The sequence below is a fragment of the Micromonospora sp. DT31 genome, assembly GCF_049841795.1.
GTDB lineage: Bacteria > Actinomycetota > Actinomycetes > Mycobacteriales > Micromonosporaceae > Micromonospora.
In genome coordinates, this window is the sequence record NZ_JBNCKZ010000005.1 from 56,580 (window position 1) to 113,635 (window position 57,056).

Here is a 57,056-nt window from a genome sequence, read left to right on the forward strand (position 1 = left end):
CAGCCGGCGGTCGATCCGTGGGACGCGTCGGGTGTACACGCATGGGGTCGGTCGGCCCCCGGTGATCGCTGGAACGACACGGGGAGCCGCTGGGACCGCACGGAGCACACCGGCGAGTGGGCTCGGTTCACCGACACCGGTCCCCTGGAGCCGGTACGAGACAGCGGCGCTCCGCGGGTGGACCCGTGGGGCCGCACGGGGCCACCGACGAGGGAGGGCTGGGCGTCACCGGAGCGGGCTGAGCAGTTCTGGTCCGGTACGCGGCTCGCCGACGATGACCCGCGCTGGGGGGAGACATCGTCGTCGGCTCCCCGGTCCCCGGCGGTGACATACTCCGCGCCGCGTCCGCGTACCGCGCCTCGGCGCGGCCCGGTGCAGCCGGCCGTGACGGGCCGGGCGGCGGGCAGGCGGGGTGCGGGGGCGACCGGCGGTCCGTGGGGCCGGCGGTTGGAGGACGACCTGCTGGACCCGGATCCGGGTGGCCCGCTGCGGCCGGTGGTGTACACGGCGGCCTGCTATGTGGTGCCGGCGGCGCTGCTCTTCCTCGCCCTGCTGTTCCTCAACGGCCAGCCGCCGACGGGGTGTGTCACCGACGTCACCGGCGGTGGCTGCGACTCGCAGCGGGCGCACGCGCTGGCGTCGTTGCTGTCCGGGGCGCCGCGGTTCGGGTTGGCGATGGCGAGCAGTCTGGTGGTGGCGGTGCTGCTGCGGCAGGTCGGTACGAGCTGGCGATCGGCGACCGTGGCGCTGGCGGCGGCCGTCGTGGGTGGGGGCCTGTCCACGGTGGTGATCAGCGCGGTGACGGGCAAGCCGATCGGGTGAGTTCCGTGGCCCGCCCGGCACCCGGATGGAGGTGACGAAGGGCCCGCACCGGTGTCCGGTGCAGGCCCTTCGGTCGTCGTGCCGGTGTCAGTCCTTGACCACGTTCAGGTTGAACTTGGCGGTCACCTCGGGGTGCAGCCGGATGCTGACCGGGTATGCGCCGAGCGCCTTGATGTGGCTGGGCAGTTCCAGCCGGCGGCGGTCCAGGACCGGGCCGCCGGCGGCCTTGACGGCGTCGACGATCTCGGCCGGAGTGACCGAGCCGAAGAGCCGCCCGCCGTCGCCGGCGCGGGCCTTCAGGTTGACCTTGAGACCTTCGACCTGGCCCTTGACCTCGTTGGCGTGGTCCAGGTCGCGGATCTCGCGGGCCGCGCGGGCCCGCTTGATGACCGTGACCTGCTTCTCCGCGCCCTTGGTCCAGGCGATCGCGAAGCCCTGCGGCAGCAGGTAGTTACGGCCGAAGCCGTCCTTCACCTCGACGATGTCGCCCGGAGAGCCGAGGCCGGACACCTCCTGAGTCAGGATGATCTTCATGTCCGTGCCTCCTCTCAGCGAGCCGTGGCCGTGTACGGCAGGAGCGCCATCTCACGGGCGTTCTTGACCGCACGGGCGATCTGCCGCTGCTGCTGCGAGGTAACGCCGGTCACCCGTCGAGCGCGGATCTTGCCGCGGTCGGAGATGAACTTGCGCAGCAACGCGGTGTCCTTGTAATCGATATAGGCGATCCCGTCCTTGTCGAGCGGGTTCACCTTCTTCTTCGGCTTGCGCAGTGCCGCAGCCTTGGCCATTGCTCTTGCTCCTGGTTTGCGATCGCGGGTGCTCGACGCCATCAGAACGGGGGCTCCTCGTCAAAGTTGCCGCCGCCCGAACCAGCGCGGGAGGGGGCCGGGGCAGCCGAAGCCCAGGGGTCGTCGAAGTTGCCTCCGCCGCCACCCTGGCCGCCGCCGCCACCACCACCACCGAATCCGCCGCCACCGCCGCCGGACCGGGACATCTTCTGCACCTTCGCCGTGGCGTAGCGCAGGGACGGGCCGATCTCGTCGACCTCCAGCTCGATGACGGTGCGCTTCTCACCCTCGCGGGTCTCGTACGACCGCTGACGCAGCCGGCCGGACACGATCACCCGGGCGCCGCGCTGAAGCGACTCGGCGACGTTCTCGGCGGCCTGGCGCCAGACCGTGCACGAGAGGAACAGCGGCTCGCCGTCCTTCCACTCGCCGGACGCCTTTTCCATGAACCGGGGCGTCGAAGCGACCCGGAACTTGGCGACCGCCGCGCCGGAGGGGGTGAACCGCAACTCGGGGTCATCGGTCAGGTTGCCGATGACCGTGATGGTGGTGTCTCCTGCCATGACCATCTCCTCGCACACTCATCGTTGTGTCGTACAGGCTCTCAGAGCCCTCCGACAACGCGGATGAGGCTTGATCCGGACGTGTCGGGTCTAGATGCTCAGCGCATCTCCGGGCGAATGACCTTGGTGCGCAGCACCGACTCGTTGAGTCGAAGCTGACGGTCCAGCTCGGCTACGGCCTCCGGCGTCGCCTGGAGGTCGATGACGGCGTAGATACCCTCGGCCTTTTTGTTGATCTCGTACGCGAGGCGCCGGCGGCCCCACACGTCGGTCTTCTCCACCGAGCCACCCGCGGTCCGGATCACGTTCAGGTACGTGTCGAGCGACGGGGCGACGGTGCGCTCCTCGAGGCTGGGATCGAGGATCACCATGACTTCATAGTGACGCAAGACGTGCTCACCTCCTGTGGGCTAAGCGGCCACGGTCCTTCCGTGGCAGGAGGTCGTGCGTCGTCGCCCGCCCGATGCCGGGGGAACCCGGCCGGACGCGGACAACCTGACCAGAATAGCCGGTCCGGACGATCATGGCCGGGCCGGAGGGTCGGGAGGGTCGGGGACGGGCGACAGGGGCCCACCTCCGGCGGTGCGAGCCGGAAGGTGGACCCCTGTCCACGGGGCCGCGGGGCGTCCCGTCCGCATTCCTTGGGTGGGACCTGGGGAGGAACGACCACACCGATGAGGTTGGATCGAAGACGCCCCGCGGAGCTTTATAGTGTTGTCGCCTGGTCTGACCATACAACGGCTCTCGTCACCACTTGGGGGAATTGAGGGATTCGCCCCCTGGACCACCATCGTTGCGGATGACGAGCGGATCCCGCCCCGTCGTGCCGGGCCGCACGGCGGGGCGTCCCGTCTCCGGGTGCCGACCCTCGCCCGCAAGTGCTGTGGACCACGTGCGGGCGGAGCGTCGACCATCGATCCCACCTCGGACAACGAACGCCCGGCCGGGTGGTGACGCGGGGCACGTCACCACCCCACGCGCGCGCCCGCGCGGAGCGTCGGCGGTGCGACGTAGGCTGCCACCCATGCGAATCGGAGCCCACGTCGATCCGACCGACCCGCTGGCCGAGGCCGTCGCCCGGGACGCCGAAGCGGCCCAGTTCTTCCTCGCCGACCCGCAGGGCTGGAAGGCCCCGAAGCCGCGGGAGGACGCCGAACGCCTGCGCGACGCCGACGTCGATCTCTACGTCCACGCGCCATACGTGATCAACGTGGCCACGCTCAACAACCGCATCCGTATTCCCAGCCGCAAGCTGCTGCTGAGCCATGCCGCCGCCGCCGCGTCGGTCGGGGCCAGAGGGCTGATCGTGCACGGCGGTCACGTCAACGCCGGCGACGACCTCGCCGTCGGCTTCGACAACTGGCGCAAGACCTTCGCCTACGCGGCGGACTCCGGCGGCTTCCCGCTGCCGGTGCTGATCGAGAACACCGCCGGTGGCGACAACGCCTGCGCCCGGCACCTGGACTCGCTGGCCCGTCTCTGGGACGCGCTCGGGGACCACGAGGTCGGCTTCTGCCTCGACACCTGTCACGCCTACGCCGGTGGCGAGGAGTTGCTGGGAGTGGTCGACCGGGTGAAGGCGATCACCGGCCGGATCGACCTGATCCACGCGAACAACTCCAAGGGCGCCTTCAACTCCGGTCAGGACAGGCACGACAACCTCACCGGCGGCACCATCGACCCCGAACTGCTGGTGGCGGTGATCCGCGCGGCCGGCGCCCCGGTGATCGTGGAGACCCCCGGCGGCGCCGACGGCCAGGCCGCCGACATCGCCTTCCTGCGCGACCAACTGGGCACGACGGCATGACCACCGAGCAGTCCGGCGCGACCGGTCGCCGGCCCGACGCCGCCATCCGTCCGGACGGCGACGCCTCGGCGGACCGGCCGGACGCCGACCCGGCGGAGACGACCGGGGCGGCATCCGAGGACGGCTCGCCCGGGGAGCGCGCGACCACGGCCGACGACGCGGCGCCGACCGGCGACGGGACGGGCGACGGCAAGGACCGGGCCGACGGTACGGACGACGGCGAGCCCTCCGATCCATGGTCCGCGTTCGGGCCGGCACCCGAGCCGGTCCTCGGGCGGGTCCGTCGGGCCGCCCGCTCGGTGGGCCGGTTCCTGGTGCACGAGTGGACGCTCGCGGTCTTCGCCGCGCTGGCGCTCGCCGCCGCGATGACCTGGCCCACCCTGCGCTATCCGCGTCACACGCTGCCGCAGGACTACTGGGACCCGAGCCTCCAGGCGTGGCAGATGGCATGGTCCGGGCACGCCCTGCGCACCGACCCGGGGACGCTCTGGCAGTCGAACACGTTCTTCCCGGAGAGTTGGAGCTTCGCCTTCTCCGACACCCTGCTCGGATACACCCCGGCCGGTCTGATCGGGGTCGGCCCGGAGCACGCCGTGCTGCGCTACAACATCATGTTCGTGCTGGCCCACGCGCTCGCCGCGTTCGGGGCGTACGCGCTGGCCCGGCAGCTCGGCGCGGGCCGGATCGGCGGCGCGGTGGCCGGCGCGAGTTTCGCCTACGCGCCGTGGCTCCTGGCCCAGGCCGGGCACCTGCACGTCATCTCCAACGGCGGCATCCCGCTGGCGCTGGCCATGCTGGCCCGGGGGCACGGCTGGTCGCTGCGCCACGGCTACCGGCCACGCCGCCGGCACGCCGGCTGGGCGTTCACCGGGTGGCTGGTCGCCGCGTGGCAGCTCAGTCTGGGGTTCGGCATCGGGCTGCCGTTCGCGTACGCGCTGGCCGGGATCGGCCTGGTCTCGGTGGTGCTGTGGTTCGTACGGCGGCGCCGGGTGAAGCGTCCGTTCGGCCGGCGGCTGTTCCTGGCCGACGTGTTCGGCGCGCTCGCTTTCGCCGCCGTGGGCGCGGCGCTGGCGGTGCCCTACTTCAAGGTCGCCGAGCTGCATCCGAACGCGGAGCGGACGCTCGGTGAGATCGTGCTCTACTCGCCGCCCCCGAGCGGGTTCTTCACCGCGCCCGCCGAGTCCCGGGTCTGGGGTGGGCTGCACGAGGGTGCTCGTGCCGTGCTGCCCTGGCATCCGGAGATGACGCTGCTGCCGGGCTTCGTGCTCTACGCGCTCGCCGCCGGTGGCCTGTTCTTCTCGGTCTGGCGGGTCCGGCACCGGCTCTTCCTGCTCGCCGGGGTGCTGGTGACGATGGCCCTGGCGATGGGCACCCGGTTCTTCGGCGGCACCTTCACCTACGTGCCGCTCTTCGAGCACCTGCCGGGCTGGAGCGGGCTGCGGACGCCGGGGCGGATGATGCTCTGGACCACCCTGCTGCTGGGCCTACTCGCGGCCGGCGCGCTCACCGCGTTCTGCATGCGGGTACGCGAGCTGGCCGCCGAGCGGGTACCGCCGTGGCCGGGCCCGTGGCTGCGGCTGGCCACCCTGCTGCCGCTGCTGCTGGTGCTGGCGGAGGGCCTGAACGTCACCCCGCATCCGGTGGTGCCGCAGCAGCCGGCGGTGATGCGCAGCGTGGACGGTCCGCTGCTGGTGCTGCCGAGCAGCCAGAACCTCGACCAGCCGGTGATGCTCTGGTCCACCGACCGGTTCCAGCGGATGGTCAACGGCGGCAGCGGCTTCACACCGAAATCCCAGGCCGACATCCGTGAGGCCACGGTCGGTTTCCCCGACGCCACGAGCGTCGCATATCTGCGGCAGGTCGGGGTCCGCAACGTGGTGGTGCTCCGGGACCGGCTCGGTGGCACCCCGTGGGAGAGGATGCTCGACCGGCCGGTGGACGCCCCCGGGGTGACCCGGGAGCAGATCGGCGACGCGGTCGTGTTCCGGCTCTAGAGCCGGTCGCTCAGGTGGGGACGGGTTCGACGGGACGGTCGACGGCGACGCCGGATCGCCAGCGTTGGTGCCAGGGCGCGTCGGGCGCACCGTCGAGCACCCCGCCGTCCGGGTCGTCCGCGTAGGTCTGCCGGACCGCGTCGTGCTCGGGTCGGAGGATGTCCCGGATCACGAAGCCGCAGAGCACCACCACCGTGACCAGGCGCAGGCTGGCCGCGAGCACGAAGACGCCCTCGGGGAAGACCGGCCGGGACGTGGCGGCGCCGAGCAGTTCGCCGTAGAACGCGGCGAAGTAGGCGACCTCGGCGAACTGCCAAGCCAGGAACGCGCCCCAGCGGGGCCGGGCGAGCACGACGAGCGGCAGCAGCCAGAGCACGAACTGCTGCGACCAGACCTTGCTGAAGATGAGGAACGCGGCGACCACCAGGAACGCGAGCTGGGCCAGCCGTGGGCGGCGTGGGGCGAGCAACGCCAGCGCGGCCACCCCGAGGCAGGCCAGACCGAAGAGCAGGTACGACAACCAGTTGAGGGTGGGGATGTTCGCGTTGAGCCATTCGAACGGCCCGAGTTCACCGGGTGCGGACGGGCTGATCCGCCCGTCGAGGTAGCGGCCGATGTACCAGAGCGTGCCCCAGTCGATGGGGCGGGTGGTGTTCAGTTCGAAGAAGCGCCCCCAGCTTTCCGGATAGAGCTCATACGTCGGCCAGTTGACCAGGACGAGCGTCGCCAGCGCGGCGGCCGTGGTGATCAGCCCGGCCAGGAACCGGCCGGCCCGCAACGAGAGGACCAGGATCGGGCCGAGGAGGAACAGCGGCCACATCTTCGCGGCCCCACCGAGCCCGATAAGGACACCCGCCACCGCGGACAGCGGCATGCCGTACCGGTAGGGGCGGGTGCGCGCCCAGGCCCACAGGCCGAACGCGGCGAGGCCGACGGCGAGCAGGTCCCAATTGACGGTGGCGGTGAGCACGAGGGCCGGGGACAGCGCGAACAACGCCGCGTCCCAGGGTCGTCGACGGCGCAGGCTGAGGATGACCGCCACGGTGGCGACGGCGAGCGCCCCGAGCACCAGCGCGTTGACGTTGTAGAACCACTGCGCCTGGTTGATGCCCAGGTTGTCGGTGCCGAGGGCGTGCACGGGGAGACCGAGCGCGCCCATGAAGTAGCCGGTCAGCACCGGGTATTCCACCGGGTGGTCGGCGTAGGGCACCTTGCCCTCGTTGAGTCCTTCGGCGTAGTAGAGCGCCAGCACGTCGGTGTAGCACATCCGGGTGTACTGCACGTTGTTCTGCCAGGCGCCGTCCTGGCAGGGGGACTTCTGCACCCAGTGCAGCGCGAGCGTCAGGCAGACAAGGGCGAGCACGATCCGCGCGGCGGTCCAGAAGCGACCTTCCCGCCCGGCGGGGCGGTCCAGGGCGGCGGCGTGGTCGCCGAGCGGCCCGCCGATCAGGCCGGACGCGCCGCGGACGAACCAGTCCGAGCGGGACGGGTGGTCCACGGTGGCACCGGGTTGTGGCGTAGCCCCGGCGGGGCCGGCCCCGGATCGGCCGTCGGAGCCATGCTCGTCGATGCCTGCGGTCGACTGGGTGCTCATGGAGAGGAATCCTGCCGTACTCCGGGGGGTCGCGTCCCGCCGTGGGGGGAGAAAATTCCGGTCCGCGAAACACGGCGGCGGCCGGGCCGCTCGGGTCCGGCCGCCGCCGTCAGCTGGTGCGCGTCAGTTCGTCTGTCGGGTCGGTGGTGTGCTCGGCAGCAGCCCGCCACCACCGCCACCGCCAGGGTTGCCCCCACCACCGGGGTTACCGCCGCCACCGGGATTGCCACCGCCACCAGGCGTGCCGCCGCCACCGGGGTTGCCACCGCCACCCGGGGTGCCGCCGGGGCAGAACAGGCCGAGTGGGTCGCAGGTGGGCCCGCCCGGCTGGCCGGGCGCGGGAGTCGGCGGAGGCGGAGCCTCACCATTGCCGGCATCGTCCTTGCCGACGTTCGCGGCGGGCGGGAACTCCTCCTTGTCCTTGCCCTTGAGCGCATCGTTCATGAAGCGCTGGAAGATCTCGCCGGGCATCTTCGCACCGCTGATGTCATCGCCGTCGTCGTCCTTGATCGCCTTGCGGTTCCCGAGGTTGCCGACCCACACGGCGGTGGCGAGTTGCGGCGTGTAGCCGATCATCCAGGCGTCACCGTTGCGGGTGCTCTTGTCGCCGAGCTCCCAGGTGCCGGTCTTCTCGGCGGCCTGGCGACCGTCGGCCAGGCGGCGGCTCACCTGGCCCGGGTACTGCTTCAGCACCGAGGTGACGTCGGCGACGATGTCCTTGTCGATCCGTTTCTGGGGCTGGAGCCGCTCGCCGCCGACGGTGTCCCACTTGCCGGTGTCCGGGTTCTGCTTCTGCACCAGCTTCACGAAGTGCGCCTTGTTGTAGGTGCCCTGGTTGGCGAAGGTGGCGACGCCGTTGGCGTGGTCGAGCACGGTGATCGGGTACTGGCCGTAGCCGATGACGTGGAAGAACGGGTTGGGCGCCAGGTCCTTCGGGTCGGCCTTGGTCAGGTCGTGCGCCTTGGCCGGGTTGGTGTCGGTCTGCCACATGGTGGTGACGCCGGCCTGCTTGGCCATGTCGAGCACCTTGTCCGGGCCGATCTGCTCGGTGATGTAGTAGAACGGCACGTTCAGCGACTTCAGGGTCGACAGTTCGAGCGTGCAGGAGTCGCCGCAGGAGACCTTGTCCGCGCCGGCGTTGCTCACCTTGAACTTGGTGTCCTTCGGGGTGAACGCCGAGGCCTTCCACCGGGACTTCAGCGAGATGCCCTCCTTGAGCGCCGCCGCGAGCGTGTAGATCTTGAAGCTCGAGCCGGGTGAGTGGCCGCCGCTGACCACACCGTTGTCGACGTTCTTCCCGGCGTAGTCGGTGCCGGTGCCGTTGTCGCCGCCGTAGTAGGCGCGCACCCCGCCGGTCTTCGGGTCGATCGCCACCACGGCGGCCATCAGGTTGTCTGGCTGCCCTTCGAGCGCGGAGCCCTTCTTGGCACGCTGGGCCGCCTCGAGCGCCGCCTCCTGCATCTTCTTGTCGATCGTCGTGGTGATCTTGTAGCCGCCGCGGCTCAACGCCTTGGCGCAGAGCGGCTTCGCCTCGGTCGCCTCGGCCTCGCTGTCAGTGCAGAGCTTCATCTCGCGCAGTTCCTGCGAGACGTAGTTGACGATGTTGCCGTACGGCGTGTTGACGCCGAAGCTGCCGGCGCTGTTCTTCGACGGCTTCTCGATCTTCTTCGGGTATTCCGTCGGGTGCGCCGGCATGTTCGGCGCGTCCAGCCACTTCTCGGTGATCATGCCGTTGATCACGTAGTTCCACCGGTCCAGCGCGGCCGGCGGGTTGATCGCCGGGTCGTAGCCCTGGTGGGTGGCGCTCGGCTCCGGCTGCTTGATCAGCGCGGCCAGCACCGCGGCCTCCGCCACGTTCAGCTTGTCGACGGGCTTCTTGAAGTAGGTCTGCGACGCCGCCCCGATGCCGTACGCGCCCCGGCCGAAGTAGATGACGTTCAGGTAGTGCTGCATGATCACGCGCTTGTCGTACTTGTCGTTCAGCTTGGAGGCGAGGATCGCCTCCTTCACCTTGCGGCCGTACGTGTCCTGGTTGAGGTTGTCGAACGCGTTGCGCGCGTACTGCTGGGTGATGGTCGAGGCACCCTGCTTGTCGCCGCCGCTGAGGTTGTTCCAGGCGGCCCGGGCGATGCCCTTGTAGTCGACGCCGGAGTGCCGGTAGAAGTTCCGGTCCTCCGCCGCGGCGACGGCGTGCTGGACGTGATCCGGGATCTGGTCGATCGTCACCAACTGGCGGTTCTGGTCGCCGATCCGGGCGATGGGGTTCTTGCCGGTGGAGTCGTAGATCGTCGTGGACAGCGGCGGGATGGTGTCCTCGGGCAGCGGCACCTGCTGCGAATACCAGGTGAAGCTGACCACACCGATGCCGGTGAGCATGATGAACACGGCGAAGCCGGCGATCAGCATGTTGACCCGGCGCCGCTTCTTCGCCGCGGCCGGGTTGCCACCCCGGCGACCACGGCCGGGGCCGTTCGGGCCGTTCGGGCCGCCGGGGCCACCACCGCCACCGGAGAAGCCGGGCACGGCGGCCCGCCCGCCCACCGCTGCCGAGCCGACACTCGCCCGCCCGGCGCCCACCGAGGCGCGCCCGGCCGGAGCGGCCGGGGAGATCGGGACGGACGCCCGCCCGGCACCCGCGCGCCCGGACACTCCGGGTGCCGGCGAGACGGGCACGGATGCCCGGCCCGCGCCGGCACGACCGACCGACGCCGAGCCGGCGGCCCCGCGCGGTGCCGGTGCGACGCCGCCGACGGAGGCTCGGCCGCCGGTGCCACGCGGTGTCACCGATGCGCGGGCCGAGGCGCCGCCCTCGGGGGCGCCGCCGGACCAACCACTCCCGCGCGGACCCGCCTCGGAGCCCGGGTCACCGTGGGGCCCCGGGATCTGGGCCCGCCCACGCGAAGAACTGGGATCGCCGTAGTTCATTCCTCACACCCTGCCGGTCGCGGTGGGGCGCGAGGGCGCCGCCACCGGGTTGCCGTGAGTTGGAACACGAGACGCTAGCCGCCGAGAACGTCGGCGTGCGTTCGCCAAATCCGATTTATTCGGACTAATTGCGCTTAATGACTGCCGCTCGCATCGCCCGTGGAACGGGGCCACCGCGGTCGGGACAGCCAGTTTCACCGTTGCGCCTCTCGCCTTCGCCGAAAGGTGGAGCCGTTGGCCGCGGCCGAGTCCGACGCGTCCTCCACCTCGCCCGCGAGACCGTCCCGGCCGAGCAGGAACTGCTCGACGAGATGGTTCCAGTCACAGCCGAGGCAGACCTCCACCACGAACACCTGGAACTCACGCAGCGTCATGGCCAGGACGGGCAATTCCGCCCGGGTGCGCGCCTGGCCGGCGGACTGCCTAAGTTCGTCACCGTAAATGTAGTGGACGTGGATGAGGTTCTCGCTCCGGCAGACCGGGCAACGGTCGTCGGTCTGCTCACCGTGGAAGCGGGCGGCGTTCTTCAGGTACGGCGAGGCGTCGCAGACGTCGTACGTGCCGACCCGGCCGGTGAGGAGTTCACGCAGCACTGCCCGCTTCTGGAGCGAGTAGTCGACGACCTGGCGCTGCGTACGCATGCGCCAAAGGGTACGCGCTCCGTCGGACCCAGGCGACCATGGTCACCATCGGTGACGAGCGCGTGGCGCAACCCGGGGTTTGCCGGACTCTCCCGCCTCGGCTAACGTGCGATGTATCGGTTCGATACATCGCGGCAGGCAAGCCCGCGCCTGCGGGAAAGAAGGGATGGCCCGTGCTCGAGTTCGCCATCCTCGGCCTCCTGCAGGAAGCTCCGATGCACGGCTACGAGCTGCGCAAGGAGTTGACCGCCAAGCTCGGCGCCATCCGGGCGGCGATCAGCTACGGCTCGCTCTACCCGACCCTGCGCCGGCTGCAGGCGGCGGGATGGATCACCGAAGCTGCCGAGACGCCCGCGACCGCCGACGAGATTCCCGCGCTGACCAGCCGACGCGGTCGGGTGGTCTACACCATTACCGCGGAGGGCAAGGAACGCTTCGCCGAGCTGATAGCGCAGGCTGGACCCGAGACGTACGACGACACGGGCTTCGGCGTGCACTTCGCGTTCTTCGCCCGGACCGACCAGGCCACCCGGCTCCGGATCCTGGAAGGTCGTCGTCGAAAGATCGAGGAACGTCGCGAGGGTCTTCGTGACGTGCTCGGCCGGGCGGCCGAGCGGCTCGACGCGTACACCCTGGAACTGCAACGCCACGGGCTCGACGCCTGTGAGCGCGAGGTCCGCTGGCTGGAGGAGCTCATCGCCAACGAGCGCTCCGGCCGGGCCCCGTCCGACCCGCGAACCGGGACGGCCGGCGGCCGAGGAGACAACGACAGCCCGCCCACGCCTGGAACGTCCAGGACAGAGCGGCCGTGATGAAGAAGAAGGAGGCAGACGCTATGGGCTCCGTCCGCGTCGCCATCGTCGGTGTGGGTAACTGCGCCTCGTCCCTCGTACAGGGCGTGGAGTACTACCGGAACGCCGACCCGAACGACCGCGTCCCGGGTCTCATGCACGTCACCTTCGGCGACTACCACGTCTCGGACGTGAAGTTCGTCGCGGCGTTCGACGTGGACGCCAAGAAGGTGGGCATGGACCTCGCGGAGGCGATCGTTGCCAGCGAGAACAACACGATCAAGCTGTGCGACGTGGCGCCGACCGGCGTCAGCGTGCAGCGCGGCCCGACCTTCGACGGTCTCGGCCAGTACTACCGTGAGATGGTCGAGGAGTCGGACCGCGAGCCGGTCGACGTGGTCCAGGCGCTGCGCGAGGCGCAGGTCGACGTGGTCGTCTCCTACCTGCCGGTGGGCTCCGAGCAGGCCGACAAGTTCTACGCCCAGGCCGCGATCGACGCCGGCTGCGCGTTCGTCAACGCCCTGCCGGTCTTCATCGCCTCCGACCCGGAGTGGGCGCAGAAGTTCACCGACGCCGGCCTGCCGATCGTCGGCGACGACATCAAGAGCCAGGTCGGCGCCACCATCGTGCACCGCGCCCTGGCGAAGCTCTTCGAGGACCGCGGGGTCGAGCTGCTGCGCACGTACCAGCTCAACTTCGGCGGCAACATGGACTTCATGAACATGCTGGAGCGCAACCGCCTGGTCTCGAAGAAGATCTCGAAGACCCAGTCGGTGACCTCCCAGATCCCGCACGAGATGAGCAAGAGCGACGTGCACATCGGCCCGTCCGACCACGTGCCGTGGCTGGACGACCGCAAGTGGGCGTACATCCGCCTGGAGGGCCGCTCCTTCGGTGACACCCCGCTCAACGCGGAGCTGAAGCTCGAGGTGTGGGACTCGCCGAACTCGGCCGGTGTCATCATCGACGCCGTCCGCGCCGCGAAGATCGCGCTGGACCGGAAGATCGGCGGCCCGATCCTCTCCGCCTCCTCGTACTTCATGAAGTCCCCGCCGGAGCAGTACGCCGACCACGACGCGCACGCCGCCGTCGAGGCGTTCATCGCCGGCGACATCGAGCGCTGACACGCGTCACACGAGCACCGAAGAAGGCCGGGTCCACACGGACCCGGCCTTCTTCTCGCGGTACGTCAGGACCAGGCGCGCCGCAGCGCCACGGACGCCTCCAGTTCCAGCAGCGTCACCTTGCGCGGCAACCCGCCCCCGAAGCCCACCAGCTTGGCGCCCGCGCCGACGATCCGGTGACACGGCACGATCACCGGCACCGGGTTGCGGTTGCAGGCCACCCCGACCGCCCGGGCCGCGCCCGGCTCGCCGAGCGCCCGGGCCACCTCGCCGTAGGTGGTCGTCTCCCCGTACGGGATGCGGATCATCTCCCGCCAGACCGCGCGCTCGAACTCCGAACCCCGCTGCGCCGACACCGGCACGGTGAACTCGGTCAGGTCGCCGGCGAAGTACGCCCGCAGCTCCGCCACGGCCAGCCGGCCCACCTCGTCGACCGGCTCGTCGGTGGCCGACGCCACCCGCCCGAAGTGCGCGCCGCACACGGCGTCGGCGTCGGTGCCGACGGAGAACTCCCCGATCGGCGAGTCGAGCACGGTCCAGCGCATGTCGGCCATTGTCGCGCGGCGGGCAAACTTTCTCCCGCCCCGGGCGTCTGAGACACGGAGGTGCACGGTGGCGGAGGTCGACGGCGAGTTCACCGCGTTCGTCAACGAGCGGGGAGCGGCGCTGCTGCGGGTGGCGTACGCGCTGGCCGGCAACCAGCACGCGGCGGAGGATCTGCTCCAGAACGCGCTGGCCAAGGCGTACGCCCGGTGGCCCCGGATCCGCGGCGACGCGGAGCCGTACGTGAAACGGATCCTGTACCACGACCAGGTGTCGGGCTGGCGGCGCGGTCGGCGCGCCGAGGTGCCGGTGGCCGACCTGCCGGAGCGGCCGACCCCGGGTGAGGACAGCGACCTGCGGCTGCTGCTGAGGGACGCGCTGCGGGCACTGCCACCGCGCCAGCGCGCCGTGCTGACACTGCGTTACCTGGAGGACCTGAGCGTCGAGGAGACCGCCAGACTGCTCGGCTGCCGGGCCGGCACGGTGGCCAGCCAGAGCGCCAAGGCGCTGGCCCGGCTCCGGCAGCTCGTGCCGGCGCTCGACGAGCTGCCCACCCAGCCGGAGGTGACCCGATGAGCAGACCGCTTGACGAGACGCTCCGGAGGGCCGTACGCGATCTCGCCGATGACGCCGCGCCCGCGCCGGACCTGGCGCTGCGGGCGCTCGGCCGGGGCCGCCGGCTGCGCCGTCGCCGGCGGGTCGGCACCGTCGCGGTGGTCGCGGTGGTCGCGGCGGTCGCGGCGGCTGTGCCGTTCGTGTTGCTGCGCCCTCATCCCGCCCCGCCGCCGACCACACCGCCGGTCACCGCCACCCCGTCGCCGCTGGTCCGGGCGGCACCCGATCCGGACTGGGCGGACGGCCCGCTGGTGCTGCCCGGCGGCTGGGTGGTGACCAGCCTGCTCCAGAGAGGCGGGGCGGACCGGAATTCGTACCTGCTCGATCGGGGACGCGGCCGCTACTTCGCCAACGGCCGCTACGACGTCGTGCTGCCCGCGCCCGCCGGCTCGCTGGTCGCGGTCTGGGACGACGACCGGGCACGCCAGGTCGGGCTCGTCGACCTGGCCCGAGGCACGACCCGCTGGTACGAGCCGGGACGCGCACTCGGATGGCCGAGCTGGTCGCCGGACGGCCGCAGCCTGCTGTTCACCAGCGGACGGGTCGATCACTTCGGTTTCGTCGTCCTCGACGCCGACGGCACCACGCGCTCCTTCACCGTCGACACCGTCCGGTTCCTCTGCACCGACCACTGCTTCTTCGTCTGGAGTCCGGACGGACGGGAGGTGCTGCTCCAGCAGACCGACCCCTTTCGCTCCCGGTCCGAGTCGGCCCGGCACCCACGACACGGCGTCCAGTTCTTCGCCGCCGACAGCGGCCGGCCGACCCGGTTCGCGCCGATGCCCGGCGACCCGGCCGGGCCGTGGGCCTGGTCACCGGACGGGAAGCTGGTGGTGGTCCAGGGACAGAAGGAGCCGCTGCTGGTGGAGACGGCGACCGGCCGGGTGGTCAACACACTGCCCGCCGCCGACGCCGTCTGGGCCGGCGACGACCGCCTCCTCTACCGGCGGCCCAACGGGTACCGGGAGTTCGTGTTCGCCGACACCACCGGCCGCGAACTCGTGCGTCAGCCGTTCCCGGCGGGATTCTCGTCGGCGGAGGTGACGATCGCGCCTGGCTGACCGACCGCTGGACCTTCGCTTAGTCGATGTTGCGCGATGTCGATACCGTGCAGGTCATGGCCACCGGGACGCTCATTTTCCTGATCATCGGTGGAATCGGCGTCGGCGTCCTGACGCTCGCCCTGCTCGGCTCGGGAGTGCTGCACCTCGGCCAACCGGACGTCGACGGGCCGGTGTCGCTGGAGGCGGTCGCCGGGTTCACCGGGGCGTTCGGCTTCGGCGGCGCGATCGTCAACGAGATGCTCGGCGGGCGTACCCCCGGGATGATCGCGGCGGCGGTGGCCGGTGGCGCGCTCGCCGCCGTGCCCACCGCGTGGCTGGCCGCCCGGCTGAGCCGTGCGGCCCGCAACATGCGCACCGACGCCACCCCCACGCGGGACCATCTGGCCGGCGCGATCGGCCTGGTGGTCACCCCGATCCCCGGCAACGGTTACGGCGAGGTCCGGGTCCACCTCGCCGGACAGCCGGTGAAGCTCAACGCCCGGGCCGACCGGCCGATCCCGGTCGGTACCCGGATCTTCGTGGTCGAAGCACTGAGCGAGACCAGCGTGCACGTCGAGACCTACTGACACCTCGGACAGACAGGAACCCCCATGCCCCTACTCGTCGCCCTCGGCGGCGCGGTCCTCCTCGCCGTCGTCCTCGTCCTCTTCGTGCTCTCCCGGATCAAGGTGGCCGGGCCGAACCAGGCGTTCATCGTCACCGGCCGCAAGGGCCGGACCACCCAGTCCGCCGACGGAGCCCGGTCCACCGACATGTCCGGGCAGAAGGTCGTGCTCGGTGCCTCGGTCTTCGTGCTGCCGGTGGTGCAGAAGCTCCAGTCGCTCGACCTGTCCAGCCGCCGGATCGACGTCAGCATCCGCGGCGCGGTCAGCAAGCAGGGCATCCGGACCGAACTGCACGGCGTCGCCATCGTGAAGGTCGGCGGTACCGAGGACGCGATCCGGGCCGCCGCCCAGCGCTTCCTGAACCAGCAGGAGGAGATCGACAACTTCACCCGGGAGGTGCTGGCCGGCGCGCTGCGCTCGATCGTCGGCCGGCTCACCGTCGAGGAGATCATCCGGGACCGGGCGGCGTTCGCCAGTGCGGTCGCCGAAGAGGCCGAGCACTCGATGACCAACCAGGGCCTGGTCCTGGACACGTTCCAGCTCCAGGACATCTCGGCTGAGGGCTCCTACCTGCAGGACCTGGGTCGTCCCGAGGCCGCCCGGGTGCTCAAGGACGCGGCCATCGCCGAGGCGCGGGCCCGGCAGCAGGCCGAGCAGGAGCGGCTGCTCGCCGAGGAGGCGATCGCCGAGGCGAACCGGAACCTGTCGCTCAAGCAGGCCGGTATCCAGGCCGAGATCGACGCGGCGAAGGCCAGGTCGGCGGCGTCCGGCCCGCTCGCCCAGGCCGAGCGGGACCAGGCCATCCTCTCCGAGCAGCAGAAGGTGGCCGAGCGCAACGCCGAACTGAAGCAGCGCCAGCTCGACACGGAGGTGCGCAAGCCCGCCGACGCCGCCCGGTACAAGGTGGAGCAGGAGGCCGAGGCCGCCCGCAACGCGGCGGTGCTGCGCGCCGACGCCGAGCGGCAGGCCACCATCGCCGCCGCCCAGGCCGTCGCCGAGCAGTCCCGACTCACCGGTGAGGGCGAGCGGGCCCGACGCGCCGCGCTGGCCGAGGCGAACGCGATCGAAGGTGCCAAGGAAGGTGAGGCGGAGCAGCGCCGCCGTACCGCGATCGCCGACGCGATCGAGCGGGAGGGCCAGGCGGAGGCCGCGGCCATCCTGGCCCGGGGGCAGGCGGAGGCCGAAGCGATGGGCCGCAAGGCCGAGGCGTTCGCCGCGTACGGCGAAGCGGCCGTGCTGGACCTGCTGGTGAAGGTGCTGCCCGAGGTGGTCGGCGCGGCCAGCGCCCCGATCGGCGCGATCGACAAGATGACGGTGATCTCCACCGACGGGGCGTCGTCGCTGACCAAGTCGGTGGCCGGCAACGTCGCCCAGGGCCTCCAGCTCGGCAGCGACCTGACCGGCATCGACCTGGCCGGCCTGCTGGCCCGGCTGGGCAGCGCCAGCACCAACGGCACCGGCCCGGTGGACGGTAAGAAGACAGTGGACGGCAGCAGCACCGTCACCTCGTGACGGGCGGCACCGTCACCTCGTGACGACGACGGCGCCCGCCGGTTCCCCTCGGGGAGCCGGCGGGCGCCGTCGTTCTCGGTACGGGTCAGATCACGGCGATGACGAACTTCTCGCCGGTGCCGAGACCCAGGGTCGGGCTCTCCCAGTCGGGGATGCGGCTGGCGATGAGCTCGCTGGCGCCGGTGGCGCCGGCGGTGACCGCCTTCTGGTTGACGGAGGCGTACAGGTAGACGGAGCCGTCGGCGTTGTAGTCGAGGAAGCCCAGGCCCTCCCACGCGCCGATCGAGGCGCCCCGGGCGATCAGCGGCTTCGCCCCGGCGCTGTCCGCCGTCACGAACTTGCCGTTGACCAGTGCCTTCAGCCCGAAGGTGCCGTAGCCGTCACCGACGTTGACCAGCTCGTACTTCTCCCAGGCGCCGACGGTCGCGGAACGGGCGATCAGCGGCTTCGTGCCGCCGTTCTCCGCGGTCACGAACTTGCCGTTGGCCAGGGACTTGATCCCCACCACCGGAGCCGACGCGTCGAAGTCGAACTTCTCCGCGTTGCCGATGCTGGTCTTGCTCGCGATAAGCGGGGAGGTGGTGCTCGGCGCGGTGACGTACCGGCCGTTGACCACCGCCTTAAGGCTGATCGTGCCGTCGGTGTTGTCGATGACCTGGAACTTCTCCCACGCTCCGATGGCCGCGGAACGGGCGATCAGCGGCTTCGCCCCGGCGCTCTCCGCCGTCACGAACTTGTTGTTGACCCGGGCACGCAGACCGAAGAGGCCGTCGCCGGCGTCGACCACGTCGAACTTCTCCCAGGCGCCGACGGTGGTGCCGCGGGCCACCAGCGGCTTCGTCCCGCTGCTGTCCGCGGTGACGTACCGGCCGTTGACCCGTGCCTTGAGCCCGTAGGAACCGCGGGCCGTGGGGACCGTGCCGATGTGCAGCAGCCGGTCGAGTGAGCCCATGCTGTCGTGCACGGCGCCGCCGACGCCGGTGGTGACGACCGCATCACGCACCTGCTGCGGCGACCAACCCGGGTTCTCCTCCAGCAGCAGCGCGGCCGCGCCCGCCACGTGCGGGGACGCCATCGAGGTGCCGCTCAACGACTCGGTGCCGGCGCTGGTGCCGGCCTTCGCCGAGACGATGCTCGTGCCCGGCGCGAACGTGTCCAGGCAGCGCCCGTAGTTGGAGAACCAGGCCCGCATGTCCAGCCGATCGGTCGCGCCGACCGTGATGGCGGCGGGCACGCTGGCCGGCGAGGAGGCGCAGGCGTCCTGCATGCTGTTCCCGGCCGCCACCGCGTAGGTGAGGCCGGCGGTGATGGAGCGGCTCACCGCGTCGTTGACCGCCCGGTCGACGACGTCGACGCCGAGGCTCATGTTGACCACGGCCGGTGAGGTGGCCTTGCCGGTGACCCAGTCGATGCCGGCGACCACCTGCTCGGTGGTGCCCGAGCCCGAGCAGTCGAGCACCCGGACGGCCACCAGCTTGACGTCCTTGGCCACGCCGTACGTCGTGCCGCCGATGGTTCCGGCGACGTGCGTGCCGTGCCCGTCGCAGTCCTGCGCGACGTCGTCCTGCTCGACGGCGTCGTACCCGTTCTCGGCCCGGCCACCGAAGTCCTGGTGGTCGATGTCGATGCCGGTGTCGATGACGTACGCGGTCACCCCGGCGCCGGTCGCCGAGTAGGTGTACTTGCCGTCGGTCCTGGTCCGGCCCTGGTCGATCCGGTCCAGGCCCCACGGCGGGTTGGTCTGGGTGTCGGTGGCCTTCCAGCGCTGGACCTGCTGGACGTACGCGACGCCCGGGTCGGCGGCGAGGCGCTCGGCCTGCCGACGATCCATGCTGGCGGAGTAGCCGTGCAGCGCCTTGCCGAAGACCCGGCGGACGGTGCCGCCGTGCTTCTCGGCGAGCGTCGATGCGGTGGCCTTCACCTTGGCGGGGGACGCCTTGCCGTCCTTGAGGACGACGATGTAGCGACCGGAAACCGCCTCGGGCGCCTCCGCGCCGAGAACCGAGGCGCGTTTGGGACTGGCCGGATCGGCCATGGCCGCGCCGCCGGTGGCGACGCCGATGACGGAGGTTACGGAGGTGAGGGCGAGGCCCACCACCGCGGAGCGGCGCAGAGCGCCGGATCGTGACACCGAACTGTCTCCCCGTGTCCAACGACCGTCCCTGATGGACGGGCGGATGAGGTCAACGCAGCCGCTGCCGTCGATGCGGGTGGCTGGTGACGACCATCATCATGCGGCAGACATCGATCTGATGTCGTCCGCTTTTCGGTCGATACGCCGCCGTGTCGGCGTCGGGTTTCCGGCAGACGACTCAGTCGACGATGCCCTCGGCGCGCGCCCAGCGCAGCAACTCCACCTCGGCCACGTCCCGATCCAGCGGCCCGCGCTCCAGACGCAGCTCCTTGAGGTGCTGCCAGGCGCGACCGACCACCGGGCCGGGCGGCACACCGAGCAGCTCCATGATCGCGTTGCCGTCCAGGTCGGGGCGGACCCGGGCCAGGTCCTCCTCGGCGGCGATCCGGGAGATCCGCTCCTCCAGCGCGTCGTAGTCGGCGGCGAGCTGGGCCGCCTTGCGCCGGTTGCGGGTCGTGCAGTCGGAACGGGTCAGCTTGTGCAGCCGGGACAGCAGGTCACCGGCGTCGGTGACGTACCGGCGCACCGCCGAGTCGGTCCACTCGCCCCGGCCGTACCCGTAGAAGCGCAGGTGCAGCCCGACCAGCCTGACCACCTGGGAGGTGATCTCCTTGGAGTAGCGCATCGCCTTCATCCGGGCCTTGGTCAACCGGGCGCCGACCACCTCGTGGTGGTGGAAGCTGACCCGGCCGTCCCCGCCGACCGCCTTGGTGGCCGGCTTGCCGACGTCGTGCATCAGCGCGGCCATCCGCAGCACGAAGTCGCAGCCGTCCTCCTCCATCGACACGGCGTTGCTCACCACGGTGAGCGTGTGCTCGTAGACGTCCTTGTGCTGGGCGTGCTCGTCGATGGTGAGCTTCAGGCCGGTCAGCTCGGGCAGGAAGCGCTCGGCCAGTCCGGTGTCGACGAGCAACCGCAGCCCGGTCACCGGGTCGGCGCCGCAGAGCAGCTTGGTGAACTCGTCCCGGATCCGCTCGGCGGTGATCCGGTCCAGGTCGGTCGCCATCCCGGCCATCGCCGCGCGGACGCCCGGGTGGACGGCGAAGCGGAGCTGGGCGGCGAACCGGGCCGCCCGCAGCATCCGCAGGGGATCGTCGCGGAACGACTCCTGCGGCGTGCCGGGAGTACGGATGATCTTCGCGGCCAGGTCGGCGAGCCCGCCGTGCGGGTCGGTGAACCGGTGCTCGGGCAGGCTGACCGCCATCGCGTTGACCGTGAAGTCGCGGCGCTTCAGGTCTTCGACCAGGCTGGTGCCGTAGCGCACCACCGGGTTGCGGCTCACCTGGTCGTAGACCTCGGCCCGGAACGTGGTGATCTCCAGGTTGAGACCGTCGCGCTGGCAGGCGATGGTGCCGAACTCACGCCCGGTCTCCCAGATCGACTCGGCCCAGCCCCGGATGACCTTGACGGTCTCGTCCGGGTGGGCGTCGGTGCAGAAGTCGAGGTCGTTTCCGAGCCGGCCGAGCAGCGCGTCCCGGACGGATCCCCCCACCAGGTGCAGCTCGTGACCGGCCCGCGCGAAGCGCCGACCCAGCTCGTCGGCCACCGGGGAGACGCGGAGCAGTTCGGCGACGGCGTTGCGCTGCGCGGCGGTCAACTCGCGGCGATCAGCGGAGGCGGAGGCTTCGGACATGGGATCGCCAGCCTATCGGGCCGGGGGTGGATCGACCGCGCCGGGCGCGGGTAACCGGCGGAGGTTGACTAAGGTTCCGGTTGTGCGGGGCCGGCCGGGCCCGGTTCCGACGTACCCCTGGAGGCGGGCAGATGGGCGGCGGGCTCTACCGCAGCGCGAACGCGCACGGCGGCGACCGGCCGCCGGACGACGGCGCGACCTTCATCTCGGCCGATCCGCTGAACCAGCCGGGCGTCGAGGCCGTCGCACCGCCGCAGGAGGTGGCCGCCGAGGCCAGCGCCGCGACGAACAGCGCGGTCATGGCCATCGGCAGCCTGGTCAGCCGGGGTACGGGTTTCATCCGCAACCTGATGATCGGCGCCGCGCTCGGCGGCGCGCTCGTCGGTGACGCCTTCACCACCGCGATCTTCCTGCCGAACCAGGTCTACGAGTTCCTGCTCGGTGGCGTGCTCACCAGCGTGCTGATTCCGGTGCTGGTCCGGCGGCGCAAGTCGGATCCGGACCGGGGTGAGGCGTACTCCCAGCGGTTGCTCACGCTTGCCGTGCTGGCCCTCGCCGCCACCGCGCTGATCGCGATGATCGGCGCGCCGGTGCTGACCGCCATCTACGCCGGCGGCAAGGACCAGGACTACCGGGGCCTGGTCACCGGCCTGTCGTACCTGATGTTGCCGATGCTGTTCTTCACCGGCGTGAGCGCGCTGATCGCCGCGGTGCTGAACACCCGGGGGCACTTCGCCGCACCGATGTGGGCGCCGATCCTGAACAACCTGGTGGTCATCGGCGTCTGCGGGCTCTACATCGCGGTCTTCGGCGCGAAGATCATCGAGCCGGGCGAGATGGGCTGGGACCGGATCCTGCTGATCGGTGGGGGCACGCTGCTCGGCGTCGCGGTCCAGACCGCCGGGCTGCTGCCCGCTTTGCGCAAGGTCGGCTTCCGGTGGAAGTGGCGGTTCGACTTCCGGGCGCTCGGCCTGGGTGAGCTGGCCCGGCTCGGCGGCTGGATGTTCTGCTACGTCGGGGTCAACCAGCTCGGCCTCTTCGTGGTGGTAAACCTCCTCACCCGGGCCGCCGGCGGGAACAACGCCGGTCTGCTGATCTACAACAACGTCTTCCTGCTGCTGATGATGGCGCACGGCATCATCGCGGTCTCGATCATCACCGCGTTGATGCCCCGGATGAGCGCGGCCGCCGCCGAGGGCCGGTTCGGCGACGTCACCGCCGACCTGTCCCGGGGCACCCGGATGGTCACCGCGGTGCTGGCCCCGATCGCGGTCTGCTACGCGGTGCTCGCCGCACCGATCTCCGTGGTGGTGTTCCGCTACGGCGCCTTCACCGGCGACAACGCGGTGGCCACCTCGACAGTGCTGCTGGTCGCGGCGCTCGGTCTGGTGCCGTTCGCGGTCAGCCAGCTCTTCACGTTCGCGTTCTACGCGCTGCCGGACACCCGCACCCCCGCCCTGATCAACATCCCGGTGGTGATCCTGCGGGTGCTGCTTCAGGTGGGCCTGTTCCTGATCTTCTCGAACACGTTCGCGGCGGCCGGGATGATGCTCGGCAACGCCGTGTCTTACCTGGCTGCCGCGATCATCTCGGCGATGCTCCTGCGCCCCCGGGTGGGCCGGATCGGGCTGGGGCAGATCATGCGGACCCTCGGCCGGGTGGTGGTCGCCGCGCTCGGCGCCGCGCTGGTCGGGGTGCTCGTGGTCGCGGTGCTGCCCGGCGACCCGGCGGAGCTGAGCCGGCTGGCCGCCGCGGTCCAACTGGTGATCGGCGGGGCCGCGATCGGCGGCACCTACCTGGGGCTGGCCATGCTGCTGCGGATCGGTGAGATCACCGAGGTGGTGGGGATGGTCCGGCGACGGCTCGGGCGCTGAGCCGTCGATGACGGACGGTGAACGAGGATCACCAGCCTGGGGATACGGCTGTGGATAACTCGGAAATCCGCCGTCCACCTGGCCTCTCGGCCTGTGGACAACCAACCGTAAGGACGAGGGTGCGCAGGCCGGGGCGGGGAAACCCCCGACCGTTCACCCCGGAGCGCCCCTGTGCGGTCGTGTCGCCGTGAACCTCTAGATTGGCGGTACGCGTCCGGCTCGTCCGCCGGGTGGCGCGGTGGACCCGCGTCGGGTCCCGTGGCGACTGGCCTACCGCCGGTCGGGGCGGGAAGATGACATGTCGGAGAACCGGGCATCCCGGGTAAGGTCGCTCTCGACGGGTACGACCGGGCCGACACGGGTGTCGACGCCGGCCGACCGGTTCCACCGAAGGCAGAGCGGAAAGCCACATGCCCAGCAACACGGGTCCATCGATCGACGCGATCACCGAGGGAGGACGGGTGACCCAGGTCGGCGAGGGTCAGGACGCGGAGGAGACCTCTCCTGCGGTCGCGACCGTCGGTGCTCCCACGGTTGGTGAGCTGCTCGCCGAGCGGTACGAACTGGTCGAGCACATCAACAACGACAGCGCCGGCCGGCTGGTCTGGCGCGGCGTCGACGTGGTGCTGCGCCGTCCCGTCGCGGTGATCCTCCGTTACCCGGGTGGCGACTCCGCCACCGAGATGCTCCAGGCCGCGGTCGCCGCGAGCCGCGTCATCCACCCCAACCTGGTGGGCGTCTACGACGCGATCGACGAGGACGACCGGGCCTATGTGGTCCGCGAGTGGGTGGACGGGCAGTCGCTGCGCGAGATGGTCGCCGCCGACGGAGCGCTGGACCCGGCGCGGGCCACCGCCATCGGCAACGCCGTCGCGAGCGCCCTCGCCGCGGTGCACGCCACAGGCATGGTGCACGGCAACGTCCATCCCGGCACCGTGATGATCAGTGACGACGGCCGGGTGGTGCTGGCCGACGCGCGCACCGACGGGGCGGACAGCCAGGAGAACGACCTGCGCGCGGTCGGCGGGGTGCTCTACTTCGCGCTGACCGGGCACTGGCCGCACCGCGAGGCCCCGCTGCACGGCGCCACGGCCGGGCACGGTCGCGCCGCGCTGCCGGACGCCGTGCGGGACGCCGCCGGCGCCATCGCGGCCCCCCGGCAGATGCGCGCCGGCGTCCCCGCCTACCTCGACGACCTCACCATGGACCTGCTGGACCGGGAGATCGCCCCGCCGTCGTCGGACGTGCTGTCGGCCGAGCTGAGCCGGCTCGACATCCCGGCCGACGAGCAGTTCCTGGAGCAGGCCGGCCCGCTGCGCTTCACCGCCGAGCCCGGCGAGGAGCCGTCGCCGCTGGCCGCGGCCGGTGGACGCAGGGTGGCCCTGGGGATCGCCGGCCTGCTGGCCGTGGCCCTGGTCGGGCTGCTCATCGGGGTGAACGCGCTCGGTGGCAGCAGCGGCGACGAGAAGGAGCCGGTGGCCCAGCCGACCAACAGCGCGCCGGCCCCCGGCGGCAGTGAGCCCCCCGCGCAGGTCCGCAAGCTCAGCATCGTCGACGTCCGGATCATCGACCCGGACGGTGACCGGGCCGAGGTGCGCGACGCCGAGAAGGTCATCGACGACGACGACGACGCGGGCTGGGAAACCAACACCTACCGGACGAACGCCAAGTTCGGCGGCATCAAGAGGGGCATGGGCATCTGGATCGACCTGGGCGCCCCGCACTCGGTCAAGCAGCTGGAGGCGACCCTGTCGGCCACCGGTGCGACGGTCGAGCTGCGCACCGGCACGCGCGGTGACTTCCCGTCCAGTTCCGCCGGTGACAAGCAGCTCGTCAACGCCTACTCGACGAAGATCGGCCAGCCGAACGAGAACGGCGGCACCAAGATGATCTTCGATGGGTTCGAGGCCGAGCAGAAGTACCAGTACATCCTCTTCTGGATCACCAAGCTGCCGGCCAAGGACAGCGAAAAATGGAAGCTCGCGGTCCAGGAGATCACGGTCCAGGGCTCGTGACCCGGCCGCCGCGACCGTCGCGCCACCGCCGCCGGGCATGGTGACGGTGGACGGCGACGGCGGTTCCGACCTGGACCTGCTCCGCGCCCACGTGGCCGGCGACCGGGACGCCTTCAACACGTTGTTCCGCCGGCACCGCGACCGGTTGTGGGCGGTGGCGCTGCGCACCATCGGCGACCGTGAGGACGCCGCCGACGCGCTTCAGGACGCCATGCTGTCGGCGCACCGCGCCGCCGCCCGGTTCCGGGGCGACTCGGCGGTCACCACCTGGCTGCACCGCATCGTGGTGAACGCCTGCCTGGACCGGATGCGGCGCCGGCAGACCCACGCCACCGTCCCACTGCCCGACGGCATGCACACCGACGGTGAACCGGGACGCCACACCGGCGGGGTCGAACCGGCCGCGCCGGCCCGGGACCACGACACCGCGCTGGTGATCCGCCAGGCGCTCGCGGCGCTGCCGGCCGAGCAACGGGCCGCGCTGGTCCTGGTGGACGTGCAGGGCTATCCGGTGGCCGAGGTCGCCCGCATACTCGGCGTCGCCGAGGGGACGGTGAAGAGTCGGTGCGCCCGGGGCCGCGCGCGGCTCGCCGTGCTTCTGGGTCACCTGCGGACCGGCTCCGACGACCCGGCCGACGTGCCGCAGCTCACCTTGGGGAACCGTCGACGGCCCGAGGGCGTCGGATCCACGTCGGGATCTCCCCGTCAGGCCGTCAGCCAGGAGGAGCCGTGAGTCCCCGGGAGTTCAGCGAGGTCGACCACGACCTGCTCGCCGACTACCTCGGCGGGGCGCTGGGCGGCACCCCCGAGCAGACCACCGTGGCCCGCCTGGTCGAGCAGGACCCGGCGTGGCGCGAGGCGTACGCCACGCTCGGCGAGGCCGTCGACCTGGTGCACGCCGACCTGGCCGACTGGGCCATGACGCCGGCGCCGGAAATGCCCGCCGCGGTGGCCGACCGGATCACGGCCGCGCTCGCCGGCGCCGGCCCCGCCCCGGCGGCCGACCCCGCACCACCACGCGACGGCAGGCCGGCCGTACCGGCGCAGGTCGGCCGGCCCACCCGCCCGCCCGGTACGGCATCCGGCCCGGCCCGGGCCGGCGGACCCGGACGTCGCTCCCGGCGTTGGTCTCGGCTCGCCGGGCCGGTCGCCCTCGCCGCGGCGTCCGTCGCCGCGGTGGGTCTCGGCGTCGGACAGCTGGCGGATCGGGGTGACGGCGGTGCCGCCGACACCGTCGAGGAGGCGGCACCGATGGTCGCCGCGCCGTACCGCACCACCGGGCCGGCCCAGCGCAGCGGCACCGACTGGACGCCCGACCGCCTCGCCGGTGGCCGGGCCACCGCCGACTCCTCGGTGTCGCCGGACATGGGCGCGCCCTCCGGCGGGTCGGGCGACGGCGCGGAGACCCCGCTGTCCGGCGAGAAGAACCGCCTGAAGGCCGGCACCGGAGTGGATCGGCTGACCCGGCCCGAGACGCTCGCCGCCTGCCTGACCGCTGTCGGCGCGGAGCACGGGGCCACGCCGCTCACCGTCGACCTGGTGGACTTCGCCCGTTTCCAGGGCGTTCCCGCGCTGGTCGTGACGTTCGTCGACGCCGGTGGTGCCCGCTGGGCCTGGGTGAGCGGCCCGGAGTGCGGCGTACCCGGGTCCGGCGCGGACACCCGGTTCCGCACGCGGGTAGGGTGAAACCACGGTCAGCGGGCATGTCCGGCACGTGACGTGACCCACCGGATGACCGGCTCGGGAATCCCCGCTTCGTACGATGATGTTCTGCAAGTCAGGCGCCGGCCCCGCTGAACCGTCGGCGCTCCGGATCGACATCGGTGCCCACCGGTGACGAACACACACATCGGGAGACGGCAGTGGACGAGGTCCGCAACCTGATCATCATCGGCTCCGGGCCGGCCGGCTACACGGCGGCGGTCTACGCCGCCCGCGCCAACCTCAAGCCACTGGTGATCGAGGGCGTGCAGTCGGGTGGCGCGCTGATGACCACCACCGAGGTGGAGAACTTCCCCGGCTTCGCGGACGGCATCCTCGGCCCCGAGCTGATGGACAACATGCGCAAGCAGGCCGAGCGTTTCGGCGCCGAGTTCCTCACCGACGACGTGACCCGGGTCGAGCTGAAGGACACCGGCGAGATCGGCTCCGACGCGGTGAGCACCGCCTGGGTGGGTCAGACCGCCTACCGGGCCCGCGCCGTCATCCTCTCCACCGGTTCCGCGTGGCGTCCGCTCGGTGTGCCCGGCGAGCAGGAATACCTGGGGCACGGCGTGTCGTCCTGCGCCACCTGCGACGGGTTCTTCTTCCGCAACCAGCACATCGTGGTGGTCGGCGGCGGCGACTCGGCGATGGAGGAGGCGAGCTTCCTCACCCGCTTCGCCGCGTCGGTGACGATCATCCACCGCCGCGACTCGTTCCGGGCCAGCAAGATCATGGCCGACCGGGCGCTCGGCAACGAGAAGATCAAGGTCGAGTGGAACTCCGTGGTCGAGGAGATCCTCGGCGACGACGGCAAGGTCAACGGCGTGCGGGTACGCAACGTACACACCGGCGAGAGCAAGGTGCTCGACGTCACCGGCGTCTTCGTGGCGATCGGCCACGACCCGCGCAGCGAACTCTTCCGCGATCAGGTGGAACTCGATGACGAGGGTTACGTGAAGGTGCAGGCGCCGAGTACCCGTACCAGCATTCCGGGGGTGTTCGCGGCCGGTGACGTGGTCGACCACACCTACCGGCAGGCCATCACGGCGGCCGGCACCGGCTGCGCCGCCGCGCTGGACGCCGAGCGGTTCATCGCCACCCTGCAGGACTGAGAATTTCCAGGTGTAACGGGTTCGGAGGAGGGTTCATAGTGGGAGCAACCAAGGCCGTCACGGACGCGAGCTTCGCCAGCGACGTGCTGAAGTCCGACAAGCCGGTTCTGGTCGATTTCTGGGCGGAGTGGTGCGGTCCGTGCCGCAAGGTCTCGCCGCTGCTGGAGGAGATCGCCGGTGAGATGAAGGACCAGGTCACCATCGTCAAGCTCAACATCGACGAGAATCCCGAGACGGCACGCGCCTACCGGGTGATGTCGGTGCCGACGCTCACCATCTTCAAGAACGGCGAACCGGTGCAGTCGATCGCCGGCGCGAAGCCGAAGGGCGAACTGCTCCGGCTCATCCAGTCAGCGCTCTGAGCCGTCCCCGGCACCTCCGCAACCCCCGCCACCCCGCCCGGGTGACGGGGGTTGCGGCGTTCTGACCTGCCCGAACACGAACCCGGTGGGTGAGCGGCCACGGTACGCTCCGTAAGCGTCCGTCGGAGTTCCGGTCCGCCAGCGTCCGTACAGAGGGGGTCGTCGTGCGTCCGATCCGACCCGGTGACCAGGGACCCGCGGTGGCCGAGATCCGCACCGTCCTCGTCGGCCTGGAACTCCTTCCCGAGGCCAGCGGGGGCGACGACTACGACGCGGAGACCGAACGCGCGGTCCGGGCCTTCCAGCAGTCCCGCGGCCTCAGCGTGGACGGGCGGGTGGGCGCGGAGACCTGGCGGTCGCTGGACGCGGCCCGCTGGCGCTTCGGCGCCCGCGCCCTCTACCACTCCGTCCCCGAACCGCTCACCGGCGAGGACGTCCGGGCACTCCAGGAACGCCTGCTGGAGATGGGGTACGACGTGGGCCGCGCCGACGCCATCTACGGCATCCGCACCTCCCGCGCGGTGGCCCAGTTCCAGCGCGAGACGGGCCTGAAACCGGACGGCTCGTGCGGGCCGCACACCGTCAACGCGCTGCGCCGGCTCGGCCGCAAGGTGGTCGGTGGACGCCCCCAGTGGCTGCGCGAGTCCGACGCCATCCGTCAGGCCGGGCCCACGCTCGTCGGCCGGACCGTGGTCATCGACCCCGGGCACGGTGGCACCGATCCGGGCGTGGTGGTGCCCGACGGCTCGCTGCGCTGGAGCGAGGCGGACCTCGTGCACGACCTGGCCAGCCGGCTGGAGGGGCGGCTCGCCGCGGCCGGCGTACGGGTCCAGTTGACCCGCGGTCCGGCGCCTGACGACTGCCTGCCCGACGCGGACCGGGCCGGGCTCGCCAACTCCCTCGGCGCCGACGTGTTCATCTCGCTGCACACCGACGGGCACGCCAACCCGGACGCCGAGGGGGTCGCCACCTACCACTACGGCACCGACAACGGCGTCACCTCCGCGACCGGGGAACGCCTTGCCGGGCTGGTGCAGCGGGAGATCGTGGCCCGCACCGGGCTGCGCGACTGCCGCACCCACGCCAAGTCGTGGGAGTTGCTCCGCCTCACCCGGATGCCGGCGGTTCGCGTCGAGGTCGGCTACCTGACCTCCCCGCAGGACCGGGGTCGGCTGGTCGATCCCCGTTTCCGGGACCGGGTGATCGAGGCCATCGTCGCTGGGGTGCAGCGGATGTACCTGCCGATCGAGCGGGACGTGCCGACCGGCTCGATCGACGTCAGCGAACTACGGGCGATCGTGGCGGCCGGCACCGTGGTCGACTGAGCGGGTCACCCGGTCGACCGGGTGGCGGGCGCCGGACGGACCGGCCGCAGCAGTGTCTCCGGGCTCATCGAGCCGAGCAGCTTCTCCAACGCGTACTCGACGTCGGACTTCCAGCTCAACGCCGTCCGCAACTCCAGCCGCAGGCGGGGGTAGCGCGGGTGCGGACGGACCGTCTTGAAGCCCACCGAGAGGAAGAAGTCGGCCGGCGCGACGCAGCCGCGGGCCGGGTCGTCACCGTCGTCGCCGAACTTGGCGTCGCCGAACGCCTCGATCGCCTTGATGCCGCGCTTGGTGAGGTCGCGGGCCACACCCTGGACCAGCATCCGGCCCAGGCCGCCGTCGGCGAAGGCCGGCACCACGTGCGCGGTCATCAGCAGCGCCGCGTCCGCCGAGACCGGCGAGGTGGGGAACGCCATCGAGCGAGGGACGTACGCGGGCGGGGCGTACATGACGAAACCGGCCGGCATCCCGTCGACGTAGACGAGCTTGCCGCAGGACCCCCACTCCAGCAGGGTCTGGGAGACCCACGCCTCCTTCTCCAGGCCCGGGTCGCCGGCCGCGCACGCCCGCTCGGCGGCGACCGGATCAAGCTCCCAGTAGACGCAGCCCCGGCAGGATCGAGGCAGGTCCTCCAGCGTGTCCAGGGTCAAGTTGACCAGACGTCGCGACATGAGCGCACCCCACCAATAGCTCCTGGTCCCGACGTGCGATCGTACGCGCCCGCCCGGCGGTACGGGAGTGGACGCGCGAACCCTCGCCCGCGCGGACCGGGATGTGACATGTCCACACGGCCGGTTCCGCGACCGTCACCAGGGACTACGATCGGCGAACGGCCCCGCCGCCAATGAATGTCGGCCCTGCGGGTACCACACCGGGCGGCAGCCCCGCCGACACCCGATCGAGGTGATGTCCCATGACCGGCACGACGCTCGACGACTACACCGACCGGTACGCCCGGCGCGTACGCGGGATGACCGCATCCGAGATCCGGGCGCTGTTCGCGGTGGCCAGCCGGCCGGAGGTCGTCTCGCTCGCCGGTGGGGCACCCTACATCGCGGCGCTGCCGCTGGACGCGGTCGGCGAGATGCTCGGCCGGCTCGGCGCCGAACACGGCACCACCACCCTCCAGTACGGCATCGGCCAGGGCACCCCGGAACTGCGCGAGCGGATCTGCGAGGTGATGTCCCTGTCCGGAATCGACGCCTCCTGCGGCGCCTCCCCGGAGGACGTGGTGGTGACCGTCGGCGGTCAGCAGGCGCTCGACCTGGTGGCGCGGCTCTTCCTGGACCCGGGTGACGTGGTGCTCGCCGAGGGCCCGACGTACGTCGGTGCGCTCGGGGTGTTCCAGGCCGCCCAGGCGCAGGTCGCCCACGTGCCGATGGACGACGACGGGCTCATCCCGGAGGCGCTGGAGGCGGCGATCGCCGACCTGACCCGGGCCGGTCGGCGGGTGAAGTTCCTCTACACCATCCCGACCTACCAGAACCCGACCGGCGTGACGCTGAGCGAGGAGCGCCGGGAGCGGGTCCTCGACATCTGCGAGCGCGCCGGGCTGCTGGTGGTGGAGGACGACCCGTACGGTCAGCTCGGTTTCGACGGCGAGGCACCCGCGCCGCTGCGGGCCCGGCGACGCGACGGGGTCTTCTACCTGAGCACGTTCTCCAAGACCTTCGCGCCGGGCCTGCGGGTCGGCTGGATCCTCGCCCCGCACGCGGTCCGCGACAAGCTGGTCATCGCCAACGAGGCGCAGATCCTCTGCCCGAGCGGCTACGCGCAGGCGGCGGTCTCCACCTACCTGGGCACGATGCCGTGGCGGCAGCAGCTCAAGGTCTACCGGGAGGTCTACCGGGAGCGCCGGGACGCGCTGCTCGACGCGCTGGCCGACCTGATGCCGGAGGGCACCACCTGGACCACGCCCGCCGGCGGCCTGTTCGTCTGGGCGACCCTGCCCGACGGTCTCGACTCCAAGGCGATGATGCCGCGGGCCATCGCCGCCCGGGTCGCGTACGTGCCGGGCACCGGCTTCTACGCCGACGGGACCGGCGCGGGGAACATGCGGCTGAACTTCTCCTTCCCGCCCCCGGAGCGCATCCGGGAGGGCGTCCGCCGGTTGTCAGGTGTGATGGAGCAGGAGATCGCCATGCGGAAGGTCTTCGGCGCGGTCGTCGGCGCCGGACCTCACCGTCGCCGGGGCGGCTCCGACGCTCCCGGTCCCGACTTGGCATGATGCCGGCATGTCCGTCAGCCCTGCCGCAGCGACGCCCGTGACCGAACCGGCCGCCGATGACCTGCACGTGCTCGTCCTCGCCGGTGGTCTCTCCTACGAGCGGGACGTCTCGCTGCGGTCGGGTCGCCGGGTCCTCGACGCGTTGCGCGCGGTCGGCGTACCGGCCGAACTGCGGGACGCGGACGCGGCGCTGCTGCCGGCCCTGACCGCCGACCCGCCGGACGCGGTGGTGATCGCCCTGCACGGCGCCACCGGCGAGGACGGGTCACTGCGCGGGGTGCTCGACCTGTGGGACGTGCCGTACGTGGGCTGCGACGCCCGTGCCGCGCGGCTCGCCTGGGACAAGCCGTCGGCCAAGGCGGTGCTGCGCGAGGCGGGCATCCCCACACCGGACTGGGTGGCCCTGCCGCACGACCGGTTCTCCGAGCTGGGCGCGGCGGCCGTTCTGGACCGGATCGGCGACCGCCTGGGCCTGCCACTGATGGTCAAGCCGGCGCAGGGTGGGTCCGGGCTGGGCGCCGCCGTGGTCCGGGAGGCGGCGTCGCTGCCGGCCGCGATGGTGGGCTGTTTCGCGTACGACCAGACCGCGTTGGTGGAGCGCTACGTGCCGGGCATGGACGTCGCGGTTTCCGTGCTCGACCTGGGTGCGGGCCCACAGGCCCTGCCCCCGGTGGAGATCGTCCCCCGCAACGGCGTCTACGACTATGCCGCCCGCTACACAGCCGGCCGCACCACCTGGCATGCGCCCGCCCGACTCGACCCGGCGACGACCGCCCGGGTGACCGAGGTGGCGCTCGCCGCGCACCACGCGCTCGGCCTGCGCGACCTGTCCCGTGTCGACCTGATCGTCGACGCGGCGGGCGAACCGCACGTGCTGGAGGTCAACGTCTCGCCTGGCCTGACGGAGACCTCCCTGCTGCCGCTCGCGGTCCAGGCGGCCGGGCTCGACCTCGGTCGGGTGCTCGGCGCGCTGGTGACCCGGGCCGCCGCCCGCCGCCACTGACCGTTCAGCCGCCGTAGCCGCGCGGCGTGCGCCCCTCGCCGTCGCCGACCCCAGGGCTGCCCGGCGTACGGCCAAGGGTGATCGACCTCTCCTCGCCGTCGAACTCGTCGGTGTCGTCGCCGGCCGGGCCCTCTTCCGGGTCGGCGGTCGGGCCGGACGCGGGCGGGCCCGCGAAGGGGTCTGAGAGCCCCTCTGCCGCGTCGGCCTCGGGGATCTCGTCCGCTGCCTCGATCACCGATCCGCCTTCCTCCTCGGGCTCCTCAGCGCCGGTGGTCGGCTCCGGGGCGGAGAGGCTCGACGGGGCCTTCCAGTGGATGCGCGGTGGCTCGGCAAGCGGCCGGCCACCGAACTCGGCGAGCCAGGCGGCCACCATGGCCAGATTCCCCCGCCACTGCTCCTCCGGGATCGGCGGGAGGATCGAGTCCCACAGGGACAGGAACGTCCCCCGTAGTTGCAGCCTCCCGTAGGGCCGCGCCAGGAACCACAGGTGCAGGTGCGCCGAACCGTCGCCCCAGCGGTTCACGTGCACCCGGGCCACGCCGTCCAACGAGCGGATCGCCCGTTCCAGGCGAACGGTCATCACGCCGAGCTCGGCGGCGAGCAGGTTCGGCAGGTCGCCGAGGTCCAGGTGGGAGCGCGACTCCAGGATCAGGACCATCGGCAGCCCGGTGGGCCGGTCCATGGCGCGCACACGCCAGCGCTCGCCAACCCAGATGTACGCCTCGTCGGGCGCGTTGCAGGCGGTGCATTCCCGGTCCGCCTCGCCCCGACGGGGAGGTTCGACCGGTACGGGATCGTCGAGATGCTTGACGCGGAGATCGCCCTCGAAGGGGAAGGACGGCCATTCGGTGAAATCAGGAACTGCGGGAGGGGTGTCGTGCACGACGCTGACCCTAACCGAGTTGGCGACGCCTGTCCCTACCTGTTCCCGGCTCCCACAGGCTGTCCACTGCCTTGTCCACCACGTTGTCCACAGGCTGGCGAGATCACCAGTACAGCGCGTCATGCACTGCTCAGTAAGGGTTTCCGGGTCTTGTTTCACGTGAAACGGATGCGGCCTGTGGATAACCGCTGTGGATAACTACAGGCGAGTTGCCGGCCCTCTCTCCTAACGAGCCGGAGCGCCGATCCGCACGCTCCGGCCGACTCCGAGTGGCCGGTCCACCCCCCTGTTTCACGTGACCGTGCCGCCCGTCCGGGACCGTCGCGGTGCGCTCAGCACACGCTGCGGTGTACTGCCGAACTTCGCGGCGAGGCGGCCCGCGCCGGGGGCAAGTTCCGCGTGCTGGGCTCCGTCTCCGTCCGCCGCTGCCGTTTCACGTGAAACACGGACCGGCGGCCCTGATCGGGTCGCGCCGGGTCCGAGAAGTCCAACAAGAGATCTTGGAAGGAACCGGCCTCGTGGGGGGCATCAGGCTTCCAAGATCTACGGTGGCCCCACCCCGCGTCCGCCGAGCCGGGGTGGGGGGTTCGCCTCGCTCGGGTCGCCGCGGGAGGGGACTCGTCAAACGCGTGGGACTGCTCCCGGCCGACGAGGCGCGTCCGTCCCACCTTCCAGACGGCTGGAGCGTCGCCACAGTTCCGCCTCCGTCATCGAGTATCAGGTCGATGGCACCCGGGCCGGTCGGGTACTCGGTGCCAACAGGAGCGCCGATCCGGCACGGGACGGTGCCGCAGGCGGTCTCGTCCGGCCGTAGCCGTGGCCCGTCATGGAGCAGCCGGCGTCGCGTGGCAGCCCGCCCGTCAACGGAGCAGCCGCCGTCGCGTGGCAGCCCGCCCGTCGCGGACCAGCTCGGTCCAGTCGGCCAGCAGCCCCGTGCAGTTGGGAGACAGGCAGGCCGGTGTCGAAGGCGTGGCTCGCCGGCCGGGCGGGTCGAGAGTGACCGGGGTGGAGCGGAAGGCCGGGCGACCCAGGTCGGAGGCTGGACGTCCCTGGTGCCGCTGGGCGCGAGGGCTCCGAACTCCGGCCGTCGTTCCACGTCCACCGTTTCACGTGAAACGGTGAACAGCGGGCGGCCAGCGTTTCACGTGAAACCGGCGATGCCCCGAGCAAACGCGGCCAGGGTTGCAGGGGAGAACCGCCCCGCAGCGCCCCGGCGACTCGCAGAGACAGAGCCGGCCGCGCCCAAACGGGCGCGGCCGGCGAAGACGACGAGCGTCGGGCTACTCCTCGGGCCGTTCCTCCTGGACCCCGATGATGCCGACGATCCGCTCCAGGTCGTCGACCGTGGCGAACTCGATCGTGATCTTTCCCTTGCTCCGGCCGATGTCCACCTTCACCCGGGTGTCGAACCGGTCGGAGAGGCGGTCGGCGAGGTCGGAGAGCGCCGGGGCGTGCGGCTTCGGCCGGCGCTTCGCGGCGGGGGCCTTCGCCACCCCGTCGGAGAGGGTCAGGTGCACCAGCTCCTCGGTGCCGCGTACCGAGATGCCTTCCTTGACGATCCGCTCGGCGAGCTGTTCCTGCGCCCCAGAGTCATCGAGGCTGAGCAGGGCGCGGGCGTGGCCGGCGGAGAGCACCCCGGCGGCGACCCGCCGCTGCACGGGGGCGGGGAGGTTCATCAACCGAATCGTGTTGGAGATCTGCGGGCGGCTGCGTCCGATCCGCCGGGCCAGCTCCTCGTGCGTGGCGCCGAACTCCTCCAGCAGTTGCTGGTAGGCCGCTGCCTCTTCCAGGGGGTTCAGGTTGGCGCGGTGAATGTTCTCCAGGAGCGCGTCGCGGAGCATCGCGTCGTCCTTGGTGTCCCGGACGATCGCGGGGATGCTCTCCCGGCCGACCGCCTGGGCGGCCCGCCAGCGCCGCTCGCCCATGACGAGTTCGTACTTCTCGGGATCGAGCTGCCGGACCACGATCGGTTGGAGGAAGCCGACCTCCTGGATCGAGGTCTTCAGCTCCTCCAACGCCTCATCGTCGAAGACGTGTCGGGGCTGCTTCGGGTTCGGCACGATCGAGTCGACCGGGATCTCGGCGAAGCGGGCACCCGGCACCGGGCTCAGCGGTGATTCCGCCGCCTCAGGGCTCGGAACCGGAGGGCTTGCGAGTGAGCCGGTGACGGCGACCGTCGCGACGGATGCCGGGGCGGGCGGCGTCGTGCCCGTCGGGGCCGCTTCCGATTCGACGGCCGCCGGTTCGGCAGCCGGTGCCGGCCCGGTGGGGATCAGGGCGCCGAGCCCTCGACCCAGACCGCCGCGGGGACGGTTCTTCATGCGACGCCTCCCAGCGACTTCTCCGCACTACGCATTCGGGCTCACCGGCTCCTTGACCCCTCGCTCCGCGATTTCCAGGGCGGCCTCGAAGTAGCTCGTGGCTCCCCGCGAACCGGGATCGTAGGTCATCACCGACTGGCCGTAGCTGGGTGCCTCGGAGACACGCACGTTCCGGGGGATGACGGCTTGCAGCACCTTGTCGCCGAAGTGGTTCCGCACGTCCTGCTCCACCGCGTCGGCCAGCCGGGTGCGGCGGTCGTACATGGTGAGCAGGATGGTGGACACCTCAAGCGTCGGGTTCAGGTGCTGGCGTACCAGGTTGATGTTGTTGATGAGCTGGTTGAGCCCTTCCAGCGCGTAGTACTCGCACTGGATGGGGATCAGCACCTCCTGGGCGGCGACCAGGGCGTTGACGGTCAGCAGGCCGAGGGACGGCGGACAGTCTATGAAGACGTAGTCGAAGTGACCGGCGGGGTACGCGGCGATGGCCCGCGCCAGCCGGGACTCCCGGGCGACGACCGACACCAGCTCGATCTCGGCACCCGCCAGGTCGATGGTGGCCGGCACGCACCAGAGGTTCGGGATGCCCTCGACGGCCTGGGCAACCTCTTCCAGTGGAACGCTGTCGATCAGGCAGTCGTAGACGTCGGGCACGCCCGTGTGGTGCGGGACGTTCAACCCGGTGGAGGCGTTGCCCTGCGGGTCGAGGTCGACGACGAGCACCCGGTTACCGTGCAGCGCGAGCGCCACCGCCAGGTTCACGGTGGTGGTGGTCTTACCCACGCCACCCTTCTGGTTGGCGACGCACATCACCCGGGTCCGATCAGGGCGGGGCATGGTGACCTCGCCACTGGGATTCAGGATCTGCACGGCGCGCATCGCCTCCATAGCCAAGGGGGGATCATCCTCTTCGCGCGTCGGGGTTTCACGTGAAACGTACGTGCTCGCATCCACCTGGTCGGCGTGCCCGTCGGCCGGTGGCGTGTCGGACGGCGCCGTCGGTGCGGCCTGCTGCGGGACGGCAGAGACCGGCGGTTGGGGCTCGTAGCGCCCGGGGACGGCCGCGTTGCCGCGCGCAGCCGGCGGACGGGGGGACGGCGCGTTCACCGGTCCGTCGGCCGGGTCGACCGGTTCCCGGGCGGGCGGCACGTTCGCCGGAGCGGATGAAACCGGACGCACCGCGCCGGCGGGCGATGCGTCGGGCCGCCGCGCCGGCTCGGCCTGGGGCGGGGCGGACGGGTCGCGAGCGTCGTCCACCGTCCACTCCTGATAGTTGGTTTCACGTGAAACATGGTCGGCGGACGCTTGCCCTTCCGACCCGTTCAACCGTGGATCGTCGTACCTGCCCTCGTCATGCACCTGTCATCCCTACCCGCTCCGGATGGTCGGTCCGCACCCGTCGAATGGAAGCCCGCGCCTCGCCCGGCGTCATCCGGCACGGCGAAACGACGGCCGTCCGGCACCACCGCTCCACACTATCGACGCGCGGTCAGCCTACGGCCGACGGGCGCAGCGGGTCCATGTCGGGTTGCGATCGATCAGGTCACGTCCACCCGGTCCAACGACCGGACGAGCATCCGGAAGCCCTCTCGGAGTTCAGCGGTCACCACGGCGTCGACCACCCCGCGAGCGCTTGGGCTTCTTTGCCCGGCGTGGGTTGACCACGCGCTCGCGGACCACCTCGACCACCGTCGCCGCCGGTTCGATCACGCCCTCGCCGCACCTGTGCAGTGCCGGTGCGCTCCCACCGAGGCGTGCCACCGCCTCGCCGTGCTCGGCGATCTCCTCCGCAGCGGAGGCACCCTTGAGCGCCACCAGGCGGCCACCGGGCACGAGCAGCGGCAGGCACCACCCGGCGAGCCGGTCCAGCGGGGCCACGGCGCGGGCCGTGACGATGTCGGCGGTCAACGCCTTGCGGTCCCGCGAACCGGCCGCCGCTTCCTCGGCCCGCCCACGGAACACGCGTACCGACCGGGTCAGGCCGAGCCGCTCCACCGCTTCGACCAGGAAGGCGACCCGCCGGGCGAGCGGCTCGACAAGCGTCACGGTCAGATCGGGACGTGCGATCGCCAGCACCAGACCGGGTAGCCCGGCGCCGGAGCCGACGTCGATCACACTGGCGCCCTCCGGGATGCGCTCGGCCGTCACCGCACAGTTGAGCAGGTGCCGGTCCCAGAGCCGGGGTGCCTCGCGGGGACCGATCAGGCCGCGTACCACACCGTCGGTGGCCAGCAGTTCGGCGTACGCGGCGGCCACGTCGAGCCGATCACCGAAGAGCGCGCGGGCGGCCGGCGCCAGTTCCGGCGGCAACGTGGCCGCGGCCGGATCCGCCACCGCACCCTCCATCAGGGACGATGCGGCTTCGGTTGCGGCGTCCGGCTCCGGCGCTGGCGCCGGCTCCGCGAAGAGCGGGTCCACCGCGCCGACCGGGGCCTCGGACGCCAGGTCGACCGGCGGTTCGCCGGAGAAGGCCGGGTTCACCTCCGCCGGAGCCACCGGCCGGGTCTCGGCCTCGGCCGCCACCTCGGTCGAGAAGGCAAGTTCGCCGGGGTCGGCGTTGACTCGGGCCGGATACGCCGGGTCGCCCGCACGGTCGTCGCCGGAGAAGATCGGGTCGACGGTGGGTTCGGGCCGCACAGGAGACGGCCCGGGCGGCGTACCACCCGGGCCGGCCACGGCGCCCGCCGTCGTCTCGTCGGAGATCACGGACCTCAGTCCGTTGCCGGGCGGACGACGATGCGGCGGTTCGGCTCGACGCCCTCGGACTCGCTCTCCACCCCGCTCATCGCGTTCACCACGTCGTGGACGCACTTGCGCTCGAACGCGGACATCGGGTCCAGGCGTACCGGCTCGCCGTGCTCCTTGACCTTCTCCACCGCGTTCTTGGCCACCGCGGCCAGCTCCTTGCGGCGGGCCGCCCGGTAGCCGCCGACGTCGAGCAGCAGCCGGCTCGGCGTGCCGGTCTGCCGGAACACCGCCAGCCGGGCCAGTTCCTGGAGCGCCTCCAGGGTGGCGCCCCGCTGGCCGACCAGGTTCTGCAACCGGCCGCCGACGACCTCGACGACCGGGCGGCCGCCGGAGACCAGCTCGTCGATGTCGCCGTCGTAGTCGAGGATGTCCAACAGGCCCTCGACGTAGTCGGCGGCGATCTCGCTCTGCCGGAACAGGTCGCTCTCGGCCGGGGCCTTCTTCTCCCGGGCCTCGGCCGCCTCCTCCTCGAGGTCGGTGGTGGCGACCGCGGCGGTCTCCTCGTCCAGGGACTCGTCGGCGCGGGGGATGCTGGTGTCGGTCACGGTTTCATCTCCGTACTCGCTCGGCCGGACCGTCGGGGGTCCGCTGGTCTCCCGGGGCCGGCGGGAGGTTCGCCTGTTGCCCTCGGGCACGTCTGTACGGGCCAGTTTCGCCCGTGACCGCGCTCTGCGCGGCGGTTCCGGCCCGGCGCCGACCCGTCGGGTGGCCGCACACGACCGGTGCGGGCCACCGCCGGACAGCGGCGGTGGCCCGAAAGGTCAGCCCTGTCGCTTGGCGGGCCGGCTGCTGCCCTTTTTCGGGTTGGTCGGCTTGGCGCCCGGCTTCGGACCGGCCACCTTCGGCGCCGCCGCCGGAGCCTTCGCCGGCGCCGGGGCGGCCTTACGGCCGAACAGGCCGCCGGTCTTCGCCGGCTGCACCGCGCTCTTGGCGCCGGTGCCGGTGCCGGTCTTCGCCGTGGGGGGCGGCGGGAACTTCCGCAGCACCCACTGCTGCTGGCCGAGCGTGAACAGGTTGTTGGTGACCCAGTAGATGATCACACCGATCGGGAAGATCGCGCCGGAGATCAGCAGGGACAGCGGGATGCCGTAGAGCATCAGTCGCTGCACCATCCGCTGCTGCGGGTCCTCCGCCCAGCCGGTCTTGAGGATCATCTGGCGGCTGGTCAGGTAGGTGGTGGCAATCATGATCACCACCAGGATGCCGGCGACCACCTTGACCGTGCCGGCGTTCGCGCCCAGCCGGGCCAGCTCGTCGGCGGTGGAGCCGAACTTGCCGGAGATGGGGGCGCTGAAGAGCGTCGCGCTGGAGGCACTGTTGAACTGGTCGACGGTCCAGCCGTACAGGGTCTTGCCCCCGTTGTCGGGGTTGAGCCGCCGCAGGGTGTGGAACAGGCCCAGGAAGACCGGGATCTGGAGGAACATCGGCAGGCAGCCCATGAGCGGGTTGGCCTTCTCCGTCCGGTAGAGCTCCATCATCTCTTTCTGGAGCGTCTCCCGGTCACCCTTGTGCTTCTCCTGAAGCTCCTTCACCTTGGGCTGGAGCGCCTGCATGGCGCGCTGCGACTTGATCTGCTTGACGAAGACCGGGAACAGGATCACCCGGACCGTCACCACCAGGAAGATGATGGCGAGGATCCAGGCCCAGTTCGTACCGATCACGGTCCCGACCGGAACTCCGATGGCGTCCCAGGCCGAGTGCCAGGTCAGCAGGATCCACGAGATCGCGTAGTAGATCCAGTCGAGACTAAACACTCAGGCTCCAGTCACGTCGGCACGGCGGCGGTCGCCCGGCGGCGGCACCGGGTCGTGACCACCTGGGTGGAAGGGGTGGCAGCGCGACAGCCGCCGGACCGTCAGCCAGGCTCCCCGTGGCGCGCCGTGCCGGGTCACCGCCTCGACGGCGTAGGCACTGCACGACGGGTAGAACCGGCAGCGGGCCGGCAACGCCGGACTTATCCACCGACGGTACGCGATGATGGGCGCCAACAGGATGCGGGCACCCGTTGTGGGCGATGTCGCCGCGGTCGCGTCGTTCACCGCGACCGCCGTCCGCGGGGCGACCGCGCGGCGGCGATTGCCGCGTCCAGGTCGGCACCGAGCCGGGCGTACGTCGCGTCGGCTGCCGCGGGTAGTGCGCGCACCACGAGGGTGGTGCCGGCGGGCAACTCGGTGAGCCGCTCGCGGACCAGGTGCCGCAGCCGGCGGCGGACCTTGTTGCGGGCCACCGCGCCGCCGACGGCCTTGGACACGACGAAGCCGGCGCGGTGGGGTACGGAGATGTCCGCACCGCTGCTCCGCGCCGGCTCCGGCGTAGATGTCGCGGTGGCGCCGGTCGGCTCGGGAAGGGTCAGGTGGACCACGACGGCACCGCGGCCGACGCGTCGCCCACCGCGGACCGCTGCGGCGAAGTCACTACTGCGCCGCAGTCGCTGTGCGGCGGCCAGCACGATTGCCCACGTCCCCGGACCGGACCGGTCGGCCTCAGGCCGACAGGCGGGTACGGCCCTTGGTGCGACGAGTCGAGATGATGGCGCGGCCGGCACGGGTGCGCATGCGCAGCCGGAAGCCGTGGGTCTTCGCGCGCCGGCGGTTGTTCGGCTGGTAGGTGCGCTTGCTCACGTCAGGCTCTCCGTTGTCGTACGCCCCGCGCGGCGGATCGCCCGGGGTCGTGTGCTGGTCCAGATCACCTCGCGGTGACCTCCGATCGGCGCTGCCGTGACCCGCCCCCGGGGTGCGGGAGAACGGCCAGGACAGCGAGCATCAATCACCCTAGCAGAGGGCGAGAGAGCAGCCGCTCCAGCCTACGCAGGGGCGCAATGACCGTCAAACATCACACTCCGCCGCCCGACCTGCGCCGGCAACGCGGCCGAAGGGTGGTTTCCACTGATGTTGCCAGGGCCATCAGGGTGTCACCGGTTGATGGCGTGGGGTCCGCGCTGTTAGCGTGCCCGATTGCGGTCGGCGTCGGGAACCCGGGGTTTGTCGCCGATCGGCAAGACCGGACACGCTGTTGAATCGTTCGGCACGGTGAACCCGCTTCAGTGCCTCCACGACGTCGAGGGGGCAGGTCCGACCCGCGTCCGGTGGGCGGCCACAATCGGTCGGTACACAGGCTGTGGATAACTTGTGGATGACGACCGGTCAGCCGTCCGGGCGGGCGTGAGGAGCAGGCGAGGGGGTGGCACGACGGTGACCGGAGCGACCGACCTTGCCGAGGTGTGGGCGGCGACCACCGACGAACTCGCCGACGAGATCATCTCCGCGCAGCAGCGGGCGTACCTCCGGCTCACCCGGCTCCGGGCGATCGTCGAGGACACCGCTCTGCTCTCGGTGCCGGACGCCTTCACCCGCGACGTGATCGAGTCCCGGCTCCGCCCGGCCATCACCGAGGCGTTGAGCCGCCGTCTCGGGCGACCGATCCAGGTGGCCGTGACCGTACGGGTCGCCGACGATCAGGGCGCCCGCCCGGCCGGCGGCACCGTCTACCGCAGCAACCCGGAACCCGGGGCGGGGCAGGAGAGCGCCGCCGACCCGCTGCCCGGCTTCGACCACCCCCGGGCGTCCGCGCCGGCCTACCCGTCCCGCCCGGACACCGGGTACGCCGAGGCCCGGTACGCCGATCCCCGCCCGGAGCAGCACGTCGACGAGCCGGCCCCACGCCAGCGAACCGCGGACACCGGTCGTCCACATCTGGTCCAGCCCGGCCGGGACGCGCAGGACACGCTCTTCAGCGCCGCGTTCGCCGAGCCGATGCACACCGCACCCGAACGCCACGCCTTCGACGAGCGCGCCCGGGTCGAGCCGCACCCGCAGGACCGCGGTGGCTACGAGCCCCGCTACCGAGACAGCGCCGGTCAGGTCGACCCTACGCCGGTCCGCGGCCTGCCCCGTGACGGCGCCACCGACAGCGGCCCGGGCCGCGGTGGCGTGGACCACCGCCGGCCGGGCGGGCAGGCGGACCGCAGGTTGCCCGCCGGGACGGAGAGCGGCGGCAACCGGCTCAACCCGAAGTACATGTTCGAGACGTTCGTCATCGGCTCGTCCAACCGGTTCGCCCACGCGGCGAGCGTGGCGGTGGCGGAGTCGCCGGCCAAGGCGTACAACCCGCTGTTCATCTACGGGCACTCCGGGCTGGGCAAGACCCACCTGCTGCATGCCATCGGGCACTACGCCACCACGCTTGGCAACGCCCGCTCGGTCCGGTACGTCTCGACCGAGGAGTTCACCAACGACTTCATCAACTCGTTGCGGGACGACAAGACAAGCGCGTTCCAGCGCCGCTACCGGGACGTGGACATCCTCCTGATCGACGACATCCAGTTCCTGGAGAACCGGGAGCGGACGCAGGAGGAGTTCTTCCACACCTTCAACACCCTGCACAACGCCAACAAGCAGATCGTGATCACCTCCGACCGGTCGCCGCGCCAGCTCGCCACGCTGGAGGACCGGATGCGGACCCGGTTCGAGTGGGGGCTGCTGGCCGACATCCAGCCGCCCGACCTGGAGACGCGGATCGCGATCCTGCAGAAGAAGGCGGCGCAGGAGCGGATGTACGCCCCGCCGGACGTGCTGGAGTTCATCGCCTCCCGGGTGTCGAACTCGATCCGTGAGCTGGAGGGGGCGCTCATCCGGGTCACCGCGTTCGCCAGCCTCACCCGTTCCACGGTCGAGCTGTCGCTGGCCGAGGAGGTGCTGCGGGACTTCATGCCGGACGGCGCCGGCCCGGAGATCAACGCCGACCAGATCATGGCGTCCACCTCCGAGTACTTCGGGGTGAGCCTGGAGGACCTGCGTGGCCACTCCCGGTCGCGGGTGCTGGTCAACGCCCGGCAGGTCGCCATGTACCTGTGTCGCGAGCTGACCGACCTGTCGCTGCCCCGCATCGGCCAGGCGTTCGGTGGTCGGGACCACACCACGGTGATGCACGCCGACCGCAAGATCCGTCAGCAGATGGCCGAACGGCGCTCGCTCTACAACCAGATCGCCGAGCTGACCAACCGCATCAAGCAGAACACCTGACCGTCGACCCCCGTCCCGTCCCGCTCGTCAGCCCGGCCCGCTCCGTCGGCCGGGCTTCCGCATGTCCGGGGGTGGCCGTGTCGCCGGTGAAGGTGGCGACCGGTGCACGGCCGTCGCGTCCCGCCGGCCCGAGGCGAGCCCTGACTGTTGACCCTCGACCTTGTGCAGGGGCCAGAATTCGTCGTGTGTCCATCCACAGGCCGCACCGGTTGTCCACAGCCCCTGTGTCACAGTCGGTGGACAACCACCCTCTGCACCTGGCCGGTTACCCACAGACTGTGGACAACTCCTGGGGACGAGCCTGTGGACGCCTGGGGACAACGTTCATGTTGTCCACCGACGGCGGCCTGCCTGTGGGCGAGCTGTTGAAGGTTCTGGGGATGACGGGAATCCACACCCTTGCCACTGTCCACAGCGCTGGGGAGGAAACCGGTGGATTACCGGTGGACAACCGGTGGACAGCGGTGGATAACCCGGCGTCCGGCGGGGGTTGTGGACCGGAACGCGAGTTGTACCCCTGGTTCTCCACAGGCAAACCACCGGTGGATAACGTGTCTGACCTGGGCAGACGCGGGTTCTCCACAGTTTGCACAGGTGCGATGAAGACGATGAGTTATCTCTTCTAAACAACAAAAACCAATCATCACCGTTGGACTTCCTGTGGATCGGGCCGAAGCGCTGCCGTCGGCAGTCGCCCGGGCACCTGGATCCACGGGGTCGGGCGCACAGCCGATGCCCACGCGCCCTAAGGTGCGATGGGTACCCGCACGGTCGGGCGGGTCGGGTGGCAGCGGCCGGCATGAGAGAGTTGTCGCTGACGTCGACGCGGAGGCATTGATGAAGTTCCGAGTGGAGCGCGACGCGCTCGCCGAGGCGGTCGCGTGGACCGCCAAGAGCCTGCCCAACCGGCCCTCCGTGCCCGTTCTGGCCGGGGTGATGCTCCGGGTGACCGACAGCAACCTCCAGGTCTCCGGCTTCGACTACGAGGTCTCCAGCCAGGTGACCGTCGAGGTGCAGGGTGACGCCGACGGCGCCGCCCTGGTCTCTGGTCGGCTGCTCGCCGAGATCACCAAGGCACTGCCGGGCAAGCCGGTCGACATCGCCGCCGTCGGCGCCCACCTCGAACTGGTCTGCGGCAGCGCCCGGTTCACGCTGCCCACCATGCCGGTGGAGGACTACCCGAGCCTGCCCGAGATGCCGGAGAGCGCCGGCACCGTGGACGCCGCCGCGTTCGCCGCCGCCGTGGCCCAGGTCGCCGTGGCCGCAGGCCGGGACGAGACACTGCCGATGATGACCGGCGTCCGGATCGAGTTGACCGGCAGCACCATGGCCATGCTTGCGACCGACCGCTACCGTCTCGCGCTGCGCGAGATGGAGTGGATCCCGGACGACCCGGAGATCAGCCTCAACGCGCTGGTGCCGGCGCGCACCCTGCACGACACCGCCAAGGCGCTCGGCCCGCTGGGCGGTCACGTCACGATGGCGCTCTCCGCCAGCAAGGCCGGCGAAGGCATGATCGGTTTCGCCGGCGGCACCCGCCGGACCACCAGCCGGCTGCTGGACGGTGCGAACTACCCGCCGGTACGCTCGCTGTTCCCGGCCGACCACAACGCCGAGGCCCGGGTGCCCGTCGCCGCGCTCATCGAGGTGGTGAAGCGGGTCGCGCTTGTCGCCGAGCGCACCACCCCGGTCCTGCTCAGCTTCAGCGCCGACGGTCTGGTGGTGGAGGCCGGCGGCACCGAGGAGGCCCGCGCCAGCGAGGCCATGGAGGCCACGTTCAGCGGCGAGCCGTTGACCATCGGCTTCAACCCGCAGTACCTCATCGACGGCCTGAGCAACCTGGGCGCCCAGCACGCCCTGCTCCGGTTCGTCGACGCGTTCAAGCCTGCGGTCATCTCACCGGCCGGGGAGGATGGCGAGGTCATCCCGGGGTACCGGTACCTCATCATGCCGATCCGCGTGTCCCGCTGATCGTCGGCAGTACGACCCTGACGTACGGAGGTAGCAGCAGATGCAGCTCGGCCTGGTAGGACTCGGTCGGATGGGCGGCAACATGCGGGAGCGGTTGCGCGCGGCCGGGCACGATGTGGTCGGTTACGACACCAATCCGGAGATCAGCGACGCCGCGACCCTGGCGGAGCTGGCCGAGAAGCTCGACGCGCCCCGCGCGATCTGGGTCATGGTGCCCGTCGGTGTCACCGACTCCACGATCGACGAACTCGCCGGCGTGCTCGGTGCGGGCGACATCATCATCGACGGCGGCAACTCCCGGTTCAGCGACGACGCCCCGCGCGCCGAGCGGCTGAACGAGCAGGGCATCGGCTACCTCGACGTCGGCGTCTCCGGCGGCGTCTGGGGCCGGCAGAACGGGTACGCGCTGATGGTCGGCGGCGCCCAGGAGCACGTCGAGCGGCTCATGCCGATCTTCGAGGCGCTCAAGCCCGAAGGCGAGTTCGGCTTCGTGCACGCCGGCCCGGCCGGCGCCGGCCACTACGCCAAGATGGTGCACAACGGCATCGAGTACGGCCTGATGCACGCCTACGCCGAGGGCTACGAGCTGATGGCCAAGTCCGAGCTGGTGACGAACGTCCCCGGCGTGTTCAAGTCGTGGCGGGAGGGCACCGTCGTCCGGTCCTGGCTGCTGGACCTGCTCGACCGGGCGCTCGACGAGGACCCGGAGCTGGCCGAGTTGAGCGGCTACACCGAGGACACCGGCGAGGGCCGGTGGACCGTCGACGAGGCGGTCCGCCTCGCCGTGCCGCTGAACGTCATCACCGCCTCGCTGTTCGCCCGCTTCGCCTCCCGGCAGGACGACTCACCGGCCATGAAGGCCGTCGCCGCGCTGCGTCAGCAGTTCGGCGGCCACGCCGTGCACAAGCGCTGACCGGAATCCGCCCACCTGTGTACGTCCGCCGGCTCGAACTCGCCGACTTCCGCTCCTACGAGCGGGTCGGCGTCGACCTGGAGCCGGGCCCGAACGTGCTGGTCGGCGCGAACGGCGTCGGCAAGACCAACCTGGTCGAGGCGCTCGGCTACGTGGCGACCCTGGATTCGCACCGGGTCGCCACGGACGCCCCGCTGGTCCGGATGGGCGCCACCTCGGCGGTGATCCGCTGCGCCGTGGTGCACGAGGGCCGGGAACTACTGGTCGAGCTGGAGATCGTGCCGGGCAAGGCCAACCGGGCCCGGCTCGGCCGTTCCCCGGCCCGGCGGGCCCGGGACGTGCTCGGCGCGCTGCGGCTGGTGCTCTTCGCCCCGGAGGATCTGGAGCTGGTGCGCGGCGATCCGGCCGAACGCCGCCGCTACCTGGACGACCTGCTGGTCAACCGGCAGCCCCGTTACGCCGGTGTCCGGGCGGACTACGAGCGGGTGGTCAAGCAACGCAACGCGCTGCTGCGCACCGCGTACCTGGCCCGCAAGACCGGCGGCTCGCGGGGCGGCGACCTGTCCACGCTCGCGGTCTGGGACACCCACCTGGCCCAGCACGGCGCGGACCTGCTCGCCGGCCGGCTGGAGTTGGTGGCCGCGCTCACCCCGCACGTGGCCAAGGCCTACGACGCGGTGGCCGCCGGTCGGGGGGCGGCGGGCATCGCCTACCGGCCCTCGGTGGACCTGCCGGAGCCCGCCGCCGACCGGCACGCGCTGGCGGAGGCGCTGGGCGCGGCGCTCGTCGCGAACCGCACGGCCGAGATCGAGCGCGGCACCACGCTCGTCGGCCCGCACCGCGACGACCTGGCCCTCACCCTCGGCCCGCTGCCCGCCAAGGGGTACGCGAGCCACGGCGAGTCCTGGTCGTACGCGCTGGCGTTGCGGTTGGCCGCCTACGACCTGCTGCGCGCCGACGGCATCGAGCCGGTGCTGGTCCTCGACGACGTGTTCGCGGAGTTGGACACCGGCCGGCGGGAGCGCCTGGCGGAGCTGGTGGGCGGCGCGAGTCAGCTCCTGGTGACCTGCGCGGTGGACGACGACGTGCCGGTGACCCTGCGGGGCGCCAGATACGCGGTGGGCGAGGGGGAGGTGCGACGTGTCGGATGACGAGGTGCAGCTTCCCCCGGCCCGGCTCGGTCCGGGGCGCGATGCGCGTACCCCGGGGAAGCCGGCGGGGGGCGGCGAACCGGCGGCGGGCGGGCCGGAGGGCGCCGCGGGGCCGGAACTGGCCCGGGCGGTGCTGGACGCGGCGAAGGCCCGGCGGCAGGCGGCCGGTGCGCCCCGGCGGCGTGCCGCGGTGCGCGGCGACGGGGAGAAGCGGCTGCGTGGCTACTCGGGACCGGGGCCGGATCCGCGCGACCCGCAGCCGCTCGGCGCGGTGCTGGACAAGTTGGTCAAGGCGCGCGGCTGGCAGCGCCCGGCGGCCGAGGCGACCGTGTTCGGCGCGTGGGAGAAGGTGGTCGGCGCGGAGGTCGCCGAGCACAGCCGCCCGGTCAAGTTGGAGGACGGCGAGCTGACCGTGGAGGCGCGTTCGACGGCGTGGGCCACCCAGTTGCGCCTGTTGGCGGGCTCGCTGTTGCAGCAGATCGGCCGCGAGGTCGGCCACAACGTGGTGCGCCGGCTGCACATCCACGGCCCGGCCGCGCCGTCCTGGTCGCGCGGCCCGCGGCGGGTGCGCGGGCGGGGGCCCCGCGACACCTACGGCTGACCGTCACCGCTGCGCGCGTCGTGCCTCCCGGCGGGCGCGTTTGAGTTCGCGTTGTTCGCGGCTCCACTGCTTGCGGCGCTCCAGGTCGGCCTTCCAGGCGTCACGGGCCAGCTTGGAGCCGCCCTGCACGGCGCCCTGCACCTGGGAGGGGCCGGCGAGGTTGCGGAACACCCAGCCCAGCAGCCGGCCGCCCTTGCCGGAGGCGTCGCCCACCTGCTCGTCGTCGCTCATCGCCGCGCTCTCCGTTCCTGCCGGCCCGATCGGTGTGCCACCAATTGGTACACCACGGGTTGCCGTGGGCCGGCGGGCAGGGCCTGGTCAGACGTCGGCGTAGACGGCGAAGCCGCGCTCCGCGCAGCGCCGGTAGAACGCGGCGAGGACGCTCAGCTCGGCACAGGTGAAGTTCCACTGCGGCGGGTCGCCGCTGTCGTCGCGCAGCCGGTCGAGCCGGCTGTCCAGCCAGCGGAGCTGCGGCTCGGCGAGCCGCCCGTCGCCGAGCAGCGCGCGCAGCACCTCGCTGACCGACTCGAACGTGACCGCCTCGCCGTACGGCCGGTGGCGGGCGACGAACTTCTCCACTCCGTCGGCGATCCACGAGCAGCCGTCCGGGTCGATCACCGGGTCTTCGTCCTCGGCCGAGTTCTCGGTGGCGTAGAGCACATTTTCCAGCCCGAGGATGAGGTCGACCAGTTCGGTGTAGGCGGTCGCCCGTACCGTGCCGGTCTTCGCGATCAGCTCCGCGAGCGCGGCGGTCGGGGCGGAGATCCGGGGTACGTCCACGATCTCGCCGAAGTCCACGAACTCAGCCGGCGCGACCGGGTCGTAGAAGCGGCCGGTACGCGGCCAGTGCACCGCGACGTTGTCCAGCCCCATCTGGCGTCACCTCTCACCATGCGTTTTCGGACCAACTCCGACGATCGTCCCGGTTCCGGGCGCAAAAGATCAAGACCGCAACGGCGGCGCCGCAAAAGTTACGGCACGCCGCGTCCGACCGCGACCCCCGGGCGCCGGTCACCGGTCGGATGGGCGTCACCGCTCACGGAGGCCGGTGGCGCGGTACCGCCCCAATGGCGTGTAGGGGGAGTCGCGGGCAGCGAGGTTCGTCCGGCTACGGCATTCTCAGCCGCCTCGGAGAGGGTGCCGAGTAGCAGTTTGGTCGGCCCCGCACAGTAAGATTGGCAGTGAGACGAAAGACCCGAGACGGAGCGACGGACAGGGGCCCGGTGGGCCCTCGATCATAGTCCCGCCCCGGGTCCGAGCCGATCGCGATCCGCGGGCACCCGCGGCGACCGGTGTGCACGCTCCGTCCCCTGGTGAGCCCGGGGGCGAGCCGTGCGCGCCGACGTCGCGTCCTGTCCGCCGAACCCGCGCCCCCGCGCCCACGCGCGGCCGGTGCGAGAAAGTGGCCGAGCGTGGCAGCGGAGGACAACAAGAAGTACGGCGCCGAGTCCATCACCGTGCTGGAGGGCCTGGAAGCGGTCCGGAAGCGGCCCGGTATGTACATCGGGTCCACCGGCGAGCGCGGTCTGCACCACCTGGTGTGGGAGGTCGTCGACAACGCGGTGGACGAGGCGATGGCCGGGCACTGCGACACCATCGACGTGGTGCTGCTGACCGACGGCGGTGTCCGGGTCACCGACAACGGCCGTGGCTTTCCGGTCGACCTGCACCCCAAGCTGAAGAAGCCGGGTGTCGAGGTCGCGCTGACCGTGCTGCACGCGGGCGGCAAGTTCGACGGCAAGGCGTACGCGGTCTCCGGCGGTCTGCACGGCGTCGGCGTCTCGGTGGTCAACGCGCTCTCCACCCGGATGGCCGTGGAGATCCACAAGGACGGCTTCGTCTGGCGGCAGGAATACCACCACTCCAAGCCGACGCCGCTGGAGAAGGGCGAGTCGACCGACCGGACCGGCTCCGCGGTCTCCTTCTGGCCCGACCCCGACATCTTCGAGACCGTCGACTTCGACTTCCAGACGATCTACCGGCGCCTCCAGGAGATGGCCTTCCTCACCCGGGGCCTCACCATCCACCTGCTCGACGAGCGGGTGCCGGAGGGCGAGGACGGCAAGACCCGCGAGGTCACCTTCCGGTACGACGGCGGCATCGCCGACTTCGTTCGGCACCTCAACGCCTCGAAGAACCCGATCCACAAGACGGTGGTCGAGTTCGGCGCCGAGGAGACCGGCATGTCGGCCGAGATCGCCATGCAGTGGAACGAGTCGTACGGCGAGTCGGTCTACACCTTCGCCAACAACATCAACACCCATGAGGGCGGCACCCACGAGGAGGGCTTCCGGGCCGCGCTGACGAGCGTCGTCAACCGCTACGGCGCCGAGAAGAAGCTGCTCAAGGGTGACGAGCGGCTCTCCGGGGAGGACATCCGCGAGGGACTGGCCGCGATCATCTCGGTCAAGCTCACCGACCCGCAGTTCGAGGGCCAGACCAAGACCAAGCTGGGCAACACCCCGGTCAAGGGCTTCGTGCAGCGGGTCTGCAACGAGTCGCTCGTCGACTGGTTCGACCGCAACCCGGCCGAGGCGAAGATCATCATTCAGAAGGCCTCCCAGGCGGCCCGGGCCCGCATCGCCGCCCAGCAGGCGCGCAAGCTCGCCCGGCGCAAGTCGCTGCTGGAGTCCGGCTCGATGCCCGGCAAGCTGGCCGACTGCCAGTCCACCGACCCGCGCGAGTCCGAGGTCTTCATCGTCGAGGGTGACTCGGCGGGCGGCTCGGCCAAGCAGGGTCGGGACCCGAGGGTCCAGGCGATCCTGCCGATCCGCGGCAAGATCCTCAACGTGGAGAAGGCCCGCATCGACCGCGTGCTGAAGAACAACGAGGTGCAGGCGCTGATCACCGCGCTCGGCACCGGCATCCACGACGACTTCGACATCGAGAAGCTGCGCTATCACAAGATCGTGCTGATGGCCGACGCCGACGTCGACGGTCAGCACATCCAGACGCTGCTGCTCACCCTGTTGTTCCGCTTCATGCGTCCGCTTGTCGAGCTGGGGCACGTCTACCTGGCCGCACCGCCGCTCTACAAGATCAAGTGGAACAAGAAGGGCGACGACGCCCAGTACGCGTACTCCGACCGGGAACGCGACGGGCTGATCGCGCTGCGCCAGCAGAAGAAGCCGAACGCCCGCCCGGACGACATCCAGCGGTTCAAGGGTCTCGGCGAGATGAACTATCCCGAGCTGTGGGAGACCACGATGAACCCGGGCACGCGCACGCTGCGCCGGGTCACCCTCGACGACGCCGCGGTGGCGGACGAGCTGTTCAGCGTTCTGATGGGCGAGGACGTCGAGGCCCGCCGGTCGTTCATCCAGCGCAACGCCAAGGACGTGCGGTTCCTGGACATCTGACGGACGCTGCGGGCCGACCGGAAATCCACCGGTCGGCCCGCAGGTCCACAGAGTTATCCACAGCTTGGCCGCTTTCCACAGTAGTTATCCACAGCGAGACCACGCCTGAAGAGTCTGATAAGGGTTAACAGTGACCGATACTCCCGATTCCACGCCGACCGAGCCGGAGACCCCGGAGACACTGGCCGCGGTCGTCCAGCACGATCGGATCGAGCCGGTCGGCCTCGAGGTCGAGATGCAGCGCTCGTACCTCGACTACGCGATGAGCGTCATCGTCGGGCGGGCCCTGCCGGACGTGCGGGACGGGCTCAAGCCGGTCCACCGCAAGATCCTCTACGCCATGTTCGACTCCGGCTACCGGCCGGACCGGGGGTACGTGAAGTGCTCCCGCGTCGTCGGCGACGTGATGGGCCAGTTCCACCCGCACGGCGACTCGGCCATCTACGACGCGCTGGTCCGGATGGCGCAGCCGTGGTCACTGCGCTACCCGCTGGTGGACGGCAACGGCAACTTCGGCTCCCCCGGAAACGATCCGGCAGCCGCCATGCGCTACACCGAGTGCAAGCTCGACCCGTTGGCGATGGAGATGCTGCGGGACATCGACGAGGACACCGTCGACCTGCAGGACAACTACGACGGCCGGGCCAAGGAACCCACCATCCTGCCGTCGCGGATCCCGAACCTGCTGGTCAACGGCTCCGAGGGCATCGCGGTCGGCATGGCCACCAAGATCCCGCCGCACAACCTGCGCGAGATCGGCGCGGCGGTGCAGTGGTGCCTGGAGAACCCGGAGGTCGACGAGGCGACCACGCTGGAAGCGCTGCTGGAGATCGTCAAGGGCCCCGACTTCCCGACCCACGGCCTGATCGTCGGCCACGCCGCCATCCAGGACGCCTACCGGACCGGGCGCGGCTCGATCCGGATGCGCGCGGTGGTCGAGGTGGAGGAGGACAAGCGCGGCCGGCCGGCGCTCGTGGTCAGCGAGCTGCCCTACCAGGTCAACCCGGACAACCTCGCCGAGCGCATCGCCGAGCTGATCAAGGAGGGCAAGCTCGCCGGCATCGCCGACATCCGCGACGAGTCCTCCGGGCGTACCGGGATGCGGATCGTGCTGGTCCTCAAGCGCGACGCGGTCGCCAAGGTGGTGCTGAACAACCTCTACAAGCACACCCAGCTCCAGGAGACGTTCGGTGCCAACATGCTGGCACTCGTCGACGGGGTGCCGCGCACGCTCAACCTGGCCCAGTTCCTCCGCTACTACGTCGAGCACCAGATCGAGGTGATCCGGCGGCGGACCGCGTTCCGGCTGCGCAAGGCCGAGGAGCGGGCGCACATCCTGCGCGGTCTGAGCAAGGCGTTGGACGCCCTGGACGAGGTGATCGCCCTGATCCGGCGCTCGCCCACCGTGGATGACGCCCGGCAGGGCCTGATCCGGCTGCTGGACATCGACGAGGTTCAGGCGACCGCGATCCTGGACATGCAGCTGCGCCGGCTGGCCGCCCTGGAGCGGCAGCGCATCCTCGACGACCTGGCCAAGCTCGAAGTGGAGATCGCCGACCTCAAGGACATCCTGGCCAAGCCGGAACGGCAGCGGCGGATCGTCTCGGAGGAACTGGGCGAGATCGTCGCGAAGTGGGGCGACGAGCGGCGTACGAAGATCATGCCGTTCGACGGCGAGGTCTCGATGGAGGACCTCATCGCCCGCGAGGACGTCGTCGTGACGATCACCCGCACCGGGTACGCGAAGCGGACGAAGGTCGACCTCTACCGTTCGCAGCGGCGCGGCGGCAAGGGTGTCAGCGGCGCGACGCTCCGCCAGGACGACATCGTCAGCCACTTCTTCGTATGCTCTACCCACGACTGGATCCTGTTCTTCACGAACAAGGGCCGGGTCTACCGGGCGAAGGCGTACGAGCTTCCCGAGGCCAGTAGGGTGGCCAAGGGCCAGCACGTGGCCAACCTGCTCGCCTTCCAACCCGACGAGCAGATCGCGCAGATCATTGAAATCCCGAACTACCAGGTGGCGCCCTACCTGGTACTGGCCACGAGAAACGGCCTGGTGAAGAAGACGCGTCTCGAGGAGTTCGACTCCAACCGCTCCGGCGGCATCATCGCGATCAACCTGCGCGATGAGGACGAACTCGTCGGCGCGGTCCTGGCGGCCCCGGAGGACGACCTGTTGCTGGTGTCGAAGAACGCCCAGGCGATCCGGTTCAACGCGACCGACGAGGCGCTGCGCCCGATGGGCCGGGCCACGTCCGGCGTGATCGGCATGCGGTTCAGCGGTGAGGACGAGTTGCTCGCCATCGAGGTGGTCCGGGAAGGCCTGGACGTCCTGGTCGCGACGAACGGGGGATACGCGAAACGTACCCCCATCGAGGAATACCCGGTCCAGGGCCGGGGAGGTAAGGGCGTGTTGACCGCGAAGATCACCGAGCGTCGTGGTGGTCTGGTAGGCGCGGTCGTGATCGATCCGGAGGACGAGCTGTTCGCCATCACGAGCAACGGCGGCGTCATTCGGACTCCGGTGAAGCCTGTACGTCGTACCCGTGACCGGAACACAATGGGGGTCAAGCTGATGGACCTCCCGGACGGCGTGACTATCGTGGCGATTGCTCGCAATGCCGACGAGCCTGACGAACAGGACTAGTTGATGACGGAGACACAGGCGAAGTCGGGGAACAAGGGGACCTCGGCCACCCCGGCGGAGGGGGAGGCCGCGCAGGGCGGCACACCGGCGAGCGGCCGCGCGGCCGTGGGTCGGGCCACGGTCCCCGGCGATGCGCCTGCCCCGAAGTTCACCCGCGCCCCCGGCATGACGCCGCCTCCGGACAAGCCGACCGAGGACGACGGTTCCCGCGGGTCCGGCGAGACCAGGGTCGACGCACCGACGTCGGCCAACGGTCTGGCCGGCCCGGCCGCGGGCAAGGCCGGCAACGCCACGAACACACAGACGAGCACCATGCCGGCCACCGGCCGGGCCTCCACCGGGACGACAGGCACGCAGCCGCGTGTCGGCGGCGGCCTGGGCACCGCTCCGAAGGCGTCGCCGGACGGCAACCGCCCGACCGGCGGCGGCCCGGCACGTCCCGCCAACGGCGGCGGCCTGCCGCCGGGGGTCGGCGGCGGTGCGGCGGCCGTCGGCGCCGCGCGCGTGGGCGAGGCGGTACGCGCCGCGCGTACCTCGGTCAGCTCGGCCGCGTCCCGCGGGCCGCGCCGGGCCCGGCTGAACCTGAAGCGGATCGACCCGTGGTCGGTGATGAAGTTCGCATTCGCGGTGTCCGTGGTGCTTTTCATCGTGGTCGTGGTGGCGACGTCGGTGCTCTACCTCGCGCTGGACGCGATGGGTGTGTTCAAGAGCGTCAACGACAGCCTCACCGACCTGGTGAACGCCGGCGGCACCTCCAGCGGCGGCGGCTTCCGGATCACCGCCAAGGGCGTGATCCTGACGTCGGCGCTGGTCGGCCTGGTGAACGTGGTGCTGTTCACCGCCCTGGCCACGCTGAGCGCGTTCGTCTACAACGTCTGCGCCGACCTGGTCGGCGGGATCGAGCTGACGCTCGCCGAGCGGGACTGACCCGACGACGCCGGGGCGCCGCGGAAAGCGGTCGCCCCGGCGTCGTATGTCCGGGTACGTTCGAGGCGAGGCGGGCGTTCCGCCACGGTACCCCGATTTGGGCGCGGTGGCGGCGATGGGTTAACCTTGCTCGTCGCTACGCGGGGCTATAGCTCAGTCGGTTAGAGCGCAGAGCTGATAACTCTGAGGTCGCTGGTTCGATTCCAGCTAGCCCCACCGCACATCCTCCGACGACAGTCGAACGCGAGGGGTCAAGCACATGTTCAAGAAGCTCCTGATCCTGGCCGGCGTCGTCGGTGTGGCCGCCGTCGTGGCCAAGAAGGTCAAGGCCTCCAACGACGAGCGTGCCCTGTGGCACGAGGCGACCACCGCACCCGACCTGCGCTGAGCGCGGTCCCGGGGCCCTAGCTCAACTGGCAGAGCACTGCCTTTGCAAGGCAGGGGTTAGGGGTTCGAGTCCCCTGGGCTCCACCATTGGTCGATCTTCAACCCTGCCCCTGTGATCGGTGGGCAGGGTTGCTTCGTTGTGGTCCACGTTGATGCCGGGGGCATTCTCGGCTCAGCCGGTGGTTCGTCGTCAAGCCGGGTACGGCTCGGTCGTGCGGGCCAGGAGAAGCGCCCTCGCCCACCACGACAGTTGATGCAGCATCTTCGCTGCCGCTTCCTGGCTGCCGTGTCCGTCGAGCGGTTGGCCTTCCGCGTCGAACGAACCGTGAGCGTTGTGGAAGCTCACCGTCTCCCTGATCGTGACGGCGTGCAGCTCTGCGAAGATGAGTCGCAGGTGCTCGACGGCACGGAGGCCACCGGACAGACCGCCGTAGGAGACGAAGGCGATGGGCTTGGCGAACCACTCCTCGCGGGCCAGGTCGATCGCGTTCTTGAGCGTTCCGGGGAAGCTGTGGTTGTACTCCGGTGTGACGATGACGACCGCATCGGCGGCAGCGATTCGTGCTCGAAGATCGACGGCATGTTCGTGGCTTGTGAACGGCTGGGCAGGCACTTCGATCTGGGCAAGGTCGATGGTGTCGAGGTCGAAAGCGTCGACCGTCTCGACCTGTTCAGCGAACCACCGTGCGACGGTCGGACCGAATCGGCCTTCTCGGGTGCTGGCGATGACCACGCCGAGGCGCATTCGACGGTCTGGTGACTGTGTCATGGCAGCAGGAGCGTCTTCCCGATCGTGGTGCGGGACCCGATCGCGGCATGAGCTGCGGCGGCGTCGTCGAGGGAGAGCGTCTGACCGATGGTCGGCCGAATGCTTCCCCGGGCGGCGAGGTCGAGGGCGTGAGCGGTGAACGAGAACAACTCGTCGGGGTTGGCGCCGATCGCGGCGAGAGGGATCACCCTGATGTCCTTGTCGGCGGCTGTGGTGGGGTCGATCGTGCCCCAACTCCCGCCCGCGGCGCCGTGCTGCACGTAGCGTCCGCCGGGGCGGACGAGCGCGAACAGGGCTGTGGTGGTGTCGGCGCCGATCCCGTCGAAGACGACGTCCACTCCGTCCGGGGCCGCGGCACCCAGGCGGGTGGTCCAGTCGTGGTCGCGGTAGCTGACGGCGGAATCAGCGCCGAGGGTACGGGCGTGGTCGAGCTTTCCGGTGCTCCCGGCGAGGGCGATGACGTGCGCGCCGGAGGCTTTCGCGAGCTGGACGAGGATGCTGCCCACGCCGCCTGCTGCGGCGGTCACGACGACGGTCTCGCCGGGCTGGATGTCGGCGGCGTGATGCAGGCCCACGGC

The 57,056-nt window shown here is 71.1% G+C and carries 51 protein-coding genes and 2 tRNA genes (2 of these 53 cut by a window edge); 29 read left to right on the forward strand and 24 right to left on the reverse strand.

Going from position 1 to position 57,056, the window contains the following annotated elements; all coding sequences use genetic code 11:
* Positions 1-822, forward strand: the 3' portion of a protein-coding gene (locus tag ACLQ2X_RS10585) for a hypothetical protein (protein ID WP_425680807.1). The gene continues 768 nt to the left of window position 1, outside the view; only the last 822 of its 1,590 coding nucleotides appear in the window; the start codon falls outside the window, past its left edge; it ends in the stop codon at positions 820-822.
* An 87-nt stretch (positions 823-909) separates the two neighbouring features.
* On the opposite strand, the gene rplI is transcribed toward ACLQ2X_RS10585, so the two are convergent.
* From rplI to rpsF, 4 genes are all read right to left on the reverse strand, one after another.
* A complete protein-coding gene (gene rplI, locus ACLQ2X_RS10590) occupies positions 910-1,356 on the reverse strand; it encodes a 50S ribosomal protein L9 (protein WP_425680808.1) in 447 nt (148 codons plus the stop codon).
* 14 nt (positions 1,357-1,370) lie between these two features.
* Positions 1,371-1,610, reverse strand: a complete 240-nt coding sequence (gene rpsR, locus ACLQ2X_RS10595; protein ID WP_425681074.1) for a 30S ribosomal protein S18 — start codon at positions 1,608-1,610, stop codon at positions 1,371-1,373.
* 41 nt (positions 1,611-1,651) lie between these two features.
* Positions 1,652-2,173 carry a single-stranded DNA-binding protein gene (locus ACLQ2X_RS10600; RefSeq protein ID WP_425680809.1) on the reverse strand — a complete coding sequence of 174 codons (522 nt, stop codon included), beginning with the start codon at positions 2,171-2,173 and terminating at the stop codon, positions 1,652-1,654.
* A 98-nt stretch (positions 2,174-2,271) separates the two neighbouring features.
* Positions 2,272-2,562, reverse strand: a complete 291-nt coding sequence (gene rpsF / locus ACLQ2X_RS10605; RefSeq protein WP_120328341.1) for a 30S ribosomal protein S6 — start codon at positions 2,560-2,562, stop codon at positions 2,272-2,274.
* Between the two features lie 635 nt (positions 2,563-3,197).
* On the opposite strand from rpsF, the gene ACLQ2X_RS10610 reads away from it, so the two are divergent.
* Positions 3,198-3,980: a deoxyribonuclease IV gene (locus tag ACLQ2X_RS10610; RefSeq protein ID WP_425680810.1), complete on the forward strand. Its 783-nt coding sequence runs from the start codon at positions 3,198-3,200 to the stop codon at positions 3,978-3,980.
* Positions 3,977-5,974 (forward strand): hypothetical protein, encoded by a 1,998-nt coding sequence (locus ACLQ2X_RS10615; protein ID WP_425680811.1) that lies wholly within the window; start codon positions 3,977-3,979, stop codon positions 5,972-5,974. Before ACLQ2X_RS10610 ends, ACLQ2X_RS10615 begins: the two co-directional genes overlap by 4 nt.
* Positions 5,975-5,984: 10 nt before the next feature.
* Here ACLQ2X_RS10615 and ACLQ2X_RS10620 read toward each other — a convergent pair whose 3' ends face one another.
* The 3 genes from ACLQ2X_RS10620 to ACLQ2X_RS10630 form a co-directional block, all read right to left on the reverse strand.
* Positions 5,985-7,568 carry a glycosyltransferase family 87 protein gene (locus ACLQ2X_RS10620; protein ID WP_425680812.1) on the reverse strand — a complete coding sequence of 528 codons (1,584 nt, stop codon included), beginning with the start codon at positions 7,566-7,568 and terminating at the stop codon, positions 5,985-5,987.
* A gap of 123 nt (positions 7,569-7,691) precedes the next feature.
* Positions 7,692-10,493, reverse strand: coding sequence for a transglycosylase domain-containing protein (locus ACLQ2X_RS10625; protein WP_425680813.1), 2,802 nt, complete (start codon positions 10,491-10,493; stop codon positions 7,692-7,694).
* A gap of 194 nt (positions 10,494-10,687) precedes the next feature.
* Positions 10,688-11,134 (reverse strand): DUF5318 domain-containing protein, encoded by a 447-nt coding sequence (locus ACLQ2X_RS10630; RefSeq protein WP_425680814.1) that lies wholly within the window; start codon positions 11,132-11,134, stop codon positions 10,688-10,690.
* Positions 11,135-11,307: 173 nt separating this feature from the next.
* On the opposite strand from ACLQ2X_RS10630, the gene ACLQ2X_RS10635 reads away from it, so the two are divergent.
* Complete coding sequence (locus ACLQ2X_RS10635; RefSeq protein WP_425680815.1) at positions 11,308-11,946, forward strand: PadR family transcriptional regulator; 639 nt, start codon at positions 11,308-11,310, stop codon at positions 11,944-11,946.
* Positions 11,947-11,969: 23 nt separating this feature from the next.
* On the forward strand, positions 11,970-13,049 hold the full coding sequence (locus tag ACLQ2X_RS10640; protein ID WP_425680816.1) for an inositol-3-phosphate synthase: 1,080 nt from the start codon (positions 11,970-11,972) through the stop codon (positions 13,047-13,049).
* 65 nt (positions 13,050-13,114) lie between these two features.
* On the opposite strand, the gene ACLQ2X_RS10645 is transcribed toward ACLQ2X_RS10640, so the two are convergent.
* Positions 13,115-13,594: a methylated-DNA--[protein]-cysteine S-methyltransferase gene (locus tag ACLQ2X_RS10645; RefSeq protein WP_425680817.1), complete on the reverse strand. Its 480-nt coding sequence runs from the start codon at positions 13,592-13,594 to the stop codon at positions 13,115-13,117.
* Between the two features lie 67 nt (positions 13,595-13,661).
* On the opposite strand from ACLQ2X_RS10645, the gene ACLQ2X_RS10650 reads away from it, so the two are divergent.
* The 4 genes from ACLQ2X_RS10650 to ACLQ2X_RS10665 are packed head-to-tail and all read left to right on the forward strand — an operon-like array spanning position 13,662 to position 17,388.
* Positions 13,662-14,168: a SigE family RNA polymerase sigma factor gene (locus ACLQ2X_RS10650; RefSeq protein WP_425680818.1), complete on the forward strand. Its 507-nt coding sequence runs from the start codon at positions 13,662-13,664 to the stop codon at positions 14,166-14,168.
* Positions 14,165-15,268 (forward strand): TolB family protein, encoded by a 1,104-nt coding sequence (locus tag ACLQ2X_RS10655; protein WP_425680819.1) that lies wholly within the window; start codon positions 14,165-14,167, stop codon positions 15,266-15,268. The genes ACLQ2X_RS10650 and ACLQ2X_RS10655 overlap by 4 nt, the downstream gene beginning before the upstream one ends.
* Before the next feature lie 26 nt (positions 15,269-15,294).
* On the forward strand, positions 15,295-15,837 hold the full coding sequence (locus tag ACLQ2X_RS10660) for a hypothetical protein (RefSeq protein WP_425680820.1): 543 nt from the start codon (positions 15,295-15,297) through the stop codon (positions 15,835-15,837).
* A 24-nt stretch (positions 15,838-15,861) separates the two neighbouring features.
* Entirely contained in the window at positions 15,862-17,388 is a 1,527-nt protein-coding gene (locus tag ACLQ2X_RS10665) for a flotillin family protein (protein ID WP_425680821.1), read from the forward strand.
* 85 nt (positions 17,389-17,473) lie between these two features.
* Here ACLQ2X_RS10665 and ACLQ2X_RS10670 read toward each other — a convergent pair whose 3' ends face one another.
* Together ACLQ2X_RS10670 and ACLQ2X_RS10675 are read right to left on the reverse strand one after the other, a co-directional pair.
* Positions 17,474-19,519: a S8 family serine peptidase gene (locus ACLQ2X_RS10670; RefSeq protein ID WP_425680822.1), complete on the reverse strand. Its 2,046-nt coding sequence runs from the start codon at positions 19,517-19,519 to the stop codon at positions 17,474-17,476.
* A 181-nt stretch (positions 19,520-19,700) separates the two neighbouring features.
* Entirely contained in the window at positions 19,701-21,155 is a 1,455-nt protein-coding gene (locus ACLQ2X_RS10675) for a CCA tRNA nucleotidyltransferase (RefSeq protein WP_425680823.1), read from the reverse strand.
* A gap of 131 nt (positions 21,156-21,286) precedes the next feature.
* Here ACLQ2X_RS10675 and murJ point away from each other — a divergent pair, with 131 nt between their 5' ends.
* From murJ to ACLQ2X_RS10710, 7 genes are all read left to right on the forward strand, one after another.
* On the forward strand, positions 21,287-23,029 hold the full coding sequence (murJ, locus tag ACLQ2X_RS10680; RefSeq protein WP_425680824.1) for a murein biosynthesis integral membrane protein MurJ: 1,743 nt from the start codon (positions 21,287-21,289) through the stop codon (positions 23,027-23,029).
* Between the two features lie 410 nt (positions 23,030-23,439).
* Positions 23,440-25,044: a protein kinase family protein gene (locus ACLQ2X_RS10685; protein ID WP_425680825.1), complete on the forward strand. Its 1,605-nt coding sequence runs from the start codon at positions 23,440-23,442 to the stop codon at positions 25,042-25,044.
* Between the two features lie 37 nt (positions 25,045-25,081).
* Entirely contained in the window at positions 25,082-25,777 is a 696-nt protein-coding gene (sigM, locus tag ACLQ2X_RS10690) for an RNA polymerase sigma factor SigM (RefSeq protein WP_425680826.1), read from the forward strand.
* A complete protein-coding gene (locus tag ACLQ2X_RS10695; protein WP_425680827.1) occupies positions 25,774-26,730 on the forward strand; it encodes a hypothetical protein in 957 nt (318 codons plus the stop codon). The genes sigM and ACLQ2X_RS10695 overlap by 4 nt, the downstream gene beginning before the upstream one ends.
* Before the next feature lie 176 nt (positions 26,731-26,906).
* Positions 26,907-27,860 carry a thioredoxin-disulfide reductase gene (gene trxB, locus ACLQ2X_RS10700; protein ID WP_425680828.1) on the forward strand — a complete coding sequence of 318 codons (954 nt, stop codon included), beginning with the start codon at positions 26,907-26,909 and terminating at the stop codon, positions 27,858-27,860.
* 38 nt (positions 27,861-27,898) lie between these two features.
* Positions 27,899-28,222 (forward strand): thioredoxin, encoded by a 324-nt coding sequence (gene trxA, locus ACLQ2X_RS10705; RefSeq protein ID WP_425680829.1) that lies wholly within the window; start codon positions 27,899-27,901, stop codon positions 28,220-28,222.
* Between the two features lie 164 nt (positions 28,223-28,386).
* Positions 28,387-29,547: an N-acetylmuramoyl-L-alanine amidase gene (locus ACLQ2X_RS10710; RefSeq protein WP_425680830.1), complete on the forward strand. Its 1,161-nt coding sequence runs from the start codon at positions 28,387-28,389 to the stop codon at positions 29,545-29,547.
* Positions 29,548-29,552: 5 nt separating this feature from the next.
* On the opposite strand, the gene ACLQ2X_RS10715 is transcribed toward ACLQ2X_RS10710, so the two are convergent.
* Positions 29,553-30,218 carry a GNAT family N-acetyltransferase gene (locus ACLQ2X_RS10715; RefSeq protein ID WP_425680831.1) on the reverse strand — a complete coding sequence of 222 codons (666 nt, stop codon included), beginning with the start codon at positions 30,216-30,218 and terminating at the stop codon, positions 29,553-29,555.
* Between the two features lie 242 nt (positions 30,219-30,460).
* Here ACLQ2X_RS10715 and ACLQ2X_RS10720 point away from each other — a divergent pair, with 242 nt between their 5' ends.
* Together ACLQ2X_RS10720 and ACLQ2X_RS10725 are read left to right on the forward strand one after the other, a co-directional pair.
* Positions 30,461-31,774: a PLP-dependent aminotransferase family protein gene (locus ACLQ2X_RS10720; RefSeq protein WP_425680832.1), complete on the forward strand. Its 1,314-nt coding sequence runs from the start codon at positions 30,461-30,463 to the stop codon at positions 31,772-31,774.
* Positions 31,775-31,781: 7 nt separating this feature from the next.
* Complete coding sequence (locus ACLQ2X_RS10725) at positions 31,782-32,777, forward strand: D-alanine--D-alanine ligase family protein (protein ID WP_425680833.1); 996 nt, start codon at positions 31,782-31,784, stop codon at positions 32,775-32,777.
* A 4-nt stretch (positions 32,778-32,781) separates the two neighbouring features.
* On the opposite strand, the gene ACLQ2X_RS10730 is transcribed toward ACLQ2X_RS10725, so the two are convergent.
* From ACLQ2X_RS10730 to rpmH, 9 genes are all read right to left on the reverse strand, one after another.
* On the reverse strand, positions 32,782-33,660 hold the full coding sequence (locus ACLQ2X_RS10730; RefSeq protein WP_425680834.1) for a hypothetical protein: 879 nt from the start codon (positions 33,658-33,660) through the stop codon (positions 32,782-32,784).
* Between the two features lie 1,280 nt (positions 33,661-34,940).
* Positions 34,941-35,981 (reverse strand): ParB/RepB/Spo0J family partition protein, encoded by a 1,041-nt coding sequence (locus ACLQ2X_RS10735; RefSeq protein WP_425680835.1) that lies wholly within the window; start codon positions 35,979-35,981, stop codon positions 34,941-34,943.
* Between the two features lie 27 nt (positions 35,982-36,008).
* Complete coding sequence (locus tag ACLQ2X_RS10740; protein ID WP_425680836.1) at positions 36,009-37,340, reverse strand: AAA family ATPase; 1,332 nt, start codon at positions 37,338-37,340, stop codon at positions 36,009-36,011.
* A 237-nt stretch (positions 37,341-37,577) separates the two neighbouring features.
* Entirely contained in the window at positions 37,578-38,327 is a 750-nt protein-coding gene (rsmG, locus tag ACLQ2X_RS10745) for a 16S rRNA (guanine(527)-N(7))-methyltransferase RsmG (RefSeq protein WP_425681075.1), read from the reverse strand.
* A 365-nt stretch (positions 38,328-38,692) separates the two neighbouring features.
* Complete coding sequence (locus ACLQ2X_RS10750; RefSeq protein ID WP_425680837.1) at positions 38,693-39,274, reverse strand: protein jag; 582 nt, start codon at positions 39,272-39,274, stop codon at positions 38,693-38,695.
* A gap of 216 nt (positions 39,275-39,490) precedes the next feature.
* Positions 39,491-40,483, reverse strand: coding sequence for a membrane protein insertase YidC (gene yidC / locus ACLQ2X_RS10755; protein ID WP_425680838.1), 993 nt, complete (start codon positions 40,481-40,483; stop codon positions 39,491-39,493).
* A complete protein-coding gene (gene yidD / locus ACLQ2X_RS10760) occupies positions 40,484-40,723 on the reverse strand; it encodes a membrane protein insertion efficiency factor YidD (protein WP_425681076.1) in 240 nt (79 codons plus the stop codon).
* 41 nt (positions 40,724-40,764) lie between these two features.
* Positions 40,765-41,178, reverse strand: coding sequence for a ribonuclease P protein component (gene rnpA, locus ACLQ2X_RS10765; RefSeq protein ID WP_425680839.1), 414 nt, complete (start codon positions 41,176-41,178; stop codon positions 40,765-40,767).
* A 34-nt stretch (positions 41,179-41,212) separates the two neighbouring features.
* Entirely contained in the window at positions 41,213-41,350 is a 138-nt protein-coding gene (gene rpmH / locus ACLQ2X_RS10770) for a 50S ribosomal protein L34 (protein ID WP_091567639.1), read from the reverse strand.
* A gap of 570 nt (positions 41,351-41,920) precedes the next feature.
* Between rpmH and dnaA the strand changes: the two genes are divergently transcribed.
* The 5 genes from dnaA to ACLQ2X_RS10795 all read left to right on the forward strand — a co-directional run bounded on the left by dnaA (position 41,921) and on the right by ACLQ2X_RS10795 (position 48,386).
* Positions 41,921-43,750: a chromosomal replication initiator protein DnaA gene (gene dnaA / locus ACLQ2X_RS10775; protein ID WP_425680840.1), complete on the forward strand. Its 1,830-nt coding sequence runs from the start codon at positions 41,921-41,923 to the stop codon at positions 43,748-43,750.
* 837 nt (positions 43,751-44,587) lie between these two features.
* Positions 44,588-45,721, forward strand: a complete 1,134-nt coding sequence (gene dnaN / locus ACLQ2X_RS10780) for a DNA polymerase III subunit beta (RefSeq protein WP_425680841.1) — start codon at positions 44,588-44,590, stop codon at positions 45,719-45,721.
* Between the two features lie 40 nt (positions 45,722-45,761).
* Positions 45,762-46,634: a phosphogluconate dehydrogenase (NAD(+)-dependent, decarboxylating) gene (gene gnd / locus ACLQ2X_RS10785; RefSeq protein ID WP_425680842.1), complete on the forward strand. Its 873-nt coding sequence runs from the start codon at positions 45,762-45,764 to the stop codon at positions 46,632-46,634.
* A 17-nt stretch (positions 46,635-46,651) separates the two neighbouring features.
* Entirely contained in the window at positions 46,652-47,785 is a 1,134-nt protein-coding gene (gene recF, locus ACLQ2X_RS10790; protein WP_425680843.1) for a DNA replication/repair protein RecF, read from the forward strand.
* A gap of 4 nt (positions 47,786-47,789) precedes the next feature.
* Entirely contained in the window at positions 47,790-48,386 is a 597-nt protein-coding gene (locus ACLQ2X_RS10795) for a DUF721 domain-containing protein (protein WP_425681077.1), read from the forward strand.
* Between the two features lie 3 nt (positions 48,387-48,389).
* Here the strand turns inward: ACLQ2X_RS10795 and ACLQ2X_RS10800 are convergent, their stop codons facing one another.
* Positions 48,390-48,617, reverse strand: a complete 228-nt coding sequence (locus ACLQ2X_RS10800) for a hypothetical protein (protein WP_425680844.1) — start codon at positions 48,615-48,617, stop codon at positions 48,390-48,392.
* Positions 48,618-48,704: 87 nt separating this feature from the next.
* On the reverse strand, positions 48,705-49,259 hold the full coding sequence (locus ACLQ2X_RS10805; RefSeq protein ID WP_425680845.1) for a hypothetical protein: 555 nt from the start codon (positions 49,257-49,259) through the stop codon (positions 48,705-48,707).
* A gap of 539 nt (positions 49,260-49,798) precedes the next feature.
* On the opposite strand from ACLQ2X_RS10805, the gene gyrB reads away from it, so the two are divergent.
* The 6 genes from gyrB (at position 49,799) to ACLQ2X_RS10835 (ending at position 55,796) form a co-directional block, all read left to right on the forward strand.
* Positions 49,799-51,745, forward strand: a complete 1,947-nt coding sequence (gene gyrB, locus ACLQ2X_RS10810; RefSeq protein WP_425680846.1) for a DNA topoisomerase (ATP-hydrolyzing) subunit B — start codon at positions 49,799-49,801, stop codon at positions 51,743-51,745.
* 130 nt (positions 51,746-51,875) lie between these two features.
* The gene (gene gyrA / locus ACLQ2X_RS10815) at positions 51,876-54,395 is read left to right on the forward strand and encodes a DNA gyrase subunit A (RefSeq protein WP_425680847.1); all 2,520 of its coding nucleotides are present in this window, start codon (positions 51,876-51,878) and stop codon (positions 54,393-54,395) included.
* A gap of 3 nt (positions 54,396-54,398) precedes the next feature.
* Complete coding sequence (locus ACLQ2X_RS10820; RefSeq protein ID WP_425680848.1) at positions 54,399-55,322, forward strand: DUF3566 domain-containing protein; 924 nt, start codon at positions 54,399-54,401, stop codon at positions 55,320-55,322.
* Between the two features lie 142 nt (positions 55,323-55,464).
* Positions 55,465-55,538, forward strand: a tRNA-Ile gene (locus tag ACLQ2X_RS10825).
* 43 nt (positions 55,539-55,581) lie between these two features.
* Entirely contained in the window at positions 55,582-55,710 is a 129-nt protein-coding gene (locus ACLQ2X_RS10830; protein ID WP_231928447.1) for a DLW-39 family protein, read from the forward strand.
* Positions 55,711-55,720: 10 nt separating this feature from the next.
* Positions 55,721-55,796: transfer RNA gene (locus ACLQ2X_RS10835), tRNA-Ala, on the forward strand.
* 103 nt (positions 55,797-55,899) lie between these two features.
* Here the strand turns inward: ACLQ2X_RS10835 and ACLQ2X_RS10840 are convergent.
* Both ACLQ2X_RS10840 and ACLQ2X_RS10845 read right to left on the reverse strand, forming a co-directional pair.
* The gene (locus ACLQ2X_RS10840; protein WP_425680849.1) at positions 55,900-56,454 is read right to left on the reverse strand and encodes an NADPH-dependent FMN reductase; all 555 of its coding nucleotides are present in this window, start codon (positions 56,452-56,454) and stop codon (positions 55,900-55,902) included.
* 20 nt (positions 56,455-56,474) lie between these two features.
* A protein-coding gene (locus ACLQ2X_RS10845; protein ID WP_425680850.1) for a DHA2 family efflux MFS transporter permease subunit crosses the window boundary here: on the reverse strand, positions 56,475-57,056 show its 3' portion. The gene runs 1,929 nt beyond the window's last position; the window shows 582 of its 2,511 coding nt (coding positions 1,930-2,511); the start codon falls outside the window, past its right edge; it ends in the stop codon at positions 56,475-56,477.

What these genes read in the sequence shown, in the direction of transcription:
- ACLQ2X_RS10820 (WP_425680848.1), top strand. Translation starts at nt 54,399, where the DNA reads ATGACGGAGACACAGGCGAAGTCGGGGAACAAGGGGACCTCGGCCACC.
- ACLQ2X_RS10685 (WP_425680825.1), top strand. Translation starts at nt 23,440, where the DNA reads ATGCCCAGCAACACGGGTCCATCGATCGACGCGATCACCGAGGGAGGA.
- rsmG (WP_425681075.1), bottom strand. Translation starts at nt 38,327, where the DNA reads ATGGAGGGTGCGGTGGCGGATCCGGCCGCGGCCACGTTGCCGCCGGAA.
- ACLQ2X_RS10800 (WP_425680844.1), bottom strand. Translation starts at nt 48,617, where the DNA reads ATGAGCGACGACGAGCAGGTGGGCGACGCCTCCGGCAAGGGCGGCCGG.
- ACLQ2X_RS10840 (WP_425680849.1), bottom strand. Translation starts at nt 56,454, where the DNA reads ATGCGCCTCGGCGTGGTCATCGCCAGCACCCGAGAAGGCCGATTCGGT.
- ACLQ2X_RS10655 (WP_425680819.1), top strand. Translation starts at nt 14,165, where the DNA reads ATGAGCAGACCGCTTGACGAGACGCTCCGGAGGGCCGTACGCGATCTC.
- ACLQ2X_RS10640 (WP_425680816.1), top strand. Translation starts at nt 11,970, where the DNA reads ATGGGCTCCGTCCGCGTCGCCATCGTCGGTGTGGGTAACTGCGCCTCG.
- rplI (WP_425680808.1), bottom strand. Translation starts at nt 1,356, where the DNA reads ATGAAGATCATCCTGACTCAGGAGGTGTCCGGCCTCGGCTCTCCGGGC.
- ACLQ2X_RS10725 (WP_425680833.1), top strand. Translation starts at nt 31,782, where the DNA reads ATGTCCGTCAGCCCTGCCGCAGCGACGCCCGTGACCGAACCGGCCGCC.
- ACLQ2X_RS10720 (WP_425680832.1), top strand. Translation starts at nt 30,461, where the DNA reads ATGACCGGCACGACGCTCGACGACTACACCGACCGGTACGCCCGGCGC.
- ACLQ2X_RS10630 (WP_425680814.1), bottom strand. Translation starts at nt 11,134, where the DNA reads ATGCGTACGCAGCGCCAGGTCGTCGACTACTCGCTCCAGAAGCGGGCA.
- ACLQ2X_RS10620 (WP_425680812.1), bottom strand. Translation starts at nt 7,568, where the DNA reads ATGAGCACCCAGTCGACCGCAGGCATCGACGAGCATGGCTCCGACGGC.
- gnd (WP_425680842.1), top strand. Translation starts at nt 45,762, where the DNA reads ATGCAGCTCGGCCTGGTAGGACTCGGTCGGATGGGCGGCAACATGCGG.
- ACLQ2X_RS10610 (WP_425680810.1), top strand. Translation starts at nt 3,198, where the DNA reads ATGCGAATCGGAGCCCACGTCGATCCGACCGACCCGCTGGCCGAGGCC.
- ACLQ2X_RS10645 (WP_425680817.1), bottom strand. Translation starts at nt 13,594, where the DNA reads ATGCGCTGGACCGTGCTCGACTCGCCGATCGGGGAGTTCTCCGTCGGC.
- ACLQ2X_RS10715 (WP_425680831.1), bottom strand. Translation starts at nt 30,218, where the DNA reads ATGTCGCGACGTCTGGTCAACTTGACCCTGGACACGCTGGAGGACCTG.
- sigM (WP_425680826.1), top strand. Translation starts at nt 25,082, where the DNA reads ATGGTGACGGTGGACGGCGACGGCGGTTCCGACCTGGACCTGCTCCGC.
- ACLQ2X_RS10805 (WP_425680845.1), bottom strand. Translation starts at nt 49,259, where the DNA reads ATGGGGCTGGACAACGTCGCGGTGCACTGGCCGCGTACCGGCCGCTTC.
- ACLQ2X_RS10675 (WP_425680823.1), bottom strand. Translation starts at nt 21,155, where the DNA reads ATGTCCGAAGCCTCCGCCTCCGCTGATCGCCGCGAGTTGACCGCCGCG.
- ACLQ2X_RS10600 (WP_425680809.1), bottom strand. Translation starts at nt 2,173, where the DNA reads ATGGCAGGAGACACCACCATCACGGTCATCGGCAACCTGACCGATGAC.
- ACLQ2X_RS10625 (WP_425680813.1), bottom strand. Translation starts at nt 10,493, where the DNA reads ATGAACTACGGCGATCCCAGTTCTTCGCGTGGGCGGGCCCAGATCCCG.
- ACLQ2X_RS10665 (WP_425680821.1), top strand. Translation starts at nt 15,862, where the DNA reads ATGCCCCTACTCGTCGCCCTCGGCGGCGCGGTCCTCCTCGCCGTCGTC.
- ACLQ2X_RS10660 (WP_425680820.1), top strand. Translation starts at nt 15,295, where the DNA reads ATGTTGCGCGATGTCGATACCGTGCAGGTCATGGCCACCGGGACGCTC.
- rpsR (WP_425681074.1), bottom strand. Translation starts at nt 1,610, where the DNA reads ATGGCCAAGGCTGCGGCACTGCGCAAGCCGAAGAAGAAGGTGAACCCG.
- ACLQ2X_RS10615 (WP_425680811.1), top strand. Translation starts at nt 3,977, where the DNA reads ATGACCACCGAGCAGTCCGGCGCGACCGGTCGCCGGCCCGACGCCGCC.
- murJ (WP_425680824.1), top strand. Translation starts at nt 21,287, where the DNA reads ATGGGCGGCGGGCTCTACCGCAGCGCGAACGCGCACGGCGGCGACCGG.
- dnaN (WP_425680841.1), top strand. Translation starts at nt 44,588, where the DNA reads ATGAAGTTCCGAGTGGAGCGCGACGCGCTCGCCGAGGCGGTCGCGTGG.
- ACLQ2X_RS10735 (WP_425680835.1), bottom strand. Translation starts at nt 35,981, where the DNA reads ATGAAGAACCGTCCCCGCGGCGGTCTGGGTCGAGGGCTCGGCGCCCTG.
- ACLQ2X_RS10830 (WP_231928447.1), top strand. Translation starts at nt 55,582, where the DNA reads ATGTTCAAGAAGCTCCTGATCCTGGCCGGCGTCGTCGGTGTGGCCGCC.